Annotated in this window: 49 protein-coding genes and 1 tRNA gene (2 of these 50 only partly in view); 30 read left to right on the top strand and 20 right to left on the bottom strand. The window is 64.8% G+C overall.

Annotated elements, in window-relative coordinates; all coding sequences use genetic code 11:
* Positions 1–1623 carry the 5' portion of a PQQ-dependent methanol/ethanol family dehydrogenase gene (locus tag MUB52_RS04710; RefSeq protein ID WP_263843040.1) on the bottom strand. Its footprint begins 144 nt before the window's first position, so 1623 of the gene's 1767 nt are visible here — the first part of the coding sequence; its start codon is at positions 1621–1623; its stop codon lies off the left edge, out of view.
* A gap of 182 nt (positions 1624–1805) precedes the next feature.
* On the opposite strand from MUB52_RS04710, the gene MUB52_RS04705 reads away from it, so the two are divergent.
* Positions 1806–2309: a hypothetical protein gene (locus tag MUB52_RS04705; protein WP_263843039.1), complete on the top strand. Its 504-nt coding sequence runs from the start codon at positions 1806–1808 to the stop codon at positions 2307–2309.
* A 140-nt stretch (positions 2310–2449) separates the two neighbouring features.
* Here MUB52_RS04705 and MUB52_RS04700 read toward each other — a convergent pair whose 3' ends face one another.
* The 3 genes from MUB52_RS04700 to MUB52_RS04690 form a co-directional block, all read right to left on the bottom strand.
* Entirely contained in the window at positions 2450–2986 is a 537-nt protein-coding gene (locus MUB52_RS04700) for a tetratricopeptide repeat protein (RefSeq protein ID WP_263843038.1), read from the bottom strand.
* A 229-nt stretch (positions 2987–3215) separates the two neighbouring features.
* Positions 3216–4184 carry a YVTN family beta-propeller repeat protein gene (locus MUB52_RS04695; protein ID WP_263843037.1) on the bottom strand — a complete coding sequence of 323 codons (969 nt, stop codon included), beginning with the start codon at positions 4182–4184 and terminating at the stop codon, positions 3216–3218.
* Positions 4185–4262: 78 nt separating this feature from the next.
* Positions 4263–5429, bottom strand: a complete 1167-nt coding sequence (locus MUB52_RS04690) for an ABC transporter substrate-binding protein (RefSeq protein WP_263843036.1) — start codon at positions 5427–5429, stop codon at positions 4263–4265.
* A gap of 169 nt (positions 5430–5598) precedes the next feature.
* Between MUB52_RS04690 and pedF the strand changes: the two genes are divergently transcribed.
* The 6 genes from pedF (at position 5599) to MUB52_RS04660 (ending at position 11758) form a co-directional block, all read left to right on the top strand.
* Positions 5599–6285, top strand: coding sequence for a cytochrome c-550 PedF (pedF, locus tag MUB52_RS04685; RefSeq protein WP_263843035.1), 687 nt, complete (start codon positions 5599–5601; stop codon positions 6283–6285).
* An 18-nt stretch (positions 6286–6303) separates the two neighbouring features.
* Positions 6304–7212 (top strand): substrate-binding periplasmic protein, encoded by a 909-nt coding sequence (locus MUB52_RS04680; protein ID WP_263843034.1) that lies wholly within the window; start codon positions 6304–6306, stop codon positions 7210–7212.
* A 73-nt stretch (positions 7213–7285) separates the two neighbouring features.
* A complete protein-coding gene (locus tag MUB52_RS04675) occupies positions 7286–7813 on the top strand; it encodes a CoxG family protein (protein ID WP_263843033.1) in 528 nt (175 codons plus the stop codon).
* A 25-nt stretch (positions 7814–7838) separates the two neighbouring features.
* Entirely contained in the window at positions 7839–8324 is a 486-nt protein-coding gene (locus MUB52_RS04670) for a (2Fe-2S)-binding protein (RefSeq protein WP_263843032.1), read from the top strand.
* Positions 8325–8478: 154 nt separating this feature from the next.
* On the top strand, positions 8479–10851 hold the full coding sequence (locus MUB52_RS04665) for a xanthine dehydrogenase family protein molybdopterin-binding subunit (RefSeq protein WP_263843031.1): 2373 nt from the start codon (positions 8479–8481) through the stop codon (positions 10849–10851).
* 118 nt (positions 10852–10969) lie between these two features.
* Positions 10970–11758 carry an FAD binding domain-containing protein gene (locus MUB52_RS04660; RefSeq protein ID WP_263843030.1) on the top strand — a complete coding sequence of 263 codons (789 nt, stop codon included), beginning with the start codon at positions 10970–10972 and terminating at the stop codon, positions 11756–11758.
* A gap of 58 nt (positions 11759–11816) precedes the next feature.
* Here the strand turns inward: MUB52_RS04660 and MUB52_RS04655 are convergent, their stop codons facing one another.
* Positions 11817–12698 (bottom strand): FAD:protein FMN transferase, encoded by an 882-nt coding sequence (locus tag MUB52_RS04655; RefSeq protein ID WP_263843029.1) that lies wholly within the window; start codon positions 12696–12698, stop codon positions 11817–11819.
* On the bottom strand, positions 12695–14794 hold the full coding sequence (locus MUB52_RS04650) for a 4Fe-4S binding protein (protein WP_263843028.1): 2100 nt from the start codon (positions 14792–14794) through the stop codon (positions 12695–12697). The genes MUB52_RS04655 and MUB52_RS04650 overlap by 4 nt, the downstream gene beginning before the upstream one ends.
* Positions 14795–15045: 251 nt before the next feature.
* Between MUB52_RS04650 and MUB52_RS04645 the strand changes: the two genes are divergently transcribed.
* From MUB52_RS04645 to MUB52_RS04630, 4 genes are all read left to right on the top strand, one after another.
* Positions 15046–15783 carry an endonuclease/exonuclease/phosphatase family protein gene (locus tag MUB52_RS04645; protein ID WP_263843027.1) on the top strand — a complete coding sequence of 246 codons (738 nt, stop codon included), beginning with the start codon at positions 15046–15048 and terminating at the stop codon, positions 15781–15783.
* Positions 15780–17213, top strand: coding sequence for a cardiolipin synthase (gene cls / locus MUB52_RS04640; protein ID WP_263843026.1), 1434 nt, complete (start codon positions 15780–15782; stop codon positions 17211–17213). The genes MUB52_RS04645 and cls overlap by 4 nt, the downstream gene beginning before the upstream one ends.
* Positions 17210–17692 carry a hypothetical protein gene (locus tag MUB52_RS04635; RefSeq protein WP_263843025.1) on the top strand — a complete coding sequence of 161 codons (483 nt, stop codon included), beginning with the start codon at positions 17210–17212 and terminating at the stop codon, positions 17690–17692. Before cls ends, MUB52_RS04635 begins: the two co-directional genes overlap by 4 nt.
* Before the next feature lie 198 nt (positions 17693–17890).
* Complete coding sequence (locus tag MUB52_RS04630) at positions 17891–18502, top strand: hypothetical protein (protein ID WP_263843024.1); 612 nt, start codon at positions 17891–17893, stop codon at positions 18500–18502.
* Positions 18503–18506: 4 nt separating this feature from the next.
* Here the strand turns inward: MUB52_RS04630 and MUB52_RS04625 are convergent, their stop codons facing one another.
* Positions 18507–20012 carry a winged helix-turn-helix domain-containing tetratricopeptide repeat protein gene (locus MUB52_RS04625; RefSeq protein ID WP_263843023.1) on the bottom strand — a complete coding sequence of 502 codons (1506 nt, stop codon included), beginning with the start codon at positions 20010–20012 and terminating at the stop codon, positions 18507–18509.
* Between the two features lie 367 nt (positions 20013–20379).
* On the opposite strand from MUB52_RS04625, the gene MUB52_RS04620 reads away from it, so the two are divergent.
* The 9 genes from MUB52_RS04620 to MUB52_RS04580 all read left to right on the top strand — a co-directional run bounded on the left by MUB52_RS04620 (position 20380) and on the right by MUB52_RS04580 (position 34019).
* Positions 20380–22716 carry a DUF6851 domain-containing protein gene (locus MUB52_RS04620; RefSeq protein ID WP_263843022.1) on the top strand — a complete coding sequence of 779 codons (2337 nt, stop codon included), beginning with the start codon at positions 20380–20382 and terminating at the stop codon, positions 22714–22716.
* Between the two features lie 712 nt (positions 22717–23428).
* Positions 23429–25357, top strand: a complete 1929-nt coding sequence (locus tag MUB52_RS04615; RefSeq protein ID WP_263843021.1) for a serine hydrolase — start codon at positions 23429–23431, stop codon at positions 25355–25357.
* Positions 25358–25441: 84 nt separating this feature from the next.
* Positions 25442–26662 (top strand): helix-turn-helix transcriptional regulator, encoded by a 1221-nt coding sequence (locus MUB52_RS04610; RefSeq protein WP_263843020.1) that lies wholly within the window; start codon positions 25442–25444, stop codon positions 26660–26662.
* Between the two features lie 172 nt (positions 26663–26834).
* Positions 26835–28130, top strand: a complete 1296-nt coding sequence (locus MUB52_RS04605) for an amidohydrolase family protein (protein ID WP_263843019.1) — start codon at positions 26835–26837, stop codon at positions 28128–28130.
* Positions 28131–28173: 43 nt separating this feature from the next.
* A complete protein-coding gene (locus MUB52_RS04600) occupies positions 28174–29157 on the top strand; it encodes a BMP family protein (protein WP_263843018.1) in 984 nt (327 codons plus the stop codon).
* Positions 29158–29172: 15 nt separating this feature from the next.
* Positions 29173–30531, top strand: coding sequence for an amidase family protein (locus MUB52_RS04595; RefSeq protein ID WP_263843017.1), 1359 nt, complete (start codon positions 29173–29175; stop codon positions 30529–30531).
* A complete protein-coding gene (locus MUB52_RS04590) occupies positions 30528–32048 on the top strand; it encodes an ABC transporter ATP-binding protein (protein ID WP_263843016.1) in 1521 nt (506 codons plus the stop codon). The genes MUB52_RS04595 and MUB52_RS04590 overlap by 4 nt, the downstream gene beginning before the upstream one ends.
* The gene (locus MUB52_RS04585) at positions 32038–33081 is read left to right on the top strand and encodes an ABC transporter permease (protein ID WP_263843015.1); all 1044 of its coding nucleotides are present in this window, start codon (positions 32038–32040) and stop codon (positions 33079–33081) included. The genes MUB52_RS04590 and MUB52_RS04585 overlap by 11 nt, the downstream gene beginning before the upstream one ends.
* Positions 33078–34019, top strand: coding sequence for an ABC transporter permease (locus MUB52_RS04580; RefSeq protein ID WP_263843014.1), 942 nt, complete (start codon positions 33078–33080; stop codon positions 34017–34019). Before MUB52_RS04585 ends, MUB52_RS04580 begins: the two co-directional genes overlap by 4 nt.
* Positions 34020–34065: 46 nt before the next feature.
* Here MUB52_RS04580 and MUB52_RS04575 read toward each other — a convergent pair whose 3' ends face one another.
* From MUB52_RS04575 to MUB52_RS04560, 4 genes are read right to left on the bottom strand one after another with little or no spacing between them, the layout of a single operon-like run.
* Positions 34066–34722, bottom strand: coding sequence for an ABC-type transport auxiliary lipoprotein family protein (locus MUB52_RS04575; RefSeq protein ID WP_263843013.1), 657 nt, complete (start codon positions 34720–34722; stop codon positions 34066–34068).
* Positions 34719–36068 (bottom strand): MlaD family protein, encoded by a 1350-nt coding sequence (locus MUB52_RS04570; protein WP_263843012.1) that lies wholly within the window; start codon positions 36066–36068, stop codon positions 34719–34721. Before MUB52_RS04570 ends, MUB52_RS04575 begins: the two co-directional genes overlap by 4 nt.
* Positions 36069–36084: 16 nt before the next feature.
* Complete coding sequence (locus MUB52_RS04565; protein WP_263843011.1) at positions 36085–36870, bottom strand: ABC transporter ATP-binding protein; 786 nt, start codon at positions 36868–36870, stop codon at positions 36085–36087.
* Positions 36867–37991, bottom strand: coding sequence for an ABC transporter permease (locus MUB52_RS04560; RefSeq protein ID WP_263843010.1), 1125 nt, complete (start codon positions 37989–37991; stop codon positions 36867–36869). Before MUB52_RS04560 ends, MUB52_RS04565 begins: the two co-directional genes overlap by 4 nt.
* Positions 37992–38212: 221 nt before the next feature.
* Here MUB52_RS04560 and MUB52_RS04555 point away from each other — a divergent pair, with 221 nt between their 5' ends.
* The 4 genes from MUB52_RS04555 (at position 38213) to MUB52_RS04540 (ending at position 41779) form a co-directional block, all read left to right on the top strand.
* Positions 38213–38926 carry a GntR family transcriptional regulator gene (locus MUB52_RS04555; protein WP_263843009.1) on the top strand — a complete coding sequence of 238 codons (714 nt, stop codon included), beginning with the start codon at positions 38213–38215 and terminating at the stop codon, positions 38924–38926.
* 26 nt (positions 38927–38952) lie between these two features.
* Positions 38953–39930 carry a TRAP transporter substrate-binding protein gene (locus MUB52_RS04550; RefSeq protein ID WP_263843008.1) on the top strand — a complete coding sequence of 326 codons (978 nt, stop codon included), beginning with the start codon at positions 38953–38955 and terminating at the stop codon, positions 39928–39930.
* Between the two features lie 75 nt (positions 39931–40005).
* Positions 40006–40500, top strand: a complete 495-nt coding sequence (locus MUB52_RS04545; protein WP_263843007.1) for a TRAP transporter small permease — start codon at positions 40006–40008, stop codon at positions 40498–40500.
* Between the two features lies 1 nt (position 40501).
* Positions 40502–41779, top strand: a complete 1278-nt coding sequence (locus tag MUB52_RS04540; RefSeq protein WP_263843006.1) for a TRAP transporter large permease — start codon at positions 40502–40504, stop codon at positions 41777–41779.
* Between the two features lie 69 nt (positions 41780–41848).
* On the opposite strand, the gene MUB52_RS04535 is transcribed toward MUB52_RS04540, so the two are convergent.
* The 4 genes from MUB52_RS04535 to MUB52_RS04520 all read right to left on the bottom strand — a co-directional run bounded on the left by MUB52_RS04535 (position 41849) and on the right by MUB52_RS04520 (position 44419).
* Complete coding sequence (locus tag MUB52_RS04535; RefSeq protein WP_263843005.1) at positions 41849–42472, bottom strand: YdeI/OmpD-associated family protein; 624 nt, start codon at positions 42470–42472, stop codon at positions 41849–41851.
* 108 nt (positions 42473–42580) lie between these two features.
* Positions 42581–42655: transfer RNA gene (locus MUB52_RS04530), tRNA-Gln, on the bottom strand.
* A gap of 175 nt (positions 42656–42830) precedes the next feature.
* Entirely contained in the window at positions 42831–43823 is a 993-nt protein-coding gene (locus tag MUB52_RS04525) for an NADPH:quinone reductase (RefSeq protein WP_263843148.1), read from the bottom strand.
* Positions 43824–43915: 92 nt separating this feature from the next.
* Positions 43916–44419, bottom strand: a complete 504-nt coding sequence (locus MUB52_RS04520) for an SH3 domain-containing protein (RefSeq protein ID WP_263843004.1) — start codon at positions 44417–44419, stop codon at positions 43916–43918.
* A gap of 118 nt (positions 44420–44537) precedes the next feature.
* Here MUB52_RS04520 and MUB52_RS04515 point away from each other — a divergent pair, with 118 nt between their 5' ends.
* The 5 genes from MUB52_RS04515 to MUB52_RS04495 all read left to right on the top strand — a co-directional run bounded on the left by MUB52_RS04515 (position 44538) and on the right by MUB52_RS04495 (position 52122).
* Positions 44538–45524, top strand: a complete 987-nt coding sequence (locus MUB52_RS04515; protein WP_263843003.1) for a 2-hydroxyacid dehydrogenase — start codon at positions 44538–44540, stop codon at positions 45522–45524.
* A 26-nt stretch (positions 45525–45550) separates the two neighbouring features.
* Positions 45551–47332, top strand: coding sequence for a gamma-glutamyltransferase (ggt, locus tag MUB52_RS04510; RefSeq protein ID WP_263843002.1), 1782 nt, complete (start codon positions 45551–45553; stop codon positions 47330–47332).
* Between the two features lie 20 nt (positions 47333–47352).
* A complete protein-coding gene (locus MUB52_RS04505; protein ID WP_263843001.1) occupies positions 47353–48750 on the top strand; it encodes an FAD-binding oxidoreductase in 1398 nt (465 codons plus the stop codon).
* A 192-nt stretch (positions 48751–48942) separates the two neighbouring features.
* Positions 48943–51435 (top strand): GcvT family protein, encoded by a 2493-nt coding sequence (locus MUB52_RS04500; protein WP_263843000.1) that lies wholly within the window; start codon positions 48943–48945, stop codon positions 51433–51435.
* 345 nt (positions 51436–51780) lie between these two features.
* Positions 51781–52122: a hypothetical protein gene (locus MUB52_RS04495; protein WP_263842999.1), complete on the top strand. Its 342-nt coding sequence runs from the start codon at positions 51781–51783 to the stop codon at positions 52120–52122.
* A gap of 27 nt (positions 52123–52149) precedes the next feature.
* Here MUB52_RS04495 and MUB52_RS04490 read toward each other — a convergent pair whose 3' ends face one another.
* Together MUB52_RS04490 and MUB52_RS04485 are read right to left on the bottom strand one after the other, a co-directional pair.
* Positions 52150–53199: a PucR family transcriptional regulator gene (locus MUB52_RS04490; RefSeq protein WP_263842998.1), complete on the bottom strand. Its 1050-nt coding sequence runs from the start codon at positions 53197–53199 to the stop codon at positions 52150–52152.
* Positions 53200–53457: 258 nt separating this feature from the next.
* Positions 53458–54396 (bottom strand): aldo/keto reductase, encoded by a 939-nt coding sequence (locus MUB52_RS04485; protein ID WP_263842997.1) that lies wholly within the window; start codon positions 54394–54396, stop codon positions 53458–53460.
* Positions 54397–54468: 72 nt separating this feature from the next.
* Here MUB52_RS04485 and MUB52_RS04480 point away from each other — a divergent pair, with 72 nt between their 5' ends.
* Positions 54469–54855: an ectoine synthase gene (locus tag MUB52_RS04480; protein WP_263842996.1), complete on the top strand. Its 387-nt coding sequence runs from the start codon at positions 54469–54471 to the stop codon at positions 54853–54855.
* 234 nt (positions 54856–55089) lie between these two features.
* Here the strand turns inward: MUB52_RS04480 and plsY are convergent, their stop codons facing one another.
* From plsY to MUB52_RS04465, 3 genes are all read right to left on the bottom strand, one after another.
* Positions 55090–55698 (bottom strand): glycerol-3-phosphate 1-O-acyltransferase PlsY, encoded by a 609-nt coding sequence (gene plsY, locus MUB52_RS04475; protein WP_263842995.1) that lies wholly within the window; start codon positions 55696–55698, stop codon positions 55090–55092.
* Positions 55698–56981: a dihydroorotase gene (gene pyrC / locus MUB52_RS04470; protein ID WP_263842994.1), complete on the bottom strand. Its 1284-nt coding sequence runs from the start codon at positions 56979–56981 to the stop codon at positions 55698–55700. The genes plsY and pyrC overlap by 1 nt, the downstream gene beginning before the upstream one ends.
* A 117-nt stretch (positions 56982–57098) precedes the next feature.
* Positions 57099–57168 carry the 3' portion of a hypothetical protein gene (locus MUB52_RS04465; RefSeq protein WP_263842993.1) on the bottom strand. The gene runs 476 nt beyond the window's last position, so 70 of the gene's 546 nt are visible here — the last part of the coding sequence; the start codon falls outside the window, past its right edge; its stop codon occupies positions 57099–57101.

Here is a 57168-nt window from a genome sequence, read left to right as displayed (position 1 = left end):
GCCGTCCTGTTCCCAGGTGATCGGCTGACCAACGATGCCCGAGCCGGTCTGGAAGGACCAGAGCACTTCGCCGGTTTCGTCATCGAAGGCCATCAGATGACCCTCGGGCGTGCCGGTGAAGACCAGGCCACCCGCAGTCGCCATCACGCCGCCCCAGAGCGGGGCCTCGTTCTTGAACTCCCACTTGATCTCGCCGGTGTCGGGGTCGATCGCTTTCAGGGAGCCGATGTGGTCCTGGTAGTTGGGCTTGATGGTGAAGCCCGAGCCCAGATAGGCGGCACCCTTCTTGTAGGTGATGGGCTCGTTCCAGATGTCCATGCCCCATTCGTTCGAGGGCACATAGAAGTTGCCGGTGCGCTGGCTGAAGGCCATCGGCATCCAGTTCTTGCCGCCCAGGAAGCCGGGCGAGGAGAACACGACCTCGCCTTTCTTGCCATCGGCCGAGGCCGCGGGATCACCGGGGCGGTTGTCCTCTGCGAAGATCGGGCGGCCGGTCTCGTCGATGCCTTCCGCCCAGGTGATGTCCTTGACGAAGGGCACCGCACTGACGAAAGCGCCGTCTTCGCGGTTCAGCACGTAGAAGAAGCCGTTGCGGTCGGCGGTGGCCCAGCGTTTCTCGCCCGCGCGGTCGGTGTAGGCAACCACTTCGTTCACGCCGTCATAGTCCCAGCCTTCACGGGGCGTGGTCTGGTAGTGCCATTTGATTTCGCCCGTGGCCGGGTCGATGCCGAGGCGGCTGGCGGCATAGAGGTTGTCACCCATGCCATCGTCGGAGGGCGCGCCCGCGCCGCGCAGGTGGCTGTTCCAGGGCGCCGGGTTACCGGTGCCGAAGACCAGCGTGTCGGTCTCGATATCGTATGAGCCGCCGAGCCAGGTGGCCCCGCCGCCGGTCTTCCACATGTCACCGGGCCAGGTGGCGTTGAGTTCGCCCGTCATGGTTGATTCTTCGCCGTTGAGCGTGCCCATGTGGCCTTCGATCACGGGGCGCGTCCAGACCGTCTCGCCGGTCATGGCGTCTCGGGCCTGCACTTCGCCGACGATGCCGAATTCGCCGCCCGAATTGCCGGTGATCACCAGCCCGTTCACGATCAGCGGCGCGGCGGTGTAGCTGTACCCCGCCTTGTAGTCGGCGATTTTCTTGCGCCAGACCACGTCGCCGGTGTCCTTGTTCAGCGCAACGATGCGGGCGTCCAGCGTGCCGAAGATGACCATGTCGCCATAGATCGCAGCCCCCCGGTTGACCACGTCGCAGCAGGGCAGGATGCCTTCGGGCAGGCGCGCGTCGTACTGCCAGATCTCCTGGCCCGTCTTCACGTCGATGGCATACATCCGGCTGTAGGAACCGGTGATATACATCACGCCATCATGCACCAGCGGCTGTGTCTCCTGCCCGCGCTGCTTTTCGCCGCCCAAGGAGAAGGCCCAGGCGGGCACGAGGTTTTTCACATTGTCCTTGTTGAGGATGTCCAGCGGCGAGTAGCGCTGGAGGTGACGTCCCATGCCGTTGGTCAGCACGTCCCCGGTGGACGCCTGATCGTTGGCGAGCATCTCTTCTGTGACTTCTGCATGTGCCGCGGTGCCTGCCAGCAGGCAGATGACGGCGGCTTTGATAAACCTGTTCATCGGTTTCCTCCCAATCGTCGGTATGAGGCTGCGCACCTTTCCTCATGGCACGGGACAACCTGCGAGCAGTATCGGAGGAACGGCAGACAATCTAAATTGGCCAAAGGTCGTATGCGCCCCGGCTTGCCCCAAACAGGCGCTGTGGCCCAGCATGCAGCGACGGGAGGGAGGGAGGGTGCGACATGGCGCTTTGTCCGGGGCTGTGTGGTGCGGCTGAGCTGGACAGGGCGATCGTCTATCTGAAAGAGGCCGATGGCACCCGGATCGAGACCGCGACGCTGGCCGGGCCAGCGGAGAGTTATCTCGTGGTGCTGAACGACGCGGTCTTCTCCGATCATTTCTTGTCCATGTGGCCATTTCGGTGCATCGAGAGCGCGGAGAAGACCTGGTGCCATGTGCCCTATCCTTATGATGTTCAAGGGGGTATCTCCGAAGACCTAACCGATCTTGAATATGATTTCCTGTTCGTCTGGAACGGCAAGGCCAACTACGGGATCGATATGTGGAACGGGGTCTTCTCCCGGCTGGAAGCAGGCGGCGCAGGTCTCGTTGGGCGCATGCAGGAGATGAACATGAACCTTCTCGCTGTACCGCCCACGGCGGGTGAACTGCGCCCCATCCGGGAGGTCGATCTGGCGGAGGCCGACCCGGACAGCCATTGGCTGCCGAGAATGGTCATTCGCTGAGCATGGGAGCTATCGCGCGCTGAACGCCTGTCCCGAGGCCTCCGACTGCTCCCCCGGCGGCACCGCCGGGCAGCGCCCGATCCCCCTCGATGGGGGGAGGGCGCTTGCCCCTTGGTTGTGCAGGGGGCCGGCGTCGTGCCCTAGAAAACCGGCGCATACTTCCAGCTGTCGGCATCCGGCGTGACCTCGTCGAGGTCGTAGCCCGCCTCTTGCAGCCGTTTGGCGACGGCCAGCCCGTCGCGCGCGGCCTCATCGACGAACCGCCGCCCGAGCACCTCGTCCCGTGCGGTGCCGTGGCCGCGCATCAGGTTGAGGCCATGGTTGAACTTGCCCACCGGGTCGCCGAGGTCCGCTGCCTTGCGGTCCCATTCGGCGGCAGCGTCGGGGTCGTAGGCGCCGCCCAGCCCGTTGTTGTCGAGCTGGCTCATCCAGGTCATCGCCCCGGTGTAGCCCGCTTCGGCGCAGCGCTGGAACAGGCGGCGCGCGGCGGCGTGGTCGCCCTTCTTCGTGATCATGTAGCCGGAGGCGCAGAGCACCATCCCCGTCTCGCCGCGTTCGGCGCGCTCAAGCATGGATTCCCAGGTCATCTCGGAGGGGTTGAGCGTGCCGCCTGGGTCGATGTCCTCGGCGGTGAGCGGGGATGCCAGAATAAGGAGCGGGATCAGGAGCTGTTTCATAGCGGGCAGTATATCACAGGGGCGCGGGTGTTGCTCTTGGTTTGAGGTCGCAGAACAGGGTCGCCTTTTTACGTCGTATAATCAATGTGTTGATGTCTTGGCCCGGTGGCGGCGCCTCGACCGTTGGACAATGGACCGCCGAAAAGCGGAGCCAAAAGTGGCGTCGGTGGCGTATCGGTATCGCGTCGGTATCACGTCGGTTCGCAGCGCGCGGGCCGGTAGGGCGGCGTTAATTATCAGTTGGGCGGAAGGCGGCACCCCAGGGGAAGCGGCCGACCTTGATCGACTTGATCGCTTCGCGGCTGGCCACGTCGATCACGGTCACATCGCCCGATACCCCGTTCGTGGTGAAGACCAAGGACCGGTCGGCGTTGAAATCCATGTGCCAGACGCGGCGGCCCACGAGGATGTAGTCTTCGACCTCATAGGTGTCTGCGTTGACCACCGCCACGTGATTGGAGGGCCCGAGGGCCACGAAGGCGTGGGTATCGCCAGCGGTCATCTCGAAGCCGACAGGCTGCACCCGGTCGGGGTGCACGCCGTCGACGGCGAAGTCGATCTTGGTGATCTCTTCTTGTGTTGCCACGTCGAAGACCGAAATGGTGCCGCCGATCTCGGCGCTGACCCAGAGCTCGGTGCCGTCCTTGATGAATTCCGCGTGCCGCGGGCGGCTGTCGACCAGCGTGTTGGCAAAGAGCTCCTGTGTCTCGGTGTCGATCCAATGGGCCATGTTCGTGGTCTCGGAGGTGGTGATGGCGATGGTGCCATCGGGGCTGACGGCCATGCCTTCGGGCTCGATCCCGACGCTGATCTGGGCCACGACCGTGCGAGTCTCAGTATCGACCACGGTGGTGATCGCATCGTCTTCATTGGCGATATAGAGATGCCGGTTGTCCGGGTGCAGCACGAATTGCTCAGGATCCTCGCCCGAGGGCAATTCGTGCAGCACCTCGCCGCTTTCGGGGTCGATCACCTGGACGGTGTCGCTGTCCGAGGCGCAGACATAGAGCACCGAGTAGTCTTTCGAAAAGGTGATGCCGCGGGGGCGCTCGCCCACCTCGATGGTGCGTACGACCTCCAGCGTCTCGATGTCGATCACGCTGATCGTGTCGTCCTTCTCGTTGGAAATCCACATTTCGTCGGCGACGGCGGGCGTGGCAAGAAGGGGGATGGCGAGGAGGATCGGTTTGTATGTCATGGCGCGTCTCCTTTTTCTGGCGGTCGTGAGGGGCCAGCCCCTCACACTCCCCGGAGTATTTGGGGACAGGTGAAGGGGCTAGTCGAAGGCGGTGCAGGTGGTCTCGGGTTGGTCGATCCCGAGGGTGTCAAGTTCGGTGCGCTGGTGCAGGAACCCCTCGAGCGGGGCTTGCGCCACGAGGGCCGCGCGGGTGACGAGCGGGATGGGCTGGCGCAGCTGGCCATTCCACGACCGGAACGACAGCGGGCGGCCCTTGAAGCCCGCAAGTTCGAAGGCGTCCGAGAGCAGGTAGGCGCGGAGGGTGGCGGGGTCGGCGGAGTTGGTGCGGGTGACCGCCTCGCCCACCGCACGCACCGCGGCCCAGGCGGCGTAGTCCCGCGGGGTCATGTCGCGGCTGGCGAGATCGGAAAAGCGGCTGTGCAGCTGGGCCGCCCCCCATTGTTCGACCACCGGCGCCCAGGACACCGGCCGCAGCCCCTCCGACCCCGCGATGGGGCGGGGCTCCCAGGCGTTATAGGCGATGTAGCGGGCGAAATCATTGGCCACATCGGCGACGAGCAGCAGGTCGTGATCGGCCAAGTCTTGCGTGAAGAGCGGGACCTCCTGGGCGGCGTTGCGGCGCATGTCGGCATCGAAGATCCAGGGCTTTGTTTGGGCGATCTCGAGCCCGAACTTTATGGCGCTTGCGGTCAGCGCCGCGGCGAAATCGGCGTCCTCGGGTGCGTTGCCGGTGATCATCACGAGGTCGGTCCAGCGCTTGGCCTGTGCAAATTGCATCAGTGCGTCGGTCTGCATGGCAAAGCTGGTCTTGGTGTGCAGCAGGTTCGCGCGGCAATCCGCACCGCGCAGCGACATGTCGGAGGAGGAGGCGTTGAAGAGTACCGCGCCCTGCGCTTCGGGCAGATCGGCAATGGCGAGCAGGGTTGCCGCGGGCGCATCAAGCACCACGAATGAGCTGCGCCCCAGGGCGGCGCGGGCGTCGGGCAGCGGGTCGTCCTCGGCGGCGATCTCGATAATCTCGAGACTGTAGTCCTGACCAAGGAATTTGCCGGTCGTCAGGTTGTCTGCAAGACCCAACTCGGCCCCGGCCCGCCCACGATCTTCCGGGATCGGGTCGAGGTTGGAGAGCACCGGGCGTTCGGGCTCTGCATGGCGCAGCCAGACCAGCGGAACCTCCAGCGTCTCGGCCATGGCCGCGCCACAGAGTGCGGTGAAAATCGCCGAAGCGAGCAGGTGTTTCAGCATGACTCCTCCCAGTCGGCGACAGGATGACCGACCCTGCGTGGGGGCGCTATGCGACCAATGTCCAATTGGAAATCGCCCCGAGACGCCTGTCTCAAGACCAAGGTCGCATTGTTGGCGTGTCCTCCGCCGCGCTAGACCGGATGCAACTTCGGAGAGGAGGACTTTCACGATGCTGAAGGTAGGGACAACGACAGGCGCGCTGGTCTGCGCAGCCTCGCTGGCACTGGCCCATGGCGATGTGGCGCCGCAGCCGGTCAACACCGATGCGCTGCCCGATGTGGGCGAGGAATGGTTGATCGAGAACCCTTATCGCGCCGAGGCGGTGGGAGAGGAGGTTTGGCAGACGGCGATCACGATCGGCGCCTCGGGGTACAATCAGAATTGCGCACGTTGCCACGGGCTCGAGGTGATTTCGGGCGGATTGGCGCCGGACTTGCGCTTCCTGGAGGCGGAAGAATACGGCGATGAGTGGTACATGGAGCGGTTCGTGGAGGGCTATACGCAGAATGGCATCACCAAGATGCCCGCGTTCGGTGATCTGCTTGGTCAGAAAGCGGCCTGGGCGATCCGCACCTACATCGAGACGCGGCCCGATCAGGACATGGTCGACGAGCGCGCCGATGAGTTGAAAGAGATGCGCGACCAGTTTGCCGCCTGGGCCGAGGACCCTGCCGGCGCCGACCCGGATGCGGCCAAGGCACGGCTGAGTGAAATCGCGTCGGAGATCGAGACGCTATCGGGCGCGCCGGTGGCGGACAGCATTGCGCTTCGGGCGAGCAAGGTGGTCGACGGCACACCCGCGGCCTACAAGCGTGCGGCCGAGATCCTGACGATCGGCTTGTCAGCCGCGCATTGAGCGAACAGACTGGCGGGCATGAAGCTTTTCTCCCTGATGATGGCCCTCAGTCTTGGGGTCGGCCTGCTGGCCGACCCCGCGCCCGTTTGGGCAAATGACCCTTGCGCGGATCACGTGCCGCAGGCGCGGCCCCAGAACGCCAGCCGGGATATCGTCGGGCAGGAGCTCGACCAGATCATCGAGCAGGGGCATATGCTCTTTGCGGTCTACGAGGATTATCCGCCCTATTCATGGGAGGACGGGGGGCAGCCTCGGGGCGTCGACGTGGAGATTGCGCGGCTGATTGCTGAGTACATCGGGGTCGAGGCGCGGTTCAACTTCGTGGCTGCGGCGGAGAATCTGGATGCGGATTTGCGCAACAACCTGTGGCGTGGCGCGCTGATTGGCGGGCGGATCGCCAACGTGATGATGCGGGTGCCCTACGATTCGGCCTTTGCCTGCCGGGTCGAGCAGGTCGTCTTCACCGGGCAGTATCAGACCGAGACGATTGCGATCGCTTATCGTGCGGAGGCCTATCCGGAGGACAGGCCCGTGCCCGCCTACTTCCGCTTTGACACGGTGGCGGTGGAGAATGATTCCATTGCGGATTTCTATCTCTCCGGTCTCGCGGGCGGACAGCTCGGCGCCAATATCCGGCGCTATCCGGATATGGAGGCGGCGATGGGTGCGCTGGCCACGGGTGAGGTCAAGGCGGCGATGGGGCCGCGGGCGCAGCTCGAGCATGGGATGACGGAGGGCCTCGGTCTGCACCAGCCGCCTCTGCCCGGGTTTGCGGTGGGCACTTGGACGCTGGGGGTGGGTGTGAACCACCGTTACCGCCCGCTGGCCTATGACGTCGATGACGCCATCCGTGCAGCGCTGGACGACGGCCGCATCGCGGGGATTTACGAAGCCTATGGTTTGAGTTTTCTGCCGCCCGACCGCTAGACCTATCCATTGGTCTTATATCGCGACGCCAGGACAGACCGTAACGTCAGGTCGGAGACAGGAGGAGACCGATATGGAAATGTCCGGATCGATCACCATTGCCGCTGACCGCGAGACGGTCTGGGCGGCGCTGCTGAACCCGGATGTGCTCAAGGAGTGCGTCCCGGGCTGCCAGGAGATGACGGGCTCGCCTGAGGACGGCTTTGCCGCTACGGTGGTGCAGAAGGTGGGGCCGGTGAAGGCGACGTTCAAAGGCGAAGTGCAGTTGCAGGATCGCGTCGCGCCCGAGAGCCTGCGTCTGGTCGGCGAAGGCAAGGGGGGTGCTGCGGGCTTTGCCAAGGGCGGGGCCGATGTGCGCCTTGTCGGGGAGGACGGCAGCACCCGGCTGGACTATGAGGTCGAGGCCAAGGTCGGCGGCAAGCTTGCACAGCTCGGCAGCCGGATCATCGACGGCTTTGCCCGCAAGATGGCGGATCAGTTCTTCGAGCGGTTCCGGGAGGCTGTGGAAGGGCCGGCAGAGCCTTCCGCGGCAGACGATGCGACATCGGACGAGGCGGAGGCCCCCAAGAAAGGCTGGTTCCGCTCGATGGTGTCTGGTTAGGTGGGTTCAATCCAGGGAGGTATGAATGACCAAGATTGAAATGACGGTGAACGGGCGCGCGGCGTCCGGCGAAGTGGAAGGCCGGACGCTGCTCTCGTCTTTCCTGCGCGATGAATTGAAGCTCACGGGCACCCATGTGGGATGTGATACGAGCCAATGCGGCGCCTGCGTGGTGCATGTGGATGGCGAGGCGGTGAAAGCCTGTACGATGCTGGCGGTCGAGGCCGCGGGGTCTGAAGTGACGACGGTCGAGGGCATGGCAAATGCCGACGGTTCATTGAGCGTGATCCAGCAGGCGTTCCAGGACCATCACGGGCTGCAGTGCGGGTTTTGTACGCCCGGGATGGTGATGTCGGCGGCAGCGCTGCTGAAGGAGAACCCCAAACCAAGCGAGGCGGAGGTGCGGGACTATCTCGAAGGCAACATCTGCCGCTGCACCGGATATCACAACATTGTCAAGGCGATCATGGCGGCCTCCGGTCAGGAGGTGGCACCGGTCGCGGCGGAATAGCGTCGATGCGCGCCGGGGAGGGTGGCCTGAAAGCCCACCCCACCTGTCAGTTGCGCGCGAAACAAAACGCACAGGTGTCAGCCTCTGGGGCGAGACCCGTGCAACCAACAGGTAAGGTGGGCTTTCAGGCCACCGTTTGACAGGGAGGAAGGATATGCCGAAAGACGGAGGCATTGGCGCCAGTTCCAAGCGGCGCGAGGACGTACGGTTTCTGACCGGCGCCGGCAATTACACCGACGACATCAACATCCACGGGCAGGCTCATGTGGCTTTCCTGCGCTCGGATATCGCGCATGGCACGATCAACTCGGTCGATACCAGCGCCGCACAGGGTATGCCCGGGGTCGTGAAGATCTTCACTGGCGCGGACTTCGAAGCGGTGGGTGGCATGCCCTGCGGCTGGCAGGTCACGGACAAGCATGGCCAGCCCATGCAGGAGCCACGCCACCCGATTCTGGCCCACGGAAAGGTCCGCCATGTGGGCGAGCCCATCGCCGCGGTGGTGGCGGACACGTTGGAGCAGGCGCGCGATGCGGCCGAGGCCATCGTGCTCGACATCGACGAGCTTCCGGCCGTTGTCGACATGAAAGCGGCGGTGGCGAACAACGACGTCAAGGTGCATGACGATCTGACCTCGAACCTTTGCTACGACTGGGGCTTTGTGGAAGAGAACAAGGCGGCCACCGATGAGGCTTTCGAGAAGGCCGCGCATGTGACGACGCTGGAGCTGGTGAACAACCGGCTGGTCGCCAACCCGATGGAGCCGCGTGTGGCGGTGGGTGACTATGCCCGTGGCACGGATGAGTCGACGCTCTACACCACCTCGCAGAACCCGCATGTGATCCGCCTGCTGATGGGTGCCTTCGTGCTGGGCATTCCCGAGCACAAGCTGCGGGTGGTGGCGCCGGACGTGGGCGGAGGCTTCGGCACGAAGATTTTCCATTACCAGGAGGAGGCCTTCTGCACCTTTGCCGCCAAGGCCTGCAATCGCGCTGTCAAATGGACGTCGTCGCGCTCGGAAGCATTCATGTCCGACGCCCATGGCCGCGATCACGTGACCAAGATCGAGCTGGCGCTCGATGGCGACAACAACTTCACCGCCGTGCGCACCGAGACCTACGCGAATATGGGCGCTTACCTCAGCACCTTCGCGCCGTCGATTCCGACCTGGTTGCATGGCACGCTGATGGCTGGCAACTACAAGACGCCGCTGATCTATGTGAACGTGAAGGCGGTGTTTACGAATACTGTGCCTGTCGATGCCTATCGCGGCGCCGGCCGGCCCGAGGCGACGTTCCAGCTGGAGCGGGTGATCGACAAGGCCGCGCGGGAGTTGGGGGTCGACCCGGTGGAGTTGCGGAGGCAGAACTTCATCACCGAGTTCCCTTATGCCACGCCGGTGGCCGTCGAGTACGATACGGGCGACTACCATGCAACGATGGACAAGGTGCTGGAGCTCTCGGATCGGGATGGCTTTGCCGCCCGGCGGGCCGAGAGCGAGGCGAAGGGCAAGCTGCGTGGCTTCGGCATCAACTGCTTCATCGAGGCTTGCGGCATTGCGCCGTCGAACCTCGTGGGTCAGCTGGGTGCCCGTGCAGGGCTCTATGAAAGCGCCACGGTTCGGGTGAATGCCACGGGCGGGCTTGTGGTGATGACCGGCTCGCACAGCCACGGGCAGGGCCACGAGACGGCCTTCCCTCAGGTGATCGCGGATATGATCGGCATCGATGAAAGCATGATCGAAGTGGTGCATGGCGACACGGCCAACACGCCGATGGGCATGGGCACCTATGGCTCGCGCTCGATCGCGGTGGGGGGTTCGGCCATGGTACGGGCGACCGAGAAGATCATCGCCAAGGCCAAGAAGATCGCGAGCCACCTGCTGGAAGCCTCCGAGAGCGATATCGAGCTCAAGGATGGAGCGTTCAGCGTCGCGGGCACGGATAAATCCGTGGCCTGGGGGGACGTGACGCTCGCCGCTTATGTGCCGCACAACTACCCGCTGGAGGACATCGAGCCTGGGCTGGAGGAGACGGCGTTCTACGATCCAAGCAACTTCACCTATCCCGCGGGCGCTTATACCTGCGAGGTGGAGGTGGACCCGGCCACGGGTGAGGTGACCATCGAGCGTTTTGCGAGTGCGGATGACTTCGGCAATGTGGTCAACCCGATGATTGTCGAAGGCCAGGTGCATGGCGGGATCGCGCAAGGCATCGGTCAGGCGCTGTTGGAGAACTGTTCCTATGACGAGAACGGGCAGTTGCTGAGCGCCTCCTATATGGACTACGCGATGCCACGGGCGGACAACCTGCCAGCGATGGATCACTATGTGGTCGATCACTCCTGCCAGACGCCCTGCACGCACAATCCCTTGGGCGTGAAGGGCTGTGGCGAGGCCGGGGCCATCGGCTCGCCGCCCACGGTGATCAATGCGATCATCGATGCACTGCAGTCGGGCGGTCACAAGGTGGACCATCTGGACATGCCGGCGACCCCGGCACGCGTCTGGGCGGCGATGAACACATGATCTGAGCGGGGCGGGGGGCCAGCCCCCCGGCGGCCCTGCCGGGCCGCTCCCCCCGGGATACTTTGGGCCAGAAGAAGTCGTTGTTGCGCTCGCGCTGGCCAATGGAAAGGACGACGAGATGTATAACTTTGATGTGGAGACCCCGGGCACGGTCGCGGATGCGGTGGCTGCGATGGGGCGGGACGAGGCGCAGGCGTTGGGAGGGGGTCAGACGCTGATCCCGACGCTGAAGCAGCGCTTGGCGAGCCCCTCTGTGCTGGTGAGCCTCAGTCGCGTGGCGGAGATGAAGGGGGTGTGCACCGGCGATGACGGGCGGCTCTGCGTGGGCGGTGCCACAACACACGCCACCGTGGCGCGGGAGGCCACGCAGTATCCTGCGCTGGCTGCGATGGCGAGCCATATCGGTGATCCGGCAGTACGCAACCGCGGCACCATCGGCGGGTCGCTCGCTAACAACGACCCATCCGCCTGTTACCCGGCAGCGGTGCTGGGCTCGGGTGCGACAATTGTCACCAATACGCGCGAGATTGCGGCGGACGACTACTTCCAGGGCATGTTCAGCACAGCGCTGGAGGAGGGCGAACTCATCACCGAGGTGCGGTTCCCGATACCGGAGGTGGCCAACTATCAGAAATTCGTGCAGCCCGCCTCGCGCTTTGCGTTGGTCGGCGTCTTTGTCGCGAAGTTTGCAGACGGTGTGCGGGTCGCGGTGACCGGCGCCTCCGAGGATGGGGTGTTCCGTTGGTCGGAGGCCGAGGCGGCACTGTCGTCGGAGTTCTCGGCCTCTGCGGTGGGCGGTCTGGCGGTGTCGGGCGATGGCATGATCTCGGATTTGCATGGCACCGGAGCCTATCGTGCGCATCTGGTCGGCGTCATGACCAAACGTGCGGTGGAGGCTGCCGCTTAGGTCAAGTTAGGTGCTAAAACAGTGCGCCGTCCCAAAGAGGGACGGCGCTTTTTGCGTTTCAGAGCGTGATCAGATCGCCGTTTGATGCAACCGCGACGATGCGCCGAACGCCTGGCAGGGTCCGCAGCCTTTCCATCAGCGACAGAGGCGCAAGGCAGAGCGCCGTGGATAGCGCATCGGCCTCGGCGGCCCGCGTGGCGATGACGGACACCGTCGACCAGCGCGGTTCGGCGCCTTGAGGCCCGAGGATGTGAGTGGCATCGCCCACACGGGTCGCTGCTGGGCTCGACGTGGCGATGGCGCTGTTTTGCAGGGTCAGATGCCCCAGGTGGCCATGGACGGGGTCCGCAAGGCCAAGCCGGCGCGCGGGCCCAAAGGCGGCGTGCTCTCCGATATTGACGTGGATATCGGAAAGACCGGCGGCGCGCAGCGCATCGCTGACCAGATCGGTCGCATAGCCCTGTGCGATCCCGTTGAAGGTCAGCTGCTGTCCGGCGGCAAGAGAAATCTCGGTCCGGTCGAACTGCACGCGCTGCCAGCCGACGGTCGGGTAGGCCTCGGCCAGTGGTCGGCCCTGAGCGTGACTTTGCCAGAGCGCCTGGACGGTCGGATCGAAGAGCCCGTCAGTCGCAACGTGCATGGCCTTGCTGACTTCGAAGAGGCGCAGCATATAGACGGGCGGTGCTGCGAGGTGACCCATACGATTGAGCCGCACCAGCAGGCTGGTCGGATCGTAGAGGCTGAATAGCGCCTCGACGCGGGCGATCAGGCGCAGTGCCTCCTCAAGCGCGGGTTCGGCAATCTCGGCAGGGCCGCGGATCGCGACGCTGACATCCGCGCCCAACGCCCGCCCGTGCCAGCGGGTTGTGACACCCGCGGCACGGGCGGGCGCCGCCAAAGCGGCACAGCTGATCGTCAGGAAGCGACGCCGGGAGATCATTCGGCAGCCACCCGTCTGCGTGTCCCGGCCCGGTCCGCAAGGATCAGTGGCACGCATTGGGCGCGGTCGTCGTGGATGGTCACGCAGTCGAGGCAGTGGAAGCACTCGGAATAGCGGATCTCGCCGGTTGGTTTGATCGCGCCATAGCGGCACTTGACCTTGCAGAGCTGGCAGGGGCTGCCGCAGGCGGCGCGGCGCGGAATCCAGTTCCGGCCTCGGATCAGCCCGCCGATGGCCAGGAAAGCCCCGAGTGGGCAGACATAGCGGCAGAAGCCCTTGAAGAGCATCATGGAGAGCAGCAGCCAGAAGACCGCATATGCCACGTAGTACCATTCGCGGACAAAGAAGGTGGTGATGGCGGTCTTGAAGGGTTCGACCTCCGCGGCCTTGTCCGTGTAGTCGGGGGCGAAGAACACCACCGCCACAAGGGCCGCGAGCACGCCGTATTTGAGCCAGTTGAGGCGCGCGTCCCACTTGGCCGAGGGCTCGATCTGGCGAATGCCCAGTACGCGCCCGATGTGGCTGGCGAACTCCTGAAGCGCGCCGAAGGGGCAGAGCCAGCCGCAGAAGAGCCCCCGGCCCCAGAGCACCAGACCCAGGATCGCAAAGCTCCAGATCACCAGCGAGAAGGCGTCGTAGATCAGGAAGGCGTAGGAGCCGCCCTCGAGGGCCGCGCGCAGCGTGGCGAGCGGCGTGACGATGGAGAGCTGGCCCTGACCCCACCAGCCGATGAAGCCCGTAACGGCCGCCAGGATACTGAGGCGTATGGGGGTGTAGTGGCGCAGTGCTGCCAATTCGGACTGCCGCAGCAGCAGGACGGCGCAGAGCGCGGTGAGGGCCACGGCGGCAATGGCGATATCCACGGCGCGCCCGCGCAGCGCCTCCAGCCAGGGCGGATTGGGCGCCTGCACCACGGGGCGGGAGAAGAACCGTGCGTCGGTCTGATGCGTCAGGTCGAGCGAGACGGAGCCGATCTCGGGCTGGAACATGCCATGCTCGCGCACGGCCTTCACCTTGAACGTCCAGTCGGAGGCGGGGTCGAAGCCGAGCCGCCGGTCGGTGCGCAGTATCAGCCCCGCGCCGAAATCCGCGGCGTCGTGCAGCGCGTCGGGCACGTCGTCGTTGAGCTCGATGATCAGATCCGCATCGCGCAGCGCAATCGGGAACCCGCCCTGTTCGGCGCTCAGCCAGTCAGGTGCCGTGTTGCGGACGAAATCCTCTGACACAAGGCCGTGACGCCCGGCCTCGATCACCAGCAGGGGCTCATCGCTCGTCGAGATCGACATGAACTCCTGCAGTGCGGCGAAGCCGTCCTCGGACAGCACCGCGCGGGCGATCGACGGTGGGCCGAGGTCGACCAGCCAGAGGTCGAGGTAGATGCCCTTGGGATCGTCCAGCGCCTCCGGGTCATCATCCTCCCAGACGGTGCCGTCAAAGAGCGCCTGGATCTCAGCGTTGGTCACGGTCTTACGGACAACGAGGCCCTGTTCCACCAGATCGTCCCACGTCAGGTCTTCGTCGTGGTCGCGGTTGGGGTAGGCGGGCGGCCCGGCAGAGACGCCACCCATCTTCTCGCGTGCGACCTGAAGTGCGGCGGCCAGGATGCTTTCATGGGCGATGCGTACGCTGGCGGTGCCTTTGGTCACCCCGTCGAGGTAGACCAGCGCCGAGCTGTCATCGCCGGCGCCATAGGGTGAGCCGACGACCAGACTGTCCGAAATGGAATGGCCCCGATACTGCTTGAAAAAGTCGAAGAAGAGCTTCTCAGGCAGGCCCGAGACGAAGATCGGCTCGTTGTGGTTCAGCAATTGAACGTCGAGGAAGCGCCCGTCGAGGTCGAGCACCACCAGCGCGTTGATCGGCGCGCCCGAGAAACCGGGCAGGGGCGCCATGGGTTCCGTTTCGAACACGTAGCCTGCATGCGCGCCGCCGGAATTCAGAAGCTCGTAGACACCCTGATCGCTGATCATTTCGCCGAGCGACATCGGCGGCACGATCAGCGGTGCCAGCACGTCGCGCGGCGTGGGCTCCGCTTGAGCGGAAACCGGTCCCAGGACCGCGAGGGTCCAGAGCAGTAGCGCGCGCACCAATACCATGCGGCATGATTGCACATCTGACGCGGCCCGGCGAAATGCGACTTTGGTCGGGTGGCTGCCCGGTTCGACGTCTGCGGGGCCTCTGGCCTGTCGCGCCGAGCAGCGGTCGCATGGCACTCGTTTCCGCTTGAAACGGAACCTGCACGAGGATCACGCACGCCTGTGATCGGCCAAGAGACATCCACGCGGCGCCGGCTCTTGCCAAAGCCGGCCCGGCGGATGAGATTGGGACTTGGCGTCACGAAAGAGGGATGAGAAATGGGCACAGCAGGCGGGACACGACCGATCCGGATGACCGCCGCGTGATGCGCATTGCAAGCTACAACATCCGCAAGGCCGTGGGCCTCGACTGGCGGCGCGATCCTGAGCGGATAGCCGATGTTCTGGCCGAGATCGACGCCGATGTCGTGGTGCTGCAGGAGGCCGACAAACGCACCGGTACGCGCGAGGGCGTTTTGCCGCTCGACCGGCTGGAGGGCGAGCTGGGCTACGTGCTTGCCGATGTCTCCGCGCGGCCGCTGAGCCACGGCTGGCACGGCAATGCGATCCTGATGCGGGAGCGCTTTGCGGTACGCGAGACGTCCCGCATCGATATCCCATCGCTCGAGCCGCGGGGTGCGGTGGCGGTGCGCGTGGGACCGCCCGATCTGGAGGTGGTCGGCGTGCACCTGGGGTTGACCCGGGCGATCCGGCGCAAGCAGATGACGGCCCTGCAGGCCTACCTGGATCGCTGCGATCACCCGGTCATCATCGCGGGGGATTTCAACGAGTGGAACGGCGACAAGATGGAATTCAACGCTGGCACGCAGGTGGTCTCGCCCGGGCCGAGCTTTCACGCGGCGCGCCCCGTGACCGCACTCGACCGCTTCGTTCTGGCAGGCGCGCTCGAGCCGGTGGCTGCCCATGTGCATCGGTCTGACCTGGCGCGCCGCGCGTCGGATCATCTGCCCATCGTGGTGGATGTGCAGTTTGCGGTGACGTCGTTATGATCTGGCTGATCGTCGCTGCGCATGTCTTTGTCGTTGTGGGCTTCACAACGCGCATCCTGCTGCGCGACGACCTGTCGCCGCCGGCGCGCTTGGCATGGTTCGTGGTGCTGAACCTGCTGCCCTACCTCGGCAGCGCGGTCTACTTTCTCTTCGGCGAGATCGACATCGGCCACCGTGCCGACAAGCGGCACAAAGCGGTCTTCGACGGTCTGAAGGCACGGGCGCAGGGCTTCATGGGAACGCCCGATGCGGCCGACACGCTGATCGGCGAGGTCTACCGCCCGGCCTTCCATTACGCTGCGTCGATCAACGGCTTTCATCCGGTCTCGGACAATTGCGCGGAACTGCTGGCTGATGAGGCGGAGACCACCGCGCGGCTGGTCGAGGACATCGATGCGGCGACCGAGCGGGTGAGCGTGCTCTACTACATCTGGCTCACCGACGCGACCGGCACGGCGATTGCCGACGCCCTGATCCGCGCAGCCGAGCGCGGCGTGGTCTGCCGCGCGATGGCGGACGGCCTGGGCTCGCGCGGGCTGGTCCGCTCGGAGCTGTGGCAGCGCATGGAAGAGGCCGGGGTGCGCTGCGCGGTTGCCCTGCCGCTGAAAAATCCGGTCCGCACGGTGCTGACCAGCCGGCTCGATTTGCGCAACCACCGCAAGATCACGGTGATCGATGGCACCATCACCTATTGCGGCAGCCAGAATGCGGCAGACCCCGAATTCCGCATCAAGGCGAAATACGCGCCTTGGGTCGACGTGATGTTGCGCCTCAAGGGCCCTGTGGTCGCGCAGAACGAGATCCTGTTCCTCAGCGATTGGCTGCAAGCCACCGGCGAGCAGTTCGAGACGCTGCCGCTGCGCGCCGAGTCCGTCGCCGGCGGGTTCCCGGCGCAGGTCATGGGGGACGGCCCGACGGAGCGCCGGGGCGCGACCCCACAGCTCTTTTCGGGCCTCTTCGCCAGCGCGCAGGAAGAGCTGATCCTCTCCACGCCCTATTTCGTGCCCGACGCGACGGTGTTGGAAGCGCTGTGCGCCGCCGCCTATCGCGGTGTGGCGGTCAGCCTGATCTTTCCGAAGCGCAATGACAGCTGGGTCGTGGCGGCGGCCAGCCGCAGCTACTACCGCAAGCTTTTGTCGTCCGGGTGCCGCATCCATGAGTTCCGGGACGGGCTGTTGCATGCCAAGACCCTGACCATCGACGGGCAGGTCAGTGTTGTCGGCTCGTCCAACCTCGATCAGCGCAGCTTCGATCTGAATTACGAGAACAATATGCTGTTGCAGGATGCCGCGATCACCTGCGATCTGCGGGCGCGGCAGCAAAGTTACATCGCGCGGTCTGACCCGGTGCGCCACGCCGAGGTGCTCACCTGGCCGCGGCATGAGCGCATCTGGCACAATGTGATTGCAACCATCGGACCCGTGCTATGAGCCAGCCTGACGGCGATCACCCCCGAGAGGTCTATCCGCCGCGCGCCGTGACCCGCCACGGGGTGGCGGAGGTGGGCGCGCTGCGTGTGAAGGTTTACGGCTTGGCCGCGCCGGGCAAGGAGGTGACCGCCGGGATGCGGGCGCGGGCGGAGCGGTTTCTGGCCGAGGAGGTCTGCGCCCGGGTCGCCGAGATGGGCGACAGCAACGATCTCGGCTTTGTAATCATCCATCCGGGAGACTGGGGGATCTCGATTGCGGCGCAGTGGTGGGTGCAGGGCTCGGTCCTCTGCCAGCACATTTATCGCCAGCTCTACGAGGCGGCAGAGCCGATGGACACGGCGCATCGCCCGGTGGTGGGCTGTGTCTGGGAGCTGGCGATCATCGAGGCGGAGCAGGCCACCTGGCGGGAGACGATGATGGGAGCTACGCCGAAGCCCGAGCGCTATCTGGCCACGTGGCTGCGGGCTGATCACGTCTGAGGCTTCGCCCAAGCCTTTGATTTGGCGAAAGCCTCACAGACTCAACGAAAACTCATCAAAAAGCCCTGCGGCGTCGGCGGTAGGCTCTGACCTGCGCTGTCCAGCCGGGCGGCGCACCTTTTTTAGCAAGTTATTTTGGAGGGTGGAGCCTTGTGCAGCAATGTGGACAAATCATCCTTTGGCCAGAGGTCAGCGGGCTTGATCCGATCACCGGGGCCCGGTGCGCTCTACAACATCGGCAATCTGCTTGCGCTGGTGTCGGGCGCAGTCATGCCGCTTGTGCACTTGCGTGTCGATATGGGCGTCGGTGCGGCCCTTGCCGCGCATTTCGCGGGCAGCCCGGGTGCGCTTTGGCTGAGCGGGGCGATGGGGCTCTTCCTTGTTTCCGGTGTCTTCTATGACCGCGCCTGGCGTGACGCTGCGCAGCCGCAACCGCGCCTTGTTCAATTGGGCGATCTGCTGGCGGGCATCGCGGCGATCATGCTCACCGTCGCGCTTGTCTGGCTGGGCGATACGGCGCTGGCGCTGCTGGCCGGGGTGCTCCTGGCGGGGGGCAAGCTGGGCACGGCGGTGCTGCCCACCGTTTCTGTCCCGGGCCAGACATTGCTCGACAGAGGCTTCCGCATGGCCGTGATCATCAGCCGGGGGCCCTCCATCGCGGCGCTTGCGCTGACGCTGTCCGACAGCAACGGCACGCTGTCGGAGATTGCACTGCCGACGATGATGATCTTTTGTTTTCTGCTTTGGTTCTGGGCCGATCTGCTGCTGCTGAAGGCCGGCCCCGTGCAACTGATCGAGCCGCTCCGCTAAGCGTTCAATCGAGGCCAAGCCGCGCCACCGCCTCGTGGTAGACCTCCAGGGTCGGCTCAGCCACCATCCCCATGTTCTTGGGGTATGCGTCGAAGTCGAAATGCGGGTATTTGGCCCGCAGCACCTGGAGCGTCTCTCGTGCAGCGTCGGTCTTGTTCTGCAGGGCCTGCGACAACAGGCGGATCACGTAGGTGGATTCGTAGTCAGGGCCGGTCTCCGCCACCGCCTCCGCCTCCGCGTAGCGGCCTGAAAAGAGCAGGTTGCGGCCACGCGCAAATGCATAGAAGGCGGCTGGCAAGGGGCAGAGCGAGAAGGCAGTGTCCAGCATCTGTTCCGCCAGGTCGAACTCGCCGACCACGAGGGTCAGCGAGGACGCGGTGTTGAGAGCGGCCAGCGAGTCGTTCTGAGCAAAGTCAGCGGCGCGCACCGCGGCGTTGCGGGCCAGGGCCGGGCGGCCGGTGTTGGCGAAGGCGCGTGCACATTCCGACAGGATCAAAGGGTCGCGGCTGTCGATGCTCAGCGCCTTCTCGGCGGAAAGGGCGGTTTCCTGGACCCATTCCTCGTGGCTGCGCGCGTTTGAGACGGCCTCGCCGCGGTCGCAGAACATGGAGCGCATCAGATGGCCGCGGGCAAACTCGGGGTCAAGCTCGATGACCTTCTCGGCATGCGCCAGGCCGCGTTGCATCGACGCCTGATCATAATGTTCCTCCAGATGGCAGGCCATCACGTAGTGCTCATACGCGTTGAGTTCGGAAAGCGGACGGCGCACCGCATAGCGCTGTTCGGCCCGCACGATGGCGCCTGAAGGTCCGCCGATGTGATTGGCCACCGTCAGCGCGATGTCGCCCGAAAGCTGCGGCATCAACGTCACTGGCCGCTCGATGGTCTCGGCCCAGACGTGCAGCCCGTTGCGCCCGTCGATGAGCTGGAATTGCGCCTTGAGCTGGTCCGGCCAGGCCGAGAGGCTGCTTTCCACCACGTAATCCGCGTTGAGCTGGTCCACCACATCGAGGATGGACTTCGACGTGTCGGCGGCAAAGGACGAGATCCGTGCGATTACGGCCAGATCGCTGAAGCGGGCAAGATCGGTGATCAACTCGTCGGCCATACCATCCGCAAAGCGCTGCCACCGCGCCCCGCCTTCGAGGCAGTCGGGCCGCAGCACCGCGATGCGCGGACGCCGGATGCCGCCGAGCGGGTCAGTGGTGCTGCGCAGGACCTCGACGCCGCCGATCAGCCGGAACCCCTTGCCGCGGATCGTCTCGATATAGCGCGGGTTGCTGGCATCGTCGCCAAGGGCCTGGCGAATGTCGAAGATGTACTCGCGCACCAGATCCGGTGTGACGTGCACGTCCTGCCAGATCGCCTTGAGGATTTCATCGCGGGAGACGACCGCCCCCTGGTTCTGCAGCAGATAACGCAGAACCGCGCTGGCCTTTCCCGTGAGATGCGCGACTTCCTCCTCCGCCTCAAGACGGTTTTCGGATGGAATGAAAGACCATTTGCGCATGTGATGCCCCCAATGCATGCCGCGTCTTCACGTGGAATCAACGTTAACTCAACACGCAGGTTAAGACGGACCGGGATATCCTCCAAATCGGGCCTTTCGAGGCCCGCGTCCAACAGTGAGTTTGGGGGGTGATGAAAGTGAAAGCATCACACAGGAGGCAAGGCGCCGCCCGCATCCGGCGGCAATGGCGCGGCATCGCGCCTTTGGACCGTTGCATGACGCAGGATGTGCCGGGTTTATCGGCAGGCTTTCTATCTGTGGTTGAAGCAAGCCCTTGATTTCAATGACAACTCTTTGGATTCCGGGCGCTCTCATATAGGATTGTGCCATTTTTTAAGACAATGCATTTTGCATGGAGTGATTGATTATGAATGTTCAACAGCAATCTATTGTCGCGCAATGGAACGAGGTGATGCTCGAAGCCATTCGCGAAGGGAGCGCCAAGCCGACCGCCACGACCTATCAGCTGCATCTGGTCAGTTCCGCTGTGTACGACGCCTGGGCCGCCTTCGATCCGGATGCTTACGGGCACTACTCGGAAATCCGGACGGGGCTGAGCAACACCGACGCCAACAAGGCCGAAGCGGTCAGCTTCGCGGCCTATGCGACCCTGATCGCGCTCTTCCCCGGCGAGATCGACAAGTTCGATGCGTTCATGGCGGAGCTGGGCTTTGACCCAGCGAATGCGGATCCCGGCACCGGAACCGCCGCTGGCGTGGGCGCACTTGCGGCTGAGAATGTCTTTGCGGCGCGGGCCGAGGACGGCTCGAACGCAGCGAATGACTTCGCGGATACCAGCGGATATGCCCCGGTAAACTCCGCCGATCCGGACAGCGGCCGTGCACCAGGCGGACCCGACTTCGACCCCAATCATTGGCAACCCCTGCGCGTGCCGACCGGTACGGCGACAGATGCCAATGGTGTGCCGATTGTCGATAACGACGATCCCTCCAGTTATGTGGACCAGATCGCGCTGACGCCGCATTGGGGTGATGTGGACAGCTTCGCGCTGGCCTCGGGTGACCAGTTCCGGCCCGATGCTCCACCGCAGCTGGGGCATTTCTCCGAGTATGTGGATGGCACCGGCAAGCTGACCACGAACGATCAGGCCTACCGCGATCAGATTGCCGAGGTGGTCGAGTTCTCTGCGGGGTTGACCAACGCGCAGAAGGTGATTGCGGAGTTCTGGGCCGATGGGCCGCGCACCGAGTCGCCTCCCGGTCACTGGAACCAGATCGCGCAGGACATCGCCTTGCGGGAAGGCCACGGCATCGACCAGGATGCCAAGCTGTTCTTTGCGCTGAATGCAGCGGTGTTCGACGCGGGCATCGCCACCTGGGAAGCGAAATACACCTATGACTATGTGCGCCCGCAGTCGGCGATCCGCGATCTCTTCTACGACCAGGAGATCGAGGCCTGGGGCGGGGTCAATCAGGGCACGCAGACGATCCTGGGGCAGGAGTGGCAGCCCTACCAGAATGTGACCTTCGTAACGCCGCCGTTTCCGGAGTATGTCTCGGGGCATTCCACCTTCTCGATGGCTGCGGCCAAGACCATCGCGAGTTTTGTCGGCTCGGACGCCTACTACGACGGGACGTCGCTCAGCAATTACGATCTCGACGGCGTTCCGGGCACCGATCTGCTGGGCCGTTACGAGACCAGTGAATTGGTTTTCGAGGATTTTGGTGAGGGGCCGCCCGTGGTCCTCCAGTGGGAGACCTTGACCGAGGCCGCTGAAGAGGCCGGTATCTCGCGGCTCTACGGTGGCATCCACATTCAGGACGGCAATTTGAACGGTCTCGAGATCGGTCGCAAGGTTGCCGCCAATGCCGAGATCCGCTGGGAGGCGCTGTTCACCCGGGGCGGTGACGACAGGATCGTCACGGACCGCGACGGCGGGCTTACCATTGCCGGCGCGGGTGACGATACGGTCGTTGGACGGCGTGGCGATGACGAGATCGAAGGTGGATCAGGCGATGACGATCTGGGTGGCGGTCGTGGAGGCGATCTGCTGGATGGCGGCGAGGGCGATGACAGCCTGCGCGGTCAGCGAGATGAAGACACGCTGATCGGCGGCGAGGGCGATGATACGCTCCGCGGCGGGCGTGATGATGACCTCTTGAAAGGCGGCCTCGGCGATGACAGCCTCTTCGGCGGGCGCGATGACGACACGATCTACGGCGGCCGCGGCGATGACATGATCGCCGGGGGGCGGGGCGACGACCTGGTGCATGGTGGTCGTGACGATGACACGGCGTCAGGCGGGCGTGGCAGCGATACGGTCTTCGGAGAGCAGGGTCGTGATACGCTGTCAGGCGGGCGCGATGATGACGAGCTCGATGGCGGTGCCGGCGCGGATCTCGTCGAGGGTGATCGCGGCAATGACACGGTCTCCGGCGGGGCTGGGCGCGATACTGTGTCCGGAGGCGACGGGTTCGACCTCCTGAGCGGCGGTCGCGGCGCGGATGTCTTCCTGTTCCGGCTTGGCGAGACCGGCTTCGATGTGGTCGCGGACTTCAACCGCAACCGGGATCAGGTACAGCTGGTCGGGTTCGAACCGCAGGACGAGGTCGATGTCATCGATATCGGAACCGATGCGATCCTCACGGTTGGGGGGGATGAAATAGCACTCTTCCGTTCAGTGGAGGCGGGCGACCTCTCGCTTGGAGACACCTTGTTTTTCGTTGATGAGGTCTGGGCGTAGAGCGCCTGCGGGGGGGGGGGGGCCCCCCCCCCCCCCCCCCGGCAGGCTCGCCACCCAGCCCATCTGTCGCGCCGCAGGCCGCGGAAGCGCGGCAGCCTCTCCTGCACTGCCTTGTCGGGGGCCTCAGCATCACGCACCATACGGTGAAGAGCTGCAACGCGTTCGGTCAAGGTCGACCGTGTGTCGACCTGAAGGCCTTTCGGGAGCTGTTCGACTGTCGGCTGTAACCCGATCGTCCATGGCTCTGTTCGGGGCGAGCGGATGTCGGCATGGCGCGCGGCTTCGGCGGGATCCTCGCCCTCTCGTTTCCGAGCGCCCAACGATTGTGTCTTCTCTGCCGCACGCATCCGCCTGTGCGGCCTGATCCTCGGACAGCAGCGTCCAGATGATCATCCAGTCGAGCGCATCGCGACCCAGCCAGGGAGATGCGGAGCGGCCCCGCAGGGCGCGCGCGCAGGTCCGGTGGATCCGGCAGGCGTCAGCCCGGTTGGTGCCCGCCCTACAGCGAGGTGGCCCCACGCTGCCGTTCGCGAGACCCTGTGGTTGCGCACTCGGCAGCGGAGGTGTCTGTCCTCCGGGCCAGGGCGATCCGCCGCTCCTCTGTTCTGATGTGTCCTGACCGATCCAGCCGGACGCCAAGGCGGCCGGGTTGAGGCAGATGCGTCACCGGGCCATCCGCCCGCTGACTTTTGCAATGATCAAGGATCCTATCATGCCTGTTTTCGACCTCAGCGCCCTGCAAGCCGCTCCGCGTGCCGTCATCGACGCGTTTCACGGCAGCACGCCGGCGCCCGCCGTTCTCATGGAGATACACCGCGACGGGCTCTCTGTCGCGGAGGCACGCGGCGTTGCCGATCTGGCCAGCGGCGCCGCGGCAACGACCGATCACGCGTGCCAGATCGGATCGCAAACCAAGATGATGACCGGGGTTGTCGTGCTGAACCTCGTCGCCAGCGGCGCGATCGACTTCGACGCGCCGCTGGCGGATCAGATGGATATCGCGGGGCTGGAGGGCATTGCGAACATCGAGACGGTCACCGTCCGGCAACTGCTCGCCAACCGGTCCGGCATCCCGGACTTCGACAGCGTGCCGGGCAGCGGCGGGCTGCCGGCCTTCATTGAGGCCTTACTCGCCGATCCGACCCAACCGATGGGCACCGACGCGCTCTTGGGCATAGCGACGGGGCAGCCGGCGGCCTTTGCGCCGGGCGAGGCCTACGCGTATTCGAACACCAACTTCCTGCTTCTCGAAAAGCTGGTCGAGCAGGTGACCGGCCAGTCCTTTGGCGAGGTGCTGGAGGCGCAGATGTTCACCCCCGCGGGCATGGCCGATACCGTCTTCGCGCCGCACAGCGGGACGGCGTCGATGCTGCGCTCCTATGCGGAGCTTGTCCCCGGCCAACCCTTCGATGTTACCGACGCTCCGCTCCATTTCGGGGCTGCGGGCGGTGCGGTTTCCACCACGGGTGATATGGTGCGCTTCATGGATGCGTTGCTGCTGTCCAAGACACTCTTGCCCCCGGAGCAGCTGGCCCAGATGCTGGACTTTCGGGCACCGGACGGCACGCCGAGCCTGGATGGAGAGAGCTTCGGTCTCTCCTCAGGCATCGTCTTCGGCCAACAGCTGATCGGGTTTCAGGGCGGAACGCTCGGAACCAACTCTGGGACGTTCGTACACGTCGACAGCGGGACGATTGTGACAGTTGCGGTCTCGCATTCCGGCGCCGAGCCGGTCGACCTTCTCGCCGCGGCCTTCGCGGCCATCTTCGACGATGACAATTGGGCAAGCTTCGACCCCGACGCCGGCAGCTTCGAGATCGCGGCCTCGGCCGCTGAGGTGACGCTCAGCGAAGGCATTGATGTGCGGGGCAATGCGGAGACAAAGCTGAGCCTCGACGGCGTCAGCCTCAGCCTCGACGGCGCGCTGGCGGAGTTCGATGCGGACCGGTTCAGTTTCGAGGATGGTTCGGTTCTGCGGATCGGATCGGGCCGTGGCGATCACATCGACATCCTGCGCGCCGCGCCGGGGGCCGTGGATGCGGACAACCAGCTTTTGGGACTGCAGGGCAACGATCATCTGCGCGGCGGCTTCGGTGACGACTGGATCGGCGGCGGCGGGGGCCGGGACTACCTGAGAGGGCGCGCCGGTGATGACACTCTGGATGGCGGTGCGGGAAGTGACCGGATGTATGGCGATTACGGAAATGACGACCTGCGTGGCGGCGAGGGCGCGGATCTGCTGCGCGGGGGCCACGGCGCGGACAGGCTCGACGGCGGCGCAGACCGGGATCGCCTCTTCGGCGACAAGGGTGACGATGCGCTCTCCGGCGGGTCGGGCGATGACATGCTCTATGGCGGCTCGGGCGACGATACGCTTGACGGCGGCAGTGGCAATGACCGGATGTGGGGCGGACAGGGCGCCGATGTCTTCGTCTTCGGAGAGGACGCCGGACACGATCGTATCTACTGGTTCGATGCGGAGCGCGATGCGCTGGACTTCTCAGCCACGGGTCTCGGCTACAAGGATCTGACAATCGAAAGCTGCGGCTGGGGCCGGGTTCAGATTTCTTATGGCAAGAATGAGATTGATCTGATCGGTGTATCGCTTACAGACCTCACCGAGGATGTGTTCATATTCTGATCGCATTTTGTGAGGATCGTTCCGCCTGCGATCTTGGTGCCGGTCTGGTGGCCAAGGTCGCAGGCCCGTTGCGTCGGATTTGAGATGGATATTGCGACCCAATCGGCCGAGCTTGAGACCTGGCGGCTGGCGCTTGCCGTCGGTGTACTCATGGTCTCGGCCTTTTGCGCGCATCTTTTGCTTCTGCCGGGTCCCAACCGGTCGGTCCGCCTGCCGCTGGGCGTGTTCTTTCTCTCGAATACAGCGCGGCTGGTGGCGCTGCCGGTGGAGCATCTGACCCTCGGCAATCCGATGCCGCTGATGAGCCTGGCGCTGGACTTGGCCGAGGTGCCCCTGAGCACAGTGCAGCCGATGCTGCTGTGGCTCTACGTTCGACGACTGACGGCCGACCCGACCCGGCCCGACGCCCCCATGCGCACCCGGCTGCATGCGGCGCCGGTTGTCTATGCGGTGGTCACCTATGTGTTTGTCCTTGCGCAGCAGGCCGGGGTGTCTGCTGGCCTCGATGTTGCAGTGCAGCTGCAACCGGTGACCATCGGTCTTTTGTGGTCCGTGACGTTGCTCTTTTACGCGCTTGTTCCTCTCTACGCCGGTCTGACGGTGCGGCGGTTGCTGGCCTACAGAACCCGGCTGAAGGACCTCTATGCCAGCACCGAGGGTCGAGAATTGCGGTGGATCTGGGCCCTGACGGCGGTTGTTGCGCTTTTCTGGGGGGTCAACCTGATCAGCATCCTGCTGGAGGCGGCGGGGACCGCAAAAGCTATGCTTACACCCGCGGTGTCGTTCTTTGCTGGTGCGCTGGCGCAGATTGCGCTCTTGTGGACCATCGCGATCTGGGGCGTGCGCCAACAGCCCGGTATGATGCCGAAGCGGCCCGTCGCAGTTGAAAAGCGGGCGCCGACCAAGACTGTGCGGAAATACGGACATGCGGCGCAGGACGGCGCGCATCTGGCCCGCATCGCGGGGAAAATCGACAAGTCGATGGCAGAGGGCAGGCTCTACCGCGACCCTGAACTGTCGCTTTGGGATCTGGCCGAGCGTGTCGGGGCCAGGCGGCACTATGTGTCGCAGGCGCTCAACGAGCGGCTGGGTCAGAACTTCTTTGACTATGTGAATGGCTTCCGCATCGAAGAGGCCAAGCGGCAGTTGGCCGAAACAGAAGGTTCGATCCTGAGCATCACATATGATGTCGGCTTCAATTCCCGTTCGGTCTTCTACCGCGCCTTCAAGCAGAAGGTCGGCATGACGCCGTCGGAGTATCGGCAAAGCGCCACCGCCGACGACCGTCAGCCGGCCCGCGCCTGAAGCAGCGACATCCCTCTGAACGATATGGCACCACTTGGGCGGAGAGCCGCAGGCCGATTGCGGCCAAAATGGCCGAAAGATCGGTCAGAGCGCGTTTTCGGCAGGCCGCCGAATGAAATCATTGGAGGTTCTCGAAATTCTCCGTATCGTGGCGGCAAAAGGGTGTCGGGGGATGCTGGATCTCATTATCAGGAACGTCCGCTTGCCGGATGGGCGCGGGCCTTTGGATGTTGCCATTCGGGGCGCCGTGGTGGCAGATATCGCGCCCGCAATCGAGGCGGAGGCGCGCGAGGACATCGACGGAAGGGGCCAGTTGCTCTCTCCGCCCTTCGTCGATCCGCATTTCCACATGGATGCGACGCTGAGCCTCGGCCTGCCGCGCCTCAACGTCTCGGGCACCCTGTTGGAGGGCATCGCGCTCTGGGGCGAGCTGAAACCGCTGCTGACCGTCGAGGCCGTCGCGGCGCGCGCGATGCGATACTGCGATCTGGCGGTGTCGCAAGGTCTGCTGGCGATCCGCTCGCATGTGGATGTCTCCACCGCACCGCTGGTTGGCGTCGAGGCCTTGTTGGAGGTGCGCCGGAAAGTGGCCCCCTACATCGATCTTCAGCTGGTCGCCTTCCCTCAGGATGGGCTTTTCCGCGCGGCGGAGGCCGAAGCCAACCTGCTGCGCGCGCTCGACATGGGCGTCGACGTGGTCGGCGGCATTCCGCATTTCGAACGGACCATGGCCGAGGGCGCGCGGTCGGTCACGCGGCTTGCAGAGATCGCGGCAGAGCGCGGCCTGATGCTGGATCTGCACTGCGACGAGAGCGACGACCCGATGTCCCGGCACATCGAAACACTGGCGCATGAGACAACGCGGCTGGGACTTGGCGAGCGGGTGGTGGCAAGCCATGCGACGGCAATGCATTCTTATGACAACTACTACGCCAGCAAGCTGGTCCCGCTGATCGCGGAGTCCGGGATGAACATTGTGCCGAACCCGCTGATCAACATCACGCTGCAGGGCCGGTCCGATACCTATCCGCGGCGCCGTGGCCTGACGCGGGTGCAGGAGTTGCGCGGCGCCGGCGTCAACGTGGCCTTCGGGCAGGATTGCACGATGGATCCGTGGTATCCGCTCGGCTCTGCCGACATGCTTGAAGTGGCACATATGGGCGTACACGCGGTACCGATGACCTCGCGCGAGGCGATGGCCTGGGCCTTCACCTCGGTCACGCTCAACGGTGCCAGGGCAATGGGCCTGCCGGACCCGACACTCCGCAAGGGCGGTCCGGCCAATATGGTGCTTCTGCAGGCGCGGGACCCGATCGAGGCGGTTCGGATGAAGGCCACCCGGCTGGCGGTCATTCGCAGTGGCAAGGTGCTGTCGCGCACAGCACCGCGGGTCGCGACGCTCGACCTGCCGGACCGTCCCGACACGCTCGACCCGGCGGCCTATGCGCCCGTTGCCGAGGATGGGTAGCCCCACACAACAGATTGAAAGACCAACAAGGAAGGATCTCCAGATGACACTCAAGACCACACGTCGCCACCTTATGGTCGGCGCTGCCGCAACGCTTGCGCTGCCGGCCTACCTCCGCCGCGCCACCGCGCAATCGGTGATCCGCGTGGCCGCCGTGCACAACTCGCCCGTGGAAAACGCTTGGAACAGCCGCATCCATCTCGCCTTTCAGGAGGCCGCAGCCGCGGGCAGCATTTCCTACGAATTCTCGGAAGGGGTCGCGCCCACGGATTACCCCCGCGCCATGGCGGAATACGCCGAAGGTGGCGCGCAGCTTGTCTGGGGCGAGTCCTACGCTGTTGAGCGCGAGGCCCGTGAAGTTGCCGCGGACTATCCCGAAACCGCTTTCCTCATGGGCTCCTCCGGCGGCCCGCAAGGCGACAATTTCGGTGTCTTCGGGACGCGCAACCACGAGGCGGCATATCTTGCCGGCATGCTGGCCGGGCGTATGTCGCAAAGCAACGTCTTCGGCTCGGTCGGCGGCTATCCGATCCCCGAGGTCAACCTGCTGATCAACGCCTTCCGCGCCGGTGTGCGCGAGGTGAACCCCGATGCGAGCTTCCTCAACGGTTTCATCGGCGCTTGGTTTGACCCTGCGCGCGCCAAGGAGGCGGCCATTGCCCAGATCGACGCAGGTGCAGATATCCTCTTCGGTGAACGTATCGGCACCGCAGATGCCGCCGAAGAGCGCGGCATCAAGGCGATTGGCTCGCTCATCGACTATACGCCACGGTATCCAGGCACGGTCTTTGCCAATGCGATCTGGAACTACGGTCCGACCATCGCGGCCATCGTTGCGGACATTCAGGCGGGCACTGCGGTGGGGCGCGACTATACCGAGTATTCCTTCATGGCCTACGGCGGGAACGAGCTGATCTATGTGCCCGAGGACGTGCCGGCCGAGGCGATCCCGCCGATGGAGGCCAAGCAGGCGGCGATCTCGTCCGGCGAATGGACCCTGCCGATCGACGAGAGTGAGCCGGCCTGACCGGCGGTCGCACCGATGAGCGATGCCACGGCCCTCGCAGCCGCGATCCGTGAGGGGCGCACCACCGCGCGCGCGGCCATGGAGCAGAGCCTCGCGGCAGCTTCGGCGCGCGAGGGGTTTGGCGCCGTGGTGCATCTCGATGCGGTCGCAGCACGCGCTGCGGCCGCCGCCGCCGATGCGGTCCCTCCCGACCAACGCGGTCCGTTCCATGGCGTGCCGTTTCTGGTGAAAGACCTCGGCGGCGCGGCCCGCGGCCTGCCTGCTGCGGCGGGGTCGGCCGCCCTGCGCCGGCGGCGGCTGGTGCCCCGGGCCGATTGTGATCTGATGAAGGCATTCAGGACTTCCGGCCTCTTGCCCTTCGGATTGACGGCGACGCCGCCCTTCGGTCTGTCGCTCAGTTGCGAGCCAGAGGCACTGCCGCCGACCCGCAACCCCTGGAACCCGGATCTCACGCCGGGCGGCTCGTCCGGCGGAGCGGCTGCCGCCGTGGCGGCCGGGATCGTTGCCATCGCACATGCCACCGATGCGGCGGGTTCGATCCGGGTGCCCGCAGCCTGCTGTGGTCTGACCGGTCTCAAACCCTCGCGTGGGTCGGTGCCGGGCGGGCCCGACTTCCGCAATCATCTCATGGGCATCGTGTCGGAACTGGTGCTGGCCCGCTCCGTCTGCGACGTCGAAGCGACGTTCCAGGCTGTGCGTCAGCCGGGCGTGGCACCTCCGGCGCGGATACAGCGGCGGGTTGGGCTTGCGCTGCCAGAGCGTTGCGGCGCCGCGCAGCGCCGTGCCGCGGACGCTGCTGCCGATGCCCTGCGCGATGCGGGTTATGAGGTGCAGGAGATCCCGGCTCCGGATCGCATCGGGTCGGAGGCGCAGGAGGTGGCCTGGACCATCCTCGCCGTGTCGCTGGCCGAGTGGCTGGCAGCACTCGACATCTCCGATGACGAGGTGCCACCGCTGGCTGCGGCCATGGCCGCCGAGGGGCGCAGGATGCCCGCCACCGAACTCTTTGCCACGGCCCGTGAGGGCGCGCGTTTGGCCGACGCGGCCTCGGCGCTCTTCTCGGAGGCAGATGCGCTCCTCATGCCCATGCTTGCGGCGCCACCGCCGCCCGTCGGGGCGTTCGATCTTTCGGGCACGAACACCACTCTTCACAGGGAGCGCCTCGGTGCCTTTGCGCCGAATGCGGCGCTGGCCAATGTGGCAGGCCTGCCTGCGCTTGTGCTGCCGTTCGGATGCGCAGACGGGCTGCCCCTGGGGGTGCAACTGATCGGGCCGCGCGGGGCCGATCAGACACTCCTCGATCTGGGCGCCGAGATCGAGGCGCGCGCGCCCGCGCTCTCCTTTCCCTTTCCGATTGCAGGGCTGCCGGCATGACCAAGGTGCTGGAGCTTGAGGGTATCACCAAGCGGTTCGGCGCCCTCACCGCCAATGAGGATGTGACGCTCTCGCTGCATCAGGGGGAAATCCTTGCGCTGCTGGGCGAGAACGGCGCGGGCAAGACCACACTGATGAACATCCTCTTCGGACACTACGCCGCCGATGCGGGATCTGTCCGTGTCTTCGGCCAGGAGCTGCCGCCCGCCACCCCTCGGGCGGCCATCGCCGCCGGTGTCGGGATGGTGCATCAGCATTTCACCCTCGCCGGAAACCTCACGGTGCTCGACAACCTGATGCTGGGCTCCGAACCGCTGACCCGGCTCCGGTCGGCGCGGATCGCGGCGCGGAGAAAGCTGCTGCAGATCGCCGACCGCTTCGGCCTCCCGGTGGATCCGGATGCGAGGGTGGGGCGTCTTTCGGTGGGCGAGCGTCAACGTGTCGAGATCCTGAAGGCGCTCCATCGCGATGCCCGGATCCTGATCCTCGACGAACCCACTGCGGTGCTCGCGCGCCCCGAGGCGCAGCGGCTCTTCGAGACATTGCGCGACATGACCCGCGAGGGGCTGTCGCTCATCTTCATCAGCCACAAGCTGCACGAGGTGATGTCGGCCTCGGATCGCGTCGCGGTTCTGCGGGGAGGCCGGATGGTGGCCGAGCGTGCGACGGCCGAGACCAGCCCCGCGGAACTGGCCGAGCTGATGGTCGGCCGCAGAGTGGAGCGGCCTGTCCGTGAAGCGCATCGGACCGGCGGACCGGTCCTCGTGGCAGAACGGGTCTCGGTCGGGCCGCAGGGCGCGAGGGCGCTGGATGAGCTGTCCTTCACGGTGCAGGCCGGTGAAATCCTCGGCATCGTTGGCGTCTCGGGCAACGGGCAGGCCGCTCTGGGCGCGCTGCTGTCGGGGCTCATGCAACCAAGCGCCGGGCGCCTGACGCTTGCGGGCGAGAACGTCGCAGCGCTCGGTCCGCGCGGCATGATCCGGGCAGGCGCCGCGCGGATCCCCGAGGATCGTCACGTCGAAGGCGTGGTGGGCGAACTCGGCCTCTGGGAAAACGCCGTGCTCGAGCGGCTGCGCACGCCGACTTTCTCGCGCATGGGGTTCGTGCGCCGTGCCGCCTGCAAGGCTCATGCCGCCGAGATCGTCGCCCGCTTCGATATCCGCGGCGCCACGCCGGAGACCCGCACGCGGCTCCTGTCCGGGGGGAATATGCAGAAACTGATCCTGGGCCGGGTGCTGTCGTCAAATCCGCGCTTCGTTCTGGCGAACCAGCCGACCCGTGGGCTCGACGAAGGGGCGATTGCCGCGGTGCATGCCGAGTTGCTGGCGGCCCGGACGGCAGGGGCGGCGATCCTGTTGATCTCGGAGGAGCTGGAGGAGGCCGTCGCGCTCTCCGACCGCATTCAGGCGATTGTGAAGGGCCGATTGTCCGAGCCGATCGGTGCCGACGAGGCCGACCCCCAGCGGCTTGGGCTGATGATGGCGGGCGTTTGGGAGGCGCAAGCCCATGCGTCTTGAACGCCGCGCCCACGCACCGCTGCACTTGGTCCTGCTCGCGCCTTTGGCCGCCATCTGCGCGGCATTGCTGCTGGCGGCGGGGTTGATCGCGGCGGCGGGGGTGAACCCCTTGGGCGCCTATGGGGAGATGCTGCGCGGAGCGCTGGGGTCGCGGCTGTCCATCACCGAGATGCTGACCCGCGCCACCCCGTTGATCTTCACCGGGCTGGCCGCCGCCGTCGCGTTTCGCGCAAAGCTCTGGAACATCGGCGGCGAGGGCCAGTTCTTTGCCGGCGCTCTCATCACCGCCTGGATCGGGCATACGCTGGCCGCACCAGGCTGGCTCGGGGTGCCGGTTCTGCTGCTCGCCGGAATGGCGGCGGGGGCGCTGCTGCTGGCGGGTCCGGCCTATCTACGGCTGCGGTTCGGCGTGGATGAAGTGGTGACCACGCTGCTGCTCAACTTCATCGTGGTGCTCTTCGTCGGGTTGATGATCGAGGGCCCACTGCGGGATCCGCTGGCCTTCGGCTGGCCGCAGTCGGTGCCCGTGGACAGCAGCTTCCGGCTGCCCGATCTGATCCCGCGGACCCGGCTTCATGTCGGGCTTCTGATCGGTGTCGCCGCGGCCGGTCTGGTCTGGCTTGTGCTGGCGCGCACGGTCTTCGGGGCCGAAACCCGCGCAGCCGGTCTGAATGCCCGGGCGGCCGCCTTCGCCGGTATCTCTCTGCCGCGAACGCTGATGGGCGTGGCGCTGCTGTCGGGCGCGCTGGCTGGCCTCGCCGGGTCGGTCGAGGTGCTGGGCGTGACCGCCGGGGTGACCACGACCATGAGCCCGGGCTTCGGCTACGCCGGCATTGTGGTGGCCATGCTTGCAGCGCTTCACCCCGCGGGCGTGGTGGCGGCCGCGATCTTCGTCGCCACGGTCTTTGTCGGCGCGGACGCCATGAGTCGCGCCACCGGTGTGCCCAGCTTCATTGCAGATGTCATCGTCGCCCTCTGCCTGCTGACCATGATCGTCGCCCTTCTCTTCACCACGTACCGGGTGCGCCGATGACCGAGGCAATGGATCTGCTGCTGAACACCAGCCTCTGGGCCGCAGTGCTGCGCATCGCAACGCCGCTCATCTTCGGGGTGCTGGGCGCGCTCCTGTGCGAGCGCGCCGGGGTGCTCAACCTGGGGATCGAAGGCATCATGACCATGGGCGCGATGACCGGGTGGCTGGCAGTCTTCTTGGGCGCGCCGCTCTGGGTCGGTCTGCTGGTTGCGGCTCTCTGTGGTGCTGCGATGGGGCTGGTCCACGCGATCCTCACTGTGCCTCTTGGCCTCTCGCAGCATGTGTCAGGGCTCGGCATCACGCTCTTCGCCTCGGCGCTGGCCTACTACCTCTATCGCTTGATTGTCGAGGTGGGTGACCTACCGCCCACGATCGAGCCGTTCCGCGCCCTTGAGATCCCACTGCTGTCGGATCTGCCGCTGCTTGGACCTGTGCTTTTCTCACAGGCAATGCCTACCTATATCGCGCTTTTTGCGGTGGCCGTGATGGCCTATGTGCTCGCGCGCACACCGCTTGGGCTTGCGATTCGCATGACCGGCGAGAACCCGCACGCGGTCGAAGCCCAGGGGCTCAACCCGTTCCGGATCCGGATCGGCGCGGTTGTTGCAGGCTCGGCCCTGATGGCCGTTGGCGGCAGTTTCCTGACCATGGTTGCCTTCGACAGCTTCTTTCCCGGCATGGTGCAGGGCCGGGGCTGGATCTGCATCGCGCTGGTGGTCTTCGCATCCTGGCGTCCGGGCAAGGCGCTTCTGGGCGCGCTGCTCTTTGCATTTTTCGATGCGTACCAGCTGCGCCTTCAGACTGTGGTCGAAGGGGTGCCCTATCAGCTCTTCCTCATGGCGCCCTACATCCTGTCGATTGTGGCCCTGATCCTCGTGGCACGGCGCGCCGAGGTTCCCGCAGCCCTGATGACCCCCTACCGGCGGGGAGAGCGGTAGGGCCCCACCGGTGCGGTCACAGGGAACGCCGCCAAGTTCGGATCACTCAGCCCTCACCCGTTGCGGCGTGCTGCGCGATCGTGCGAATGCTCCACTCTATGGCATCGCGCATCGTGTCGCCGAGCGCTTCATCGAAGGCTTGCGTGACGTCATCGGGCGCGTCGGAGGCAGAGGGCACGATCTCCTCGAACGAGCGCGAGCCGATGATCCGATCTGACAGCGAGTCGATCAGCTTGATGTTCAGGCGCACGTCGATCTGAAGCGCGGAGGCGTCCGGGCCGGGCGGAACAATGGCCTGAAACTCGCGGATGTCCGTGACGATCAGGTAGTCCGCGCGCAGGCCGATGGTGGAGCTGCCGACCGCGGGCACCTTTCCGGTATTCTCGAAGCTCTCGATCATCAGCGCCTGGACGATCAGGGGTGCGCGGTCGACCCAGCGCACGCCGGGCAGGTACTGAACCTGAAGCGGGGTCGGTTGCACTGCGATCTGGTCGGTGTCGACCGCAGCGGTGGCGGTCGGCTGTTGCACCACGATCTGATCGCGCAGCTGCGGCAGCGAGGCGCTGAAGGTGCTCTTCGGGCTGAGCACATAGAGATCCGTCGGCGTGGTCACACCGGACAGGTTCGCAAGCCCGGTGCAGCCGGAGAGCGCCGTCAGCAACAGGAGGAGCATAATGCGCGCCGCGCGGGACATCATCATCATCGGCGGAACTCCGAATTTTGGGTGCCGAGGAGAAAGCGCGCCGGGTCGCGTTCGATCTTGTTCACAAGGCGCTCCAGGTTGACGACAAGGCCACGCGCCTCTTCGGTGAAGCGCAGAAACTCCGGCAATCCGACACGGAGGAACTCGGAGAGCTGGCGTTCGTTGCCGGTGAAGACCTCGTCGAGCGTCCCGGTGAATCGCGCCGCAGATTGTGATGCGGCCAGAACCTCGCCGGAGATCGAGTCGATATTCGTTGCCGCGTCCTCCACAGCGGTGGTGAAGGCGGTGGCTGCGCCGCGCAGGTCCTCGACAATGCTGCCGATGTCGTCCGCGATCAGCGCATTTGCCGAGCTGAAGGTCTCGTTGGCCGATGTGAGTGTCTGTGATGCATCCCGCATGGCGGTATCGATGAGTTCCAGTGACGCGGTGGCCCGGTCGAAGGCCTGTGTGGCAGATGCGAGGGCGGTCTCGCCCTCGTCTGCCAAGGTGTTCAGCCGTCCGGTGACGGTGTCGGCATTCTCGCCCAGACGCTCGATCACCTCCCCGCCAGACCGGACCGTGCTCCGCAGGTCGGAGGCAAGCGGTGTGAGCTGATCCGTCGTGAAGGTCTCGATGGTTGTGATGGTCTCATTTGCACTGTCAAAGGTCTGGCCTGCACGGTTCAGCATGTCGTTGGCCGTCGTCAGCGTGGTTTCCGCCGTATCGCCCAATCGTTCCAGCCGGTCGGCGAAAGCAGCGACACCCTGCGCGGCCGAACCCAGATCGGCCGAGAGCGTCTCGACATCGCTGAGCACGCTGTCGAGCCGGCCCGAGGATGTGGCGAGGTTGTCGAGGATGGTGGTCACGGCCTGCCGGTTCTGATCATCGAAGACGGTGTTGATGTCGTCGAGCAGCCCGATCGCGCGTTCGAGCAACTCGGGCGCGCCCTCGAAGACCGATTGCAGCGCCGATCGCTCAGAGCGGATGACCGCGTCTTCCGGAAGCGGCTGCGCGGTTTGCGATCCGCCCGACAAGGCGACATAGCTGACACCGGTGACCCCCTGCGCCTGCAGCCGTGCCACGGTTTCGGAGGTGATCGGGGTCTCCGCTTCCACCTCGATGCGCACGCGGACGCGCGACGGGTCCTGTTCGTCGAGCGCGAGGTCGATCACCTGCCCTACGGGGAGGCCGCTGTACCGCACACCGCTGGCCGCGCCCAGGCCCGCGACATCATCGAACAGGATATCATAGTACGCATACTGCCGGTCGACTTCGATCTTGGCCAACCACAGCAACAGGCCAACGGCGCCAATCACCCCCAGCAGGGTGAAGACACCGATCAGCAGGTAGTTCGCCTTGGTCTCCATAACCGCCTGTCCGCTCCTATGTCTTGTCCTGGGCGGCACGCGCCCGCGGCCCGGTGAAGTAGGCCTGCACCCAGGGGTGATCGACTTTGGCCATCTCCTCGATCGGGCCCTCGACGAGCAATTTCTGCTCCGCCAGCACTGCAATTCTGTCGCAGATCGCATAGAGACTGTCGAGGTCATGGGTCACCATGAACACCGTCAGCCCCAGCGCGCGCTTGAGCTCGCCGATGAGGTCGTCATATGCGGCGGCACTGATCGGATCGAGGCCCGCGGTGGGCTCATCCAGAAACACGATCTCGGGGTCCAGCGCGAGGGCGCGCGCCAGAGCTGCGCGTTTGCGCATACCGCCCGACAACTCGGAGGGCAGCTTGCCGCAGCTGAAGGGGGGCAGGCCGACAAGGCTGATCTTCAACTCCCCGAGCGCTTTCATCAGGCCATGCGACAGGTTCAGGTGTTCTCGCATCGGTGCCATGACATTCTGAAGCACGGTCAGCGACGAGAAAAGCGCGCCGTCCTGGAAGGCGACACCCCAGCGGCGTTCCGTGTCGGCCCGGTCCTGTCGGCTGCCATGCAGGACATCGGCGCCCAGCACGTGGATCGACCCTGCCGCCGGACGGTTCAGCCCGACAATCGTGCGCAGCAGAACCGATTTGCCGGTACCCGATCCTCCGACGATGCCAAGGACTTCGCCCCGCCAGACATCGAGGTCGAGCTGGTCGTGCACCACCTGCGGGCCGAATTGCGTCCGCAGACCCCGGACCCGGATCACGGGCTCTCGGTTGGTGTCGGGCGGAGCGGTCACAGGCCGAGCTCGGCGAAGAGGATCGAGAACAGCGCATCTGCCGCGATGACCAGGAAGATCGACTGAACGACCGAAATTGTGGTGTGGCGTCCGACGCTGTCAGCCGATCCGCGCACCTGCATCGCCTGCCAGCAGGCAACCGTCGCGATGATGGCGGCGAAGACCGGCGCCTTGATCATCCCGATGGCGAGGTGCCAGATGTCGGTGTTCTCGTGAAGGCGGGTGATGAACATGCCGGGGCTCACGTTCAGCTCTGCCCAGCTCATCAGCGCTCCGCCCACAAGCCCAGAGATATTGGCGATAAAGCCGAGGATCGGCAGCACGATGACAAGCGCGATCACCCGCGGCAAGACCAGCACCACGATGGGGTCGAGGCCGAGGGTGCGCATCGCGTCGAGCTCTTCGCGCACCTTCATGGAGCCGATCGACGCCGTGAAGGCCGAGCCCGAGCGGCCCGCAACGATGATCGCGGTCAGCAGGATGCCCAATTCCCGCAGGATCGAGATGGCGATCAGGTCGACGACAAAGACCTCGGCGCCGAACTGGCGCAGCTGCGCCGCGCCCTGAAAGGAGAGGACCACCCCGATCAGGAAGCTCATCAGGACCACGATGGGGATGGCGTTGAGGCCGGTTTCCTCCATCTGGCTGACCAAAGCGGCAGGGCGCCAACGGCGCGGGCGCAGAGCGGTGGCCGCAAAGGCGGACAGCACCTCGCCCATGAAGCTCAGCAAGGACACCATGGACCGGCCCACGTTTGCGGTTGTCTCGCCGATCCCGGTGATCCACGGAATGATGCCGCGCGGCCGATCTTCGATGCCTTCTTCTTTGGGCAGGGCGGCGGCCACCTTTGCGATCAGATCGGTCCGCGGCGTGTCTGATTCACTGAAGGCGATCCGCACGCCCTGCTTTTCAAGCCGCGCTTGCAGATCGGCGATCAGCCAGGCACCGCCCGTGTCCATTGCATCGAGCCCGCTCAGGTCGATCTGCAGGGCAGGCGCCTGAACGGTCGTGTTGCGGAAGTCCATCTCGACGCTCGCAAGGGTCTCAGTGACCAATCGCCCCGAGAGCCGCAGGGTGGCCGGGTCGCCGGTATCGTCCAGACTGAGCAGGGCTGATGTCATGGTCGTCAAGATCCAGCGGTGCGCGAGCTTCGGTGTCCGTGTTTCACATCTTAGGGATTGCACCCGGGGCAACAAGTCGTGCGTTGCCTGTCAGCGCAATCACGCGTCACCCCTGAACGTCCGCTTGGACGTACCCAAGGGGGCACTGAGGGAACCTGCGAAAGATATACTCCGTTGACTTGTATGGTAGTAGGGAAGTATGCATCTCTTCGGGGGAATGGATGAATCTGGTTTTGGGTGATCTCAACCGGTGGCGCCTGGATCCGCTACAAGCGGTAGCGCCACAACTGCGGCTCATTCTACGCAGCCGCATCATCCGCAATGATCTGCGCCCCATGAGCCGGCTGTCGGAACCTGAGTTGGCCAAGCACTATGCCGTCAGCCGCCAACCCGTGCGCGAGGCCTTCATCACCCTTGTGAATGAAGGGCTGCTCGAAATCCGCCCGCAGCGGGGCACCTTCGTGAAACGGATCGACTACCAATCCGTCTTGGACGGCCGGTTCGTGCGAGAGGCGGTCGAAGCCGATATCGTCCGGCTTCTCGCCGCAAACCCCGATCCCGCTTTGATCCGCGAGCTGCGCCACCAGATCGCAGGGCAAGCGGATGTGGCGCGTCGCAATTTCAGTCATTTCATTGAGCTCGACGAGGCCTTTCACCGCACGCTCGCCCATGCTGCGGGGGTCGAGAGCGCTTGGGAGTACCTCAACGCGATCAAATCGCAGATGGACCGGGTGCGCTTCATCTCGAACGAGGAATTTCCGGTCGCGCGCCTCATCAAGCAGCACGAAACGGTCGTGGACACCATAGAGCGCTCCGACCGGGATGCGGCCGAGCAGGCCATGCGCGCGCATCTGAGGGAGATACTGAACGCGCTGCCGAAAATTCAGACGCTGTATCCGGACTACTTCGAAGGATCACCGTCAAACCCGGACTGATGCTTTTCAAACTGGAGGAGAAACCGATGCGGTTGATGACGAAACTCAAAATGCTGGGCGCCGCCACATGTGTTGCGGCACTGGCGTCGACCACGACCTTTGCGCAGGAGATGACGCTGAAGCTGGGCCATTTGGCGAATGAGCAGAACGCCTGGCATCTCGCGGCGGTGAAATTCGGCGAAGAACTGTCGGCCCGGACCGATGGCCGGATCGCTGTGGAAGTCTTTCCCAATGAATCCCTCGGCAAGGAAATCGATCTGATCAACGGCATGCAACTGGGAACCGTCGACATGACGATCACCGGGGAAAGCCTGCAGAACTGGGCGCCGATGGCGGCGCTGCTGGCTGTCCCTTACGCCTACGCCACCCTGGAACAGATGGACGAGGTGGCCTCGGGCGAGATCGGCGCGCAGATCTCGGCACAGATCATCGAACGCGCCCAGATCCGCCCGATCGCATACTTCGCGCGCGGGCCGCGCAACCTGACATCGCAGCGCCCGATCGCCTCGCCGGACGATCTGGACGGTATGAAGATGCGTGTGCCCAATGTGCCGCTGTTCGTCGATGTCTGGAGTGCGCTGGGCGCCGCGCCGACGCCCATGGCCTTCTCGGAGGTGTTCACGTCGCTGCAAAGCGGTGTGATCGACGGGCAGGAGAACCCGCTGGCGCTCATCCGGTCCGCCAATTTCAACGAGGTTCAGGGCTATGTGAACCTGACCGAACACGTGCGCTCGTGGATCTACCTCACGATTGCCGAATCCACCTGGGCCAAGCTCACCGAAGAAGATCAGGCCGCGGTCATGGGGGCCGCTGCCGTGGCACAGGAGTATGAGCGCAGCCTGCTTCTGGAAAGCCTCGCGGAGGATCGCGCCTATCTCGAAGCCAATGGCATGACCTTCGTCGATGTAGACGGCGCCGCCTTCCAGGCCGCGGCGAAGGATGCAGTTCTCGCCAATGTCAGCGAGGAAATCCGGCCGATTGTTGAAGGGTTCTTCGCCGAGTGACATCCGCCTTCGTCCGAAAGGGTTGCCAGCCGCGGCTTGGCGACCCTTTCACATGCCTGAACTAGGACACCAAGCATGAAACGCATTGAGAGATGGATCGTCACGGCTTGCAGCATCGGCGTCGGCCTATCGTTTCTCGTGTTGGTCTTTGCGGTTCTCGTGCAGGTTATCGGACGGGGCTTTGGCAGCTCCCCCGTCTGGACCGAGGAGCTGACCCGCTTTGCGATGCTCTATACCGTGGCGTTCGGGGCCGGGCTTGCGTTTCGCTCCGGCGATCTGGTCAACGTCGACATCGTCTGCGAACGCCTGCCCGGTGCGTGGCCTTGGCGGCTGCGTTTGCTCTGCGGAGCCGCGACGGCGGGTCTCTGCCTCTATCTGATTCCCGCGGCCTGGAAATACGTTTCCGTCGGTGCGCTTCAGACCTCGCCCGCACTGGGCGTGCGCATGGATCTGATCCATTTCTCGGTCTTTGCCCTCCTGTCTACCCTCGCGATTTTCGCCGTGCTTCGGGTCATTGCGATGGCTCTCTGCGGAGATGACGGCCAGCCAGAGAATCGCGCGGAGACGTAGAATGGGCCTGACCGTTCTCGTTGTTGTCTTCGTCTTGGGCCTGGTGATCGGCGTGCCCGTTGCCATCACGCTCGGCCTGAGTTCGCTGAGCTACATTCTGATCATGGGAATTCCCCCGGTGGTGATGCCGCAAAAGATGTATGCGGGCATGGATGTGTTCGTGCTGCTCAGCATCCCGGGCTTTATTCTGGCGGGCAATCTGATGAACCGCGGCGGAATCACCGAGCGGATCATCCGCTTTGCCAACGCGCTCGTGGGGTGGATCCGGGGCGGGCTGGGGTTGACCAATGTAGGCGCCTCCATGCTTTTTGGTGGGATCACCGGAACAGCCGTGGCTGATGCGGCCTCCATTGGTGGCGTGATGATCCCGGGCATGAAGAAGGCGGGCTATCCTCCTGAGTTTGCCGCCGCGGTCACGGCGGCCTCCTCCACGGTCGGCCCGATCATTCCGCCCAGCGTTCCGATGATCATCGTCGGCGCCCTGTCGGGGATTTCGGTCGGCAAGATGTTCCTCGCGGGCGCGGTACCGGGCGTCCTGATGGGTGTGGCGATGATGGTCACCACCTATCTGATCGCCCGCCGCCGGAACTTTCCCAAGCAGGACTGGCAGGGCGTCGCCGAGATCGGGCGCGCCTTTGCGGGGGCGTTCTGGGCGCTCGCAATGACCGCCCTGATCCTCTACGGATTGCTCAGCGGGGTGGCGACGCCGACGGAGACCGCGATCGTTGCGAGTGTCTATGCGCTGGTGGTCGGTCTTTTCGTCTACAGGGAACTCACCTTGCCGCAAATCCCGAAGATCGTCGTGGAAAGCGCCGTGGCCGCGTCAGGCATCCTCGTTCTGGTGGGATTCGCGAATGTCTTCGGCTGGATCCTGGTGTCCGAACGGATCCCGCAACTGATCGCCACGTCCGTCCTCTCCGTGACCGAAAACAAGTTTGTCATCATCCTGATCGTCAATGTGCTGTTGCTGGTCGTCGGTATGTTCATGGAGACGATTGCGGCCCTGATCATCCTCTTCGTGCCATTGCTGACGCTGGCCACCTCCGTGGGCATCGACCCGCTGCATTTCGCCACATTCGCGGTGCTGAACCTGATGATCGGCCTGACGACACCGCCGCTGGGCGTGTGCCTCTTCGTCTGTGCCGGAATCGCACGCTTGCCATTGAGCCCGGTGGTCGTGGCCATCCTCCCCTTCATCGCGACGAACATCCTTGTCTTGTTGCTGGTCTCTTATGTGCCGCCAATCGCGACGTGGCTGCCATTGGTCCTGATGCCGTGACGGACGAGCCTTCCTAAGCCTTGTGGTCGGTCAAACCCAAGGTGGACACCGCGTGCCGTCCCGCGTCGCTTATCGCTCGTTCGCGCCCTTGCCTGCGATGATCTTTTCGCGAAACTTCGCGATTCGCCGCATCCGCGTCTCGCTGGCCTTGGCCGTGCTCAGGTTGATGACATAGCTGCGCTGCCGTCCGGGTGTCAGCGCATGAAAGGCTTCTGCCAAGTCCGGGTCGGCGTCCAGCGCCGCGATCAGCTCGTCCGGCAAGTCTGGCAGGCGTGTGGTCCTTGGTGCGGTCTGGCCTGTCTCCGCATAGCTCTGCGCCTCTGCCAGATAGTCCCGAACCGTCCGGTCCATCCCTGCAGGTTCTGCGTTGTCGCGGAACCGGATCGTATCGGCGTGCTGGGTATTGGGTCCGGGCTTTTCGAGCACCCCCTCAGGGTCTTTCATCAAGGCCGCGTGAAAGAACCCCAGAACGAAACTGTCGCGAAACGCACCGATGATCGCGATGTTGCGGCCCGCGTGGCGGTAGCACGGTTGCCCCCATTTCACAGTCTCCTCCAGCCCGGCGGCGAGACAGATCCTCCGCAACTCTGCAAGACCTTGGGCCCATCGCGTCGTGGAACACTCCGGCGTGTCGAACCGGTCGCAACGTCCGCACCCTCTGGCGAGATAATCTTCGACCTTCTGGATCTTCATGGCTTGGGTTTTCCAGCCGGGGCGCGAAAACCGCGTGCGCGATGCTTGCGCGGGGAACGGAGATGACGGCCCGCCATCTACCAAGCTCCTATCGACGGACGAAAAGAGTGGCTGGGATGGTAGGATTCGAACCTACGGTACACTGTACCAAAAACAGTTGCCTTACCACTTGGCTACATCCCAACGACGGGCGCTGAATAAGCTGACCCAAGACAACGTGCAAGACCCGAATTGCAAAATTCCGCATATGTCGTGGCCGAACACTCGCCAAGGATGTAGCCGCTTCATGGTTAATTTTCAACCAACGGATGCGAGCCGCAGTTGGGTCAAAACTGCTCGCACCTCGTGGGCCGTCGCATCAGGTTTGGACATCGACCAGCACCGCGCCTGTGCGCTGGCCGCGCTCGACCGCCTCATGGGCCGCTGCCGTTTCGGCGAGCGGAAAGACGGTCTGGATCGGGCAGTGCAGCGCGCCGTCGGCCAAGGCGCCGTGTAGCTTGTCGATGGCGCGTTGCCGCCCCGCCGGATCCAGAAGGTAGATCAGTGCGATGTCGATTGTCACCGCCTTGAACAACAGCGGGTAGAACGGCAGCGTCGGGGTCATGTCGAGCGCGGATCCATAGGCCGCAATCGTACCGTTCGGCGCGATCACGGCGGTGTCCGTTTCGATGTTTCGGCCGAACTCGACCTCGATGATCCGCGGGATGAGCGCACTGTCGCTGGCCGCGAGAATCTGATCGGCCAGATCCGGTGCCGTGTAGTCGAGCACTACATCGGCGCCCGCAGCCTCGCACTGCGCAAGGCCAGGGCCCCGGGCGGTCGCGATCACCCGCGCACCACCCCATTTCGCCAGTTGAACGGCGAGAAAGCCGACGGTTCCGGCACCGCCCTGGATCAGCAGCGTCTGCCCATCGACCTCTCCACCACCAAAAACCACATGGGCTGCCGTGAGCCCCGGGATGCCGAGCACAGCTCCTGTCTCGAAGCCGACACCCTCCGGCAGCGGGACCGTCTGTGCTGCGGGCAGGGTGATCCGGGTGGCTGCTGTTCCAAACGCCCGCTGCCATTGGCCGTTCCAGATCCAGACGGGCAGGCCGATCAGGCTGCGATCGAGGTCGGGGCCAACCGCGGAAATGCGCCCCGATCCATCGCTGTGCGGCACAACCAGCGGAAACGGCGGCGCCGTCACGCCCGGCCGCGCCCCGGCGCGCGCCTTGACGTCCGAGGGGTTCACGCCCGAGAAGACCAGATCTACAGAGACCTCGCCAGCCGCCGGAGGCGACGGCTCGATATCGACCACGGACAGTACCTCGGAGGCCGGCCCAAATTGTCTGTATCCGACAGCCCGCATCATGATCCCCCTGTCATTGAGCTCTGCGCGTCTATCCTACGGGTTCGGGCGCGGCCCGCAATGCGCAGCACGGCCGTGCGGACGGCTTTTCCTCACTCGCGAATTTCATCCGGGGCGACGCCCCAAAGCCGCGATTTCGGAGCCCAGCCCCGGTAGCCGCTGGAGCGCAGCTGGCACCACTCCGGACCGCATTTGCCAAGCCGCGCGATCACCCCACGCTCGAGTGCGGCGGCCACGGGCGCGTCGGGATCGGGCCGCATCCGCAGGGACACCATGTCATGCTCCACGATCACGGTACGTACGCCTGACAACAGAGAATAGTGGATCCAGCCGCCCTGACCCTCGCGATCCTGCACCCGGCGCCAGTGGCCGTGCTCTGCGGTGACCTGCAAGGGCATGTCGCGGTGCTTGAAGACCCAGTCGATACGGTGGGTCAGTGACGGGCCACGCCGGACGTTCCCTTCCGAGGCTTTCATGGACACGAACCGGGGCAGAGGCAGATTCGTCACAGGCCCTGTGTCCCGTGCAACCGACGGGCCAGCGCACAAAACCACCGAGATCGCCGCAGCGAGGGCCCCGAGGAGGAAATTCGTCATGACATTGCCTGTTCTTTGCAATTTGCCCGTTTGAGGCCGCGAGGTTCTTGTGCCCCGCCCGCATCTCGGCCACCATGCCACGAAAGCGCGTGCGGCGCCAAGTCCGGGGAGGTGCAAAATGGCGAAGCAGAGGTTGAGTGTTGTCGTCACGCGACGGTTGCCGGAAGCGGTCGAGACGCGGCTGTCCGAACTCTTTGACGTCAAGCTGCGCGAGGACGACACGCCGATGAGCCGGTCCGATCTGGCGGAGGCGATGAAATCCGCGGATGTGCTGGTGCCCACGGTGACGGACGAGATCGATTCCGCGCTGATCAGCCAGGCCGGCAACCGGCTGAAACTGATCGCGAACTACGGGGCCGGTGTCGATCACATCGACGTGGCGACAGCCCGCCAGCGCGGCGTGTTGGTCTCGAACACGCCGGGCGTTCTGACCGATGACACCGCGGATATGACCATGGCGCTTCTGCTCGCGGTGCTGCGGCGGATTCCCGAAGGGCTCAGCGTCATGCAGTCGGGCGAATGGGATGGCTGGGCGCCCACGGCTTACCTCGGCGGGCGGGTTGCGGGGCGGCGGCTGGGCATCCTTGGCATGGGGCGCATCGGCCAGGCGGTGGCACGGCGGGCCGGTGCCTTCGGGATGCAGGTTCATTACCACAACCGGCGGCGGCTGCGGCCCGAGGTCGAAGAGGCGCTCGAGGCCACCTATTGGGAAAGCCTCGATCAGATGGTTGCGCGGATGGACGTGATTTCGATCAACTGCCCTGCGACGCCTTCGACCTTTCATCTCATGAACGCGCGGCGGCTCAAGCTGATGAAGCCCGAAGCGGTGATCGTGAACACCTCGCGCGGCGAAGTCTTGGATGAAGCGGCACTCACGCGGATGCTGCGTGCGGGAGCGATCGCGGGCGCCGGGCTCGATGTCTACGAGCATGGCACCCGCGTGAACCCGCGCCTGCGCGAACTTGGCAACGTTGTGCTGCTGCCGCATATGGGTTCGGCCACCCGCGAGGGCCGGATCGAGATGGGGGAAAAAGTCATCATCAATATCAAGACCTTCGACGACGGGCACCGACCTCCCGATCAGGTCGTGCCCTCAATGCTTTAGACCCTGGCTAGAGGAGTGGAGAGACGATGCGATATGTTTTGACAACGGGCGCAGCCCTGTTCCTTGGGACAGTCGCCGTCGCCCAGCAGGCCGCCGATGCGGTCCAACCCGAAGCCGCCACGCAAGGCGCATTCGAAGCAATCTCACCCGAGGTGGCCGCGGCACTTGAGGCGAAATTCGCAGGCACCCCGGTGACCGCAGACACCTGGATGGTCGCGGCCGCGAACCCCTGGGCCGTGAAGGCGGGGGCGGACGTCTTGGCGCAGGGCGGCACTGCCGCAGATGCGCTGGTCGCCGTGCAGGCGATGTTGGGGCTGGTCGAGCCGCAGTCCTCCGGTCTAGGTGGCGGCGCGTTTCTGGTCTACTATGATGCGGAAAGCGGCACGCTGACCACGCTCGACGGCCGCGAAACCGCACCGCTTGCCGCAACCCCACGGTTGTTCCAGGATGGCGACGGTGAGCCGCTCGCGTTTTTCGACGCTGTGGTTGGCGGTCTCTCCGTCGGAACACCGGGCACACCTGCGCTGATGGAGGAGGTGCATGTGCGCTGGGGCGCGCTTGATTGGCCCGACCTTCTGGCGCCTGCGATCACCCGCGCCGAGGAGGGCTTTGACGTCTCCCCAAGACTTGCGGGCCTGATTGCGGGCGATATGGAGCGGCTCGGGCGTTTTGAGACCACCGCGGACTATTTCATGCCCGGCGGCACACCTCTGGAAGCGGGCGAGCTGTTGAAGAACCCGGACTATGCCGCAACCTTGCGCGCCATGGCCGAAGACGGTGCACGTGCCTTCTACACCGGTGAGATCGCGCAGGACATCGTCGCAACCGTACGCGGCGCCGAGGGCAATCCGGGCGTGCTGTCGACGGTCGATCTCAGCATTTATCAGGTGAAGGAACGCGCCCCGGTCTGCGTGACCTATCGCGCGCATGATGTCTGCGGGATGGGTCCGCCCTCTTCGGGCGCGCTGACGGTGGGGCAGATCCTTGGCATGCTGGAAAGCCATGACCTCTCGGCCGGGCCGGGCGACGCAAATGTCCGCCGCCTGATCGGCGATGCCTCGCGGCTCGCCTTTGCAGATCGGGGCCGCTACATGGCGGACAGCGACTTCGTGCCTGTGCCCACGGAAGGCCTTGTCGATCCGGGATATCTTGCGGAGCGGGCCAAGCTGCTGTCGGGTGATGATGCGCTGCCCGAAGTGGCACCCGGCGCACCCGAGTTCGACCACGCGCTCAACTGGGCCGATGATGTCTCGATCGAGCTGCCGTCCACATCGCATTTCGTGATTGTCGATGCGGCGGGTAACGTGGCCTCGATGACGACAACCATCGAGAATGGCTTTGGCAGCCGGCTGATGGTGCGTGGGTTCCTGTTGAACAACGAACTCACCGATTTCTCGTTCAAGAGCCATGCGGATGGTGTGCCAATTGCCAATCGGGTGGAGCCCGGCAAGCGGCCCCGCTCGTCCATGGCGCCCACGATCGTGATGAAGGATGGTGCCCCGGTTCTGGCCATCGGCAGCCCGGGGGGCAGCCGGATCATCGGCTATGTGGCCACCAGCATCATCGCGCATCTGGACTGGGGTTTGGATGTGCAGCAGGCCCTTTCGGTGCCGCATGCGGTGAACCGCTTCGGGACATACGATGTAGAGCAGGGCACCTCGGCCGAAGGTCTGACCGAGGCGCTGACGGAGCTGGGATATGAGGTGGAAAGCCGCGCGCTGACCTCGGGCCTGCACGCCATCGCCATCAGGGACGGGCTGCAAGGCGGGGCCGATCCGCGGCGTGAGGGCATCGCGCTGGGGCAATAGGGACGCAAGAAAGGCAGACCATGGTTCAACACGCAACGCTGCCCCGCAACGAGGCGGGGATCGCCACCGCGCTCGGGATACTGAAACAGCAGTTCGGCGAGCGGTTTCAGACCGGTCAGGCGATCCGCGAGCAGCACGGCCACACGACGACCTGGATCGAGAACCAGCCGCCCGATGCGGTTGTCTTTGCGCAGAGCACCGAGGAGGTCTCGCAGATCGTTCGCATCTGCGCGCAACATGAGGTTCCGATCATCGCCTATGGCACCGGCACCTCGCTGGAAGGCCATATCAACGCGCCCGCGGGCGGGGTCTGTGTCGATCTCAGCCAGATGGACCGCGTGCTGGAGGTCAACCCGGGCGATCTTGATTGCCGCGTCCAACCGGGTGTCACCCGCGAGGCGCTGAATGTGCATCTGCGCGATCAGGGTCTGTTTTTCCCCATTGATCCCGGCGCCAATGCCTCGCTGGGGGGCATGACCGCCACCAATGCCTCGGGCACCAATGCAGTGCGCTACGGCACGATGAAGGACAACGTGCTGGCGGTCGAAGCGGTGATGGCCGATGGCCGTGTCATCCGGACTGGCACGCGCGCGCGCAAATCCTCCGCAGGCTATGACCTGACACGGCTGCTGGTCGGTTCGGAAGGGACGCTCTGCCTGATCACGGAGATCACGCTGCAGCTGCAGGGTATCCCCGAGGCCATCAGCGCGGCGAGCTGTTCTTTCCCGACGGTCGATGCCGCCTGCCAGACGGTGATTTCGGTGATCCAGTATGGGCTACCGGTCGCACGGATCGAGCTTCTGGACGATGTGATGGTGAAGGCGCTGAACGCCCATTCCAAGCTCGATCTGCCGGAAACCCCGCTGCTCCTGCTGGAGTTTCACGGCACGGATACGGGCGTGGTGGAACAGGCCGAGATCTTTGGTGCGCTGGCGCAAGAGCAGGGCGGACATGGCTACAGCGCCACGACCACGACCGAAGAACGCAACCGGCTCTGGAAGGCGCGCCACGACGCCTACCCGGCAATGCTGCAGTATCGCCCGGGCGCGCAAGGGATCGCTACGGACGTCTGCGTGCCGATCTCGAGGTTGGCCGAATGCGTCACCGCAGCCCAGACGCGCGTGGCGGAGTTGGGTCTCATAGCTCCCATCGTGGGGCATGCGGGCGACGGGAATTTCCATGTCTCGCCGCTCGTGGATATGTCGGATGCGGAGGAGATCGAAAGGGCCGCCGGGTTTGTCAGCTGGCTGAATGAGCTGGCGATCTCCATGGGCGGGACCTGCACGGGGGAGCACGGGATCGGGCAGGGCAAGCGGCCCTATCTGGAGCGCGAACTTGGTGGAGCGACCGACGTCATGCGCGCGATCAAGCAGGCGCTTGATCCGCAGGATATCCTGAACCCCGGCAAGATCCTCTGATCTGTTGGCACGGGTGGCCTGAAAGCCCACCCTACCTGCCAGCACAGACGATCAGGACCGGCAGGTAAGGTGGGCTTTCAGGCCACCTCGATCGCCATGTCGCTTTCCCGCCATGACCGGTCGGGCGCGGTTTGGCCCTGCCACACCCAGGCGCTAATGCTAGCGCAACACCTGCACGACGGAGCCTAAGCCATGAAGACCCAAGTCAAAGCCCTCGTTGTCGGCGGCGGCGCCGTTGGCACCTCGATTGCCTATCATCTTGCCCGTGCCGGCTGGGACGACGTGATGCTACTGGAGCGGGACGAGCTGACCTCGGGCTCCACCTGGCATGCGGCCGGCTTGCTGCCCTACTTCAACATGTCCTACGCCACCACGCATATCCACGACTACTCCATTCGTTTTTACAAGACACTCGAAGAAGAGACCGGGCTGAACGCGGGCTTTGCCGTGGTCGGCAACCTGCGCATGGCCCAGACGCAGGAACGCATGGACGAGTACATGCTCTATGCGTCCACCGCCGAGACCTGCGGGGTTCCCTACCAGTGGATGACGCCCGACGAGATCAAGGCCAAATGGCCGCTCATCCGCACCGAGGACCTGAAGGGCGCGCTCTACCACCACACGGACGGCTATATCAATCCGGCGGATGTGACCATGGCCATGGCCAAGGGGGCGCGGCAGCGGGGCGTGATGATCGAGCGCAAGTGGCAGGCGGATGCGTTCCACTGGACCGGCACCCATTGGGAGGTGACCGCGACCAAGATGGGCGAGAAGGGCGGCAACCTTGTGCCCACCGAGGAGCAGGTCGTGATCACCGCCGAGCATGTTGTGACGGCCTCCGGCAACCACGCGCAGCGCACGGCCAAGATGCTGGGGATCAAGATCCCCGCAATCCCGGTTGAACACCAGTTCATCGTGATGGATCAGGACCCCGAGCTGGTGAAGTTCCGCAGCGAAGGCAACGTGGAGCACCCGGTTATCCGCGATGCCGATGCGCAATCCTATGTGCGGGAAGAACGCGGCGGCTGGATTCTTGGTGTCTATGAGAAAGACGCGCCTGCGCGCTTCGAATACGGCGTTCCCGACAGCTTCCGTGCCGACCTGTTTCAGCTGGACCTGGAGCGCATCGAAGATCAGTATATGGCGATGAACCACCGCATTCCCTCCTGCGAAGACTGCGGGCTGAAAGACGATTTCAACGGACCGATTTGCTACACCCCCGATGGCAACCCGCTGGTCGGCCCGGCACCTGGGCTGGACAATATGTGGCTGGCCGAAGGCTTTTCTTTCGGGATCACGGCGGCGGGGGGCACGGGATACTACCTCGCGCAGATGATGGTCGAAGGCGAGGCCGAGATCGACATGGCCTCGCTCGACCCCAAGCGTTACGGCGACTGGATGACAACGGAGTACGCCGCGCGCAAGAACGAGGAGTGCTACGAACACGTCTATATCCTGCACCACCCCGACGAAGAACGGCCCGCCTGTCGCCCGCTACGGACCTCGCCGGCATACGACCGGCAAAAGGCGCGCGGCGCACAGTTCGGGCAGGTGAACGGCTGGGAGCGCCCGAACTACTACGCACCGGAAGGGTTTAGCGACCACGACGCGCGCTCCTTCCGGCGCGGCGGCTGGTGGCAATACGCGGTCGAGGAGGCCAAGGCCATCCGCGACAGCGTGGGACTGATTGATGCGACGGCCTTTGCCAAGCACCGGATCAGCGGGCCGGGCGCCACCGCGTTTCTGGATTGGTTCACGACCAACAAACTGCCCAAGGTTGGGCGCATCAACCTGACCTACGCGCTGACAGATCACGGCACCACGCGCACGGAATACACCATCGTGCGGGTCGCGGAGGATGATTACTATCTCGTCTCGGCGGGCGCGTGGCACGCCTACGACCAGGATTACCTCTACAAGGCGATCATGGAAAAGGAGCCCGAGTTCGGGCGCATCAACGAGCAGGACGTGACCACGCAATGGGGCGTCTTTGCCATTGCCGGACCGAACTCGCGGGACGTGTTGAACGCGCTCGTGAAGGACGCGGACCCGGCGACGGTGCTGTCGAACAAGCGGTTTCCGTGGCTCTCGGTGCGTAACATCGAGCTGGGCATGTGCCCGGTGCGCGCGATCCGTGTGGCCTACACCGGCGAGCTGGGATGGGAGCTGCACCACCCCATCGAGATGCAAAACTACCTCTTCGATCAGCTTGAAAAGGCCGGAGAAAAGCACGGGATGAAACTGGTCGGCGCGCGGGCCCAGAATTGGTTGCGGCAGGAGAAGAGCTATCGTGCGTTTGGGACAGAGCTGGGCCGCGATGCCACACCGCTGGAGGCGGATCTGCCGCGTTTCGTCGACCTCGGCAAAGACTTCCACGGCAAGGCTCGACTGGAGGCGACCGGCGTGCGATCCAAATGCGTCACGCTGCTGATCGATGGGCCGGCGGATGCGGATCCGTGGGGTCGCGAAGCTCTCTATGACGGAGACACGCGGGTTGGGCGCCTGACCTCGGGTGGATACTCCGTGGCGTTCGGCAAGAGCATTGGCATGGGGTACGTCACGCCGGATCTGGCGGTGCCTGGCACCAAACTGCAGGTGAAGATGTTCGACCAGCTCTGGCCTGCCGAAGTCGCCGAGGACAGCCCCTACGATTCGACCAACGCGCGCATACGCGTCGACGGGTAAAACAGCACCTGCGCGGGAACTGAAGGGGCGCGGACCCCTGCGCGGGGGCATTGGTCAGGGGGCCTGAAAAAGGCGCAAGATCCAATGTCTGTCTCATGTCGGTGCGCGCAGCTGCGTTTGGCTGCCTTGCAGGATTGAGTATGCGCCCGGCACCTAAGCAATGTCCAAAACCAACATTAACCGATTTTAATCAATTTGGTTGCACTGCCCCATTTCCCCGGGTGATGAGGAGCGCCGGAATGTCCGCGCAGAATGCGACGGATGGTTCTTCCATTGCGGGACGCCAAGGCGGACGACGCAGGCCTCCGATCTTGACCAGAAAATGTATCTAACGAGTGGAGCTTTATGATAAAATCCGTAAAAATGATGGCATTCGGCCTCATCGTGTCTGGCAGTCTTGCAGGCTGCGCACAACAACCGGAACGCATTGCTGCAATCGAAGTTTCAGGCACACCTTACAAGGGTTTTTCCTGCAAGCAGCTCGCCGCCGAGCACTTGAAGATTTCTCAGGAATTGCAAGCAGCCTCTGCCGCACAGAAGCGTGCCGCGAGCGGGGATGCCTGGGGCGTATTCCTGCTGGGACTACCGTTGTCGAGCATGTCCGGCAACGACAAGGAGGCCACCATCGCCGTGGCAAAGGGCCGGATCAACGAGTTGGACCGGGTGCAGCTGGCACGCGGCTGCTGAGGTCACTTCAGATCGCGGCCGGCTGGGTCAGCGTCTTACCACCGTGGGCAGACCCAGCATCCCCGACAGCGAGGTTCTCTTCGGTGGGGCGCTCTCGCCCTTCTCCTCTCGCCGGATGACCAGTGGCAGGATCGTATCGGCCATGCGGGCATGACGCGGGAAGGCGAACTGATCGTAAGGCTTGCGCTTGCTGATCAGCGGGATCGGGAAGTTCGCCATGCGTGCGTGGCGGGGGAAGGCGAAGGCGTCCGAGGGCTTGCGCTTGCTGATCAGCGGGATCGGGAAGTTCGCCATCCTCGGACCACCTGGTATCAGCGCATTTGTACCGGTCTTCCCGTTGATGAGCAGCGGGAAGGGCCAGGCCGCCATGCGCTGGTGCCGTGGGATCAGTGAGCCCGTGTAGGGCTTTCGCCTGCTGATCAGGGGAATGGGGAAATCGGCCATGCGCCTGTGACGCGGGAAGGCGAATTTGTCGTAAGGCTTACGCTTGCTGAGCAGCGGGATCGGGAAGTCTGCCATGCGCTTGTGTCGCGGGAAGGCAAACTCATCGTAAGGTTTGCGCTTGCTGATCAGCGGGATCGGGAAATTCGCCATCCGTGCATGCCGCGGAAAGACGGACATGGCAAAGGGTTTGCGGCGGCTGATCAGCGGGATCGGCCAGTTGGCCATGTAGAAGTTGTTGGCATCAGGATCGCGCGGCGCCATCAGCATGTGCGGGTGGTCGGTGAGCACGCTCAACCGCCGGTCCACCCTGTCGCTGACCTGGACCTCCTCGATCAGATCACCCATATCCACGGCGCCCATCTCGGCCGTCACATCGCGGGTGGTCTGCGCCACGCTCAACGGTTTGTAGCCGGCGCGGACCATAAGCACCGCACCACCCTTGGCCAAGCGCTTCTTGTAGGCCTCCGCGGTCTCGGTGTTCACGCCTGCGCGGATCAAGCGCGCGTCGGCGTCCTCGGCCTCCTCGAAGAGATGAACAATTCGCTTGGAGAACCGCCGCATGAACAGCAGTTCTTTGCGAACGGCGCGGGCGGTGGCGGTACTCTCGAAATAACGCGTGATGACCTTCGTCATGGTCCCTCCTGTCTGTCGGCCTCACTGGATCCATCGAGGATCAGCGCTGAATCGACCAATTGTGCACGGCGACTGGGAAAACCAGTGGCTTGACTGAAACGATCTTTTCACCCGTTTTTTCTTGCCAAGCCACAGGGGAAAAGCTGGTTCAATAATGTCAGTATAACTTGACGCGATCAAGTGTTGCATTGCTCTGACATCGCAGGACATAGCGCGCGCGGCGTCGGCGTCCAGCCTGCCGCTACGCCCTTGGGGGTCTCAGACCTGCTCTTCGAGGCGGTCGGTGGCCGGTGGCGGGGTCGGGCTGAGCGCTGCGAGCCGGGCGTAAAGCTCGGGGCTCATCTCGTAGCTGAGTGCGTCGAGCGAGGGCGCAAGCTGCTCCGCCGAGCGGGCGGAGATGATCGGCGTGGGCCCCATGGGATGGGCCGCGGCCCAGGCGACGGCGAGCGTGGCCGGGTCAGCGCCGATCTCCTCAGCGATCGTGCTGAGGCCTTGCGCAGCCGCGTGCATCCAGCCCTGCCCATAGCGCGCGGCGTAGCGGTCGTCTTCCGTCAGCCGCCCGGCGCCGCCGCCGCTGTATTTGCCGGTCAGCAGCCCGCCGCCCAGAGGCGAGTAGGGCGCGCAGGCCACGCCCTGATCGGCGCACATGGGCAGGATTTCCACCTCGGCCTGGCGCTTCACCAAGTTGTACATGGGCTGCAGGATGTCGATGGTGATGTCGAACTTGGCAGCGATGCCGATGGCCTTGACCACTTGCCAGGCGGCGAAGTTCGACACACCGACATAGCGGATGAGGCCTTGAGCCTTGAGCTCGGCCATCGCCTCCATGCTTTCGTGCAGGTCGGTGTCTGGATCGAACCGGTGCATGTAGAGGACATCGACCATATCCATGCTCAGCCGCTTACGCGAGATAGCAAAGCTGTCGTGGATATTCCTTTTCGACCCACCGCCGGTATAGGCGGCCTTGGTCGCGATGATCAGGCGGTCACGGTGCTGCCCGAGCATGGCACCCAGCAGTTCCTCCGACGCGCCGTTAGTGTAAACATGTGCGGTGTCGAAATGGGTGATCCCGGCGGCGATGCAGGCGTCAAACATGGCGCGCGAGGCGGCGGCGTCGGCGCGGCCGCCGAACTGCATGGTGCCAAAGGCAAGGCGGCTGGCGGGGGTGCCATCAGGGCTGGTCAGCGGCTGTGTCATGCGGTCAGAAGTGGCATGGCGGGCGCAGCCATGCAACACTCAATAACGAACGCAAGCTGCGAGGAGGTGCGCATGATCGTGACGCGAAAGACAGATCTGCAGGGCACGGTCCGAGATGCCGAGGGGCCGGGGTGGACCAGCCTGCGGCTGCTGGTCAAGAGCGATGGCATGGGGTTTTCGATGACCGAGACGAAGGTGATGCCGGGGGCTGTGCTGCGCCTGCACTACAAGCACCATATCGAGGCGTGTTATTGCATCGGCGGGGCCGGGGAGGTCACCGAAGTGGATAGCGGCGCGGTGCACCGGATCGAACCCGGTGTGCTCTATGCACCCGATGCGCATGATCGTCACGAGTTGCGGGTGATTGGCGCCGCGCCGCTGCATCTGATCTGCGTCTTCTCGCCGGCTTTGCAGGGAGACGAGGTGCACGACCCCGATGGCAGCTATGCGCCGTCCTGACGTCGCAGGCGCTCTGGCCCGAGGATCTGCGCCGGACGTGGGTCAATGACCACGGACCGAACCTGCTCATACCGCACTGCACGGCATGTCTGCTCGGTTTCCACATGACCCTGAGGGCAGCGCCCGCCCGGGGGGCGGGCGGGCGCTGCCCGGCGGTGCCGCCGGGCAGGAGGCGGGATGCGATGCCTCAGGCGCGCCCCTGGCCGAGTGGCGACTTGTTCGGGGGAGAGGCTCTCAGGATTTTCCGCCAATCTTTGGCTCCGTGCCGGCGCGCAGGCGGGCGATGTTTGCCCGGTGGCGCCAGAACACCAGAAGGGTGAGGACGATGCCGAGGATCAGCCCCTCTGCGTGGCCGGTGAAGACCATGAGCGGGCTGCTGGCCGCGGCCGCAAAGAGCGCGCCCATCGACGAGATGCGCGAGGTGGCGGCACCGGCGAGCCAGGCGAGGCAGCAGCCGACCCCGACGGGCCAGGCCAGCGCGAGCACGATGCCGAGGAAGGTGGCCACGCCCTTGCCGCCCTTGAAGCGCAGCCAGATGGGGTAGCAGTGGCCAAGCATCGCCATCAGCCCCGCGATCTGGGCGGTGTCCTCGCCGCCGAAGGCGCGGGCGAGCAGCACTGCGACGGCCCCCTTGCCGCCGTCGAGCAGCAGCGTCAGCGCCGCGGCGGTCTTGTTGCCCGTGCGCAGCACGTTGGTGGCCCCGATGTTGCCCGAGCCGATCTCGCGCAGATTGCCGAGGCCCATCACGCGCGCCAGCACCATACCAAAGGGTATGGAGCCCAGCAGATAGCCGAGGACGGCCCAGAAGGCGAGAAGCGGGGCGGCGTGCTCGAGCGTGGGCATCAGTTTCTCTCGTAAACGCAGGTGCCGCCGACGAAGGTGGAGAGCACCTTGCCCTGCATCCGGGCGCCGTCGAAGGGGGTGTTCTGCGATTTCGATCGCAGGGTGCTGCGGTCCATCAGGAAGGGCGCGTCGGGATCGAAAAGCACCAGATCGGCGGGCGCGCCGACGCTCAGCCGCCCGCAGGCAAGCCCAAGGCGTTTGGCCGGGTTGAACGACATCGCACGCCACAGGGTCGGGAGGGGTATAAGGTCCGCATGATATAGGCGCATGGCCGCTGGCAGCAGGGTTTCGAGCGCCACCGCGCCAGAGGCTGCTTCCTCGAAGGGCAGCCGCTTGCTCTCCTCGTCCTGCGGCGTGTGCATGGAGCTGATCACGTCGATCAGCCCCGACTTCACCGCCTCGGCTACGGCGAGCCGGTCCTGCTCGTCGCGCAAAGGGGGCTTCAGTTTGAAGAAAGTGCGATAGTCGGCCACATCGAGCGCATTCAACGTTAGGTGGTGGATCGACGTGCCCGCGGTGAGATCAAGCCCGTTTGCCTTGGCGCGTGCCAGCGCAGGCAAGGCACGGGCGCAGGTGATCTGGTCGGCGTGGTAGCGCGCGCCGGTCATCTCCACCAGCGCGATATCGCGGTCGAGGCCCATGCGCTCGGCCATAGGCGAAACGGCGGGCAGGCCGCGCAGTGAGGCGAATTTGCCCGAGGTCGCGGCGGCACCTTTGCTCAGACCCGGCTCCTGCGGATGCGCGACAACCAGCGCGCCGAGACCAGCCGCATAGGTGAGCGCCCGGCTGAACACCTTGGTGTCGGTGATCACGCGGTCGCAATCGGTGAAGGCGACGGCGCCCGCGTCCATCAGGAAGCCGATCTCGGTCATCTCGCGCCCCTGCCGCCCCTTGGTCAACGCGGTCATGGGCAGCACGTTGACCGGGGTGGCCTCGCTTGCGCGCCGCGCGACGAATTCGAGCGTTTCGGGGCTGTCGATGGCGGGGTCGGTGTCCGGGCGGGTGATCATCGTGGTCACACCGCCGGCCGCCGCCGCGAGGCCCGCGGAGCGGTAGCTCTCCTTGTGCCGTTCGCCCGGCTCGCAGACCTTCACGCCGAGGTCCACGAGGCCAGGGGCGAGGTATTTCATCCCGCAATCGATCACTCTGCCGGACGTGAGCCGTGGCGCATCCTTCGGTAGATGCCTGGTGATGCGCCCGTCCTCGGCCACGAGGCCGCCGATCACGATCTCGTCCTTTTCAGGGTCGACCAGCCGCGCGTTGAGGAAGGTCAGCTTGCTCACGCGCCGACCCAGATCATCAGGCCGACAACGCCGAAGGCGACCAGCAGGGCGATCATCGCGATGCGGCCGGACATCTTGGGGTCTTTGGGTTCTTTCATCTCTCTTGCGCCTTTGTCGTCATGTGAGAAGCCACCAGAGGCCCAGCCCGATCAGCACGATGATCGCGAGCACCACCATGGCGCTGCCC

The organism is Roseobacter sinensis (assembly GCF_025755255.1).
Taxonomy (GTDB): Bacteria; Pseudomonadota; Alphaproteobacteria; order Rhodobacterales; family Rhodobacteraceae; genus Roseobacter; species Roseobacter sinensis.
This window is presented reverse-complemented; position numbering and strand designations above follow the sequence as displayed.

What these genes read in the sequence shown, in the direction of transcription:
- MUB52_RS04705 (WP_263843039.1), top strand. Translation starts at nt 1,806, where the DNA reads ATGGCGCTTTGTCCGGGGCTGTGTGGTGCGGCTGAGCTGGACAGGGCG.
- MUB52_RS04700 (WP_263843038.1), bottom strand. Translation starts at nt 2,986, where the DNA reads ATGAAACAGCTCCTGATCCCGCTCCTTATTCTGGCATCCCCGCTCACC.
- MUB52_RS04695 (WP_263843037.1), bottom strand. Translation starts at nt 4,184, where the DNA reads ATGACATACAAACCGATCCTCCTCGCCATCCCCCTTCTTGCCACGCCC.
- MUB52_RS04690 (WP_263843036.1), bottom strand. Translation starts at nt 5,429, where the DNA reads ATGCTGAAACACCTGCTCGCTTCGGCGATTTTCACCGCACTCTGTGGC.
- pedF (WP_263843035.1), top strand. Translation starts at nt 5,599, where the DNA reads ATGCTGAAGGTAGGGACAACGACAGGCGCGCTGGTCTGCGCAGCCTCG.
- MUB52_RS04680 (WP_263843034.1), top strand. Translation starts at nt 6,304, where the DNA reads ATGAAGCTTTTCTCCCTGATGATGGCCCTCAGTCTTGGGGTCGGCCTG.
- MUB52_RS04675 (WP_263843033.1), top strand. Translation starts at nt 7,286, where the DNA reads ATGGAAATGTCCGGATCGATCACCATTGCCGCTGACCGCGAGACGGTC.
- MUB52_RS04670 (WP_263843032.1), top strand. Translation starts at nt 7,839, where the DNA reads ATGACCAAGATTGAAATGACGGTGAACGGGCGCGCGGCGTCCGGCGAA.
- MUB52_RS04665 (WP_263843031.1), top strand. Translation starts at nt 8,479, where the DNA reads ATGCCGAAAGACGGAGGCATTGGCGCCAGTTCCAAGCGGCGCGAGGAC.
- MUB52_RS04660 (WP_263843030.1), top strand. Translation starts at nt 10,970, where the DNA reads ATGTATAACTTTGATGTGGAGACCCCGGGCACGGTCGCGGATGCGGTG.
- MUB52_RS04655 (WP_263843029.1), bottom strand. Translation starts at nt 12,698, where the DNA reads ATGATCTCCCGGCGTCGCTTCCTGACGATCAGCTGTGCCGCTTTGGCG.
- MUB52_RS04650 (WP_263843028.1), bottom strand. Translation starts at nt 14,794, where the DNA reads ATGGTATTGGTGCGCGCGCTACTGCTCTGGACCCTCGCGGTCCTGGGA.
- MUB52_RS04645 (WP_263843027.1), top strand. Translation starts at nt 15,046, where the DNA reads ATGAGAAATGGGCACAGCAGGCGGGACACGACCGATCCGGATGACCGC.
- cls (WP_263843026.1), top strand. Translation starts at nt 15,780, where the DNA reads ATGATCTGGCTGATCGTCGCTGCGCATGTCTTTGTCGTTGTGGGCTTC.
- MUB52_RS04635 (WP_263843025.1), top strand. Translation starts at nt 17,210, where the DNA reads ATGAGCCAGCCTGACGGCGATCACCCCCGAGAGGTCTATCCGCCGCGC.
- MUB52_RS04625 (WP_263843023.1), bottom strand. Translation starts at nt 20,012, where the DNA reads ATGCGCAAATGGTCTTTCATTCCATCCGAAAACCGTCTTGAGGCGGAG.
- MUB52_RS04620 (WP_263843022.1), top strand. Translation starts at nt 20,380, where the DNA reads ATGAATGTTCAACAGCAATCTATTGTCGCGCAATGGAACGAGGTGATG.
- MUB52_RS04615 (WP_263843021.1), top strand. Translation starts at nt 23,429, where the DNA reads ATGCCTGTTTTCGACCTCAGCGCCCTGCAAGCCGCTCCGCGTGCCGTC.
- MUB52_RS04610 (WP_263843020.1), top strand. Translation starts at nt 25,442, where the DNA reads ATGGATATTGCGACCCAATCGGCCGAGCTTGAGACCTGGCGGCTGGCG.
- MUB52_RS04605 (WP_263843019.1), top strand. Translation starts at nt 26,835, where the DNA reads ATGCTGGATCTCATTATCAGGAACGTCCGCTTGCCGGATGGGCGCGGG.
- MUB52_RS04600 (WP_263843018.1), top strand. Translation starts at nt 28,174, where the DNA reads ATGACACTCAAGACCACACGTCGCCACCTTATGGTCGGCGCTGCCGCA.
- MUB52_RS04595 (WP_263843017.1), top strand. Translation starts at nt 29,173, where the DNA reads ATGAGCGATGCCACGGCCCTCGCAGCCGCGATCCGTGAGGGGCGCACC.
- MUB52_RS04590 (WP_263843016.1), top strand. Translation starts at nt 30,528, where the DNA reads ATGACCAAGGTGCTGGAGCTTGAGGGTATCACCAAGCGGTTCGGCGCC.
- MUB52_RS04585 (WP_263843015.1), top strand. Translation starts at nt 32,038, where the DNA reads ATGCGTCTTGAACGCCGCGCCCACGCACCGCTGCACTTGGTCCTGCTC.
- MUB52_RS04580 (WP_263843014.1), top strand. Translation starts at nt 33,078, where the DNA reads ATGACCGAGGCAATGGATCTGCTGCTGAACACCAGCCTCTGGGCCGCA.
- MUB52_RS04575 (WP_263843013.1), bottom strand. Translation starts at nt 34,722, where the DNA reads ATGATGATGATGTCCCGCGCGGCGCGCATTATGCTCCTCCTGTTGCTG.
- MUB52_RS04570 (WP_263843012.1), bottom strand. Translation starts at nt 36,068, where the DNA reads ATGGAGACCAAGGCGAACTACCTGCTGATCGGTGTCTTCACCCTGCTG.
- MUB52_RS04560 (WP_263843010.1), bottom strand. Translation starts at nt 37,991, where the DNA reads ATGACATCAGCCCTGCTCAGTCTGGACGATACCGGCGACCCGGCCACC.
- MUB52_RS04555 (WP_263843009.1), top strand. Translation starts at nt 38,213, where the DNA reads ATGAATCTGGTTTTGGGTGATCTCAACCGGTGGCGCCTGGATCCGCTA.
- MUB52_RS04550 (WP_263843008.1), top strand. Translation starts at nt 38,953, where the DNA reads ATGCGGTTGATGACGAAACTCAAAATGCTGGGCGCCGCCACATGTGTT.
- MUB52_RS04545 (WP_263843007.1), top strand. Translation starts at nt 40,006, where the DNA reads ATGAAACGCATTGAGAGATGGATCGTCACGGCTTGCAGCATCGGCGTC.
- MUB52_RS04540 (WP_263843006.1), top strand. Translation starts at nt 40,502, where the DNA reads ATGGGCCTGACCGTTCTCGTTGTTGTCTTCGTCTTGGGCCTGGTGATC.
- MUB52_RS04535 (WP_263843005.1), bottom strand. Translation starts at nt 42,472, where the DNA reads ATGAAGATCCAGAAGGTCGAAGATTATCTCGCCAGAGGGTGCGGACGT.
- MUB52_RS04525 (WP_263843148.1), bottom strand. Translation starts at nt 43,823, where the DNA reads ATGCGGGCTGTCGGATACAGACAATTTGGGCCGGCCTCCGAGGTACTG.
- MUB52_RS04520 (WP_263843004.1), bottom strand. Translation starts at nt 44,419, where the DNA reads ATGACGAATTTCCTCCTCGGGGCCCTCGCTGCGGCGATCTCGGTGGTT.
- MUB52_RS04515 (WP_263843003.1), top strand. Translation starts at nt 44,538, where the DNA reads ATGGCGAAGCAGAGGTTGAGTGTTGTCGTCACGCGACGGTTGCCGGAA.
- ggt (WP_263843002.1), top strand. Translation starts at nt 45,551, where the DNA reads ATGCGATATGTTTTGACAACGGGCGCAGCCCTGTTCCTTGGGACAGTC.
- MUB52_RS04505 (WP_263843001.1), top strand. Translation starts at nt 47,353, where the DNA reads ATGGTTCAACACGCAACGCTGCCCCGCAACGAGGCGGGGATCGCCACC.
- MUB52_RS04500 (WP_263843000.1), top strand. Translation starts at nt 48,943, where the DNA reads ATGAAGACCCAAGTCAAAGCCCTCGTTGTCGGCGGCGGCGCCGTTGGC.
- MUB52_RS04495 (WP_263842999.1), top strand. Translation starts at nt 51,781, where the DNA reads ATGATAAAATCCGTAAAAATGATGGCATTCGGCCTCATCGTGTCTGGC.
- MUB52_RS04490 (WP_263842998.1), bottom strand. Translation starts at nt 53,199, where the DNA reads ATGACGAAGGTCATCACGCGTTATTTCGAGAGTACCGCCACCGCCCGC.
- MUB52_RS04485 (WP_263842997.1), bottom strand. Translation starts at nt 54,396, where the DNA reads ATGACACAGCCGCTGACCAGCCCTGATGGCACCCCCGCCAGCCGCCTT.
- MUB52_RS04480 (WP_263842996.1), top strand. Translation starts at nt 54,469, where the DNA reads ATGATCGTGACGCGAAAGACAGATCTGCAGGGCACGGTCCGAGATGCC.
- plsY (WP_263842995.1), bottom strand. Translation starts at nt 55,698, where the DNA reads ATGCCCACGCTCGAGCACGCCGCCCCGCTTCTCGCCTTCTGGGCCGTC.